The organism is Actinoallomurus purpureus (genome assembly GCF_024055795.1).
Lineage (GTDB): Bacteria > Actinomycetota > Actinomycetes > Streptosporangiales > Streptosporangiaceae > Actinoallomurus > Actinoallomurus purpureus.
This window is the reverse complement of record NZ_JAMXMY010000010.1, coordinates 167332-223601: the sequence shown is the minus strand read 5'-3', so window position 1 is coordinate 223601 and position 56270 is coordinate 167332. Positions and strand designations below refer to the sequence as shown.

The window sequence follows — 56270 nt, the reverse complement described above, 5'->3', positions numbered from 1 at the left end:
GACCGTCGCGCACGCCGCACCGGCGCTCACCTCCATCGGCCCGCTGCGCCGGCGTCTGTTCCCAGGACTGGCCGGGGTCGGTGATCCCGGTCATGTGGCCCTCACCTTCGACGACGGCCCGGATCCGCGCTCGACCCCGGCGTTCCTGGCCGCGCTGCGGGAGTACGAGGCGACGGCCACGTTCTTCCTCCTCGGCCGGATGCTGAAGGACGCACCGGACCTGGGCAGGGAGCTGGTCGACGCCGGCCACGAGGTCGCGGTGCACGGCTGGGAGCACCGCTGCATGCTGCTGCGCGGACCGGCCGAGACGTACGACGACCTGGCCAGGGCGACGGAGACGATCGCCCGGACCACCGGCACGGTGCCGCGCTGGTACCGGCCGCCGTACGGCGTGCTGAGCTCCTCGGCGCTGCGTGCCGCACGCCGACTGGGCCTGACCCCGGTGCTGTGGACGAACTGGGGACGTGACTGGACACGCGCCGCCACCCCCGCGTCGGTCCTCGCCCTCGTCACCCGTGATCTCGAGGGCGGGGGCACCGTGCTCCTCCACGACTCGGACTGCACATCGGCCCCCGAATCGTGGCGGAGCACGCTCGGCGCACTGCCCCCGCTCCTCGATGACGTACGCGTGCGAGGCCTGTCGGTGGGCCCGCTACGCGATCACCTGGTGACGAGTGCCGCGACCGCGTGACCGGTGTCGCCGTGCCCGGCCAGCAGGGCGGTGACCTGGTCCTGCCCGGCCCCGCCGGTGGCCGCGCGCCATCCGGCGTCCTGCCCCAGGAGCCCGGCCACGGCGTCGCACGCCGCCGGGTGACCGGCCACGAGGTCCGCGACCGCCCCGGCCGAGGTCGGAATCGGAGGCGGCACCGTCGCCGACGGCCGCGCGAACCACGGCGGAACCCAGGCGTCGACGGCCGGCAGGGAGGCGGGGAACACCCGGCCCGCCTCCCGTACGAGCACCGGCACCAGCTCCGGCGCCTGCTCCCGCAGTGTGGTGATCAGCCGGGGAAGCCAGGGGAGAAGAACCGGATCGGGCAACCGGGCGAACGCCTTGGACATCACCTCGACGATGACGGGGGCCAGGGACGGGGCCGGCTCGAGCGCCTGGACGAACCCGCTCAGGTAGAGCGGGATCGACGGGACGACGAGCGGGTTGGCCAGCAGGTCGTCGTACCGCGAGCGCAGCGCGTCGAGGGCCAGCAGCCCCAGCTGCGTCTGCGTCGCCCACAGCAGCGCGACCTTGGCCGGCGCCTCCGGGTGCGACTGCCGCACGGCGAGCTCGAGCTGGGAGTGGTCGCAGCCGAGTGACAGCGCCAGGCCCTCCATGCCGAACAGGAAGCCGAGCATGGCCGCCACCTGGCGGACACCGGTGTCCTCGTCCACGAAGGCGGTCGGCAACAGCGTGCAGTAGTGCGCGTATCCTGCGGTCACGAAGCGTTCGCACCACTCGGGCAGCGCGGGCCCCGTGGCGCGGTAGTGGGCCAGCAGCCTGCGGATCCGGCGGAGCACGTCGGGTGCGTCGTCCACGGTGCGCTCGGCGGCGAGCAACGCGACGGCGCGGGCGCCGAGGTCGTCGGCGACGCGCCCGCCGCCGAGGTAGAGGATGGCGTCCTCCACGGCCTCCAGCGCGACGGCGGCGGTCGCCTTCGGGTCCGCCACGGCGCGGCGCAGCCGCTGCTCCAGCACCTGCTCGATCGTGACGCCCTCGTAGCCGAGCTCGACGATCGACCGCTGGTGACGGCCGATCGCCAGGTCCCAGCTCTCCTGGATCGGGCGTTCCCCCAGCCGCCGGGAGCCCATGATGGGGCGGACGGCGTCGTCGGGCAGCAGGCGGCGCAGCACCCAGAGCAGGTCGGAGCAGGGCCTCAGCCCGGGGTCGGCGCCGAGGTCGAGCAGCGCTCGCTGGATCGTGCGCCTGGTCAGATCGAGTCCCAGGGGCTCCAGCCGGTCCAGGACGTCGCGGGCCAGCGGCGGGAGCGACTCGTAGCCGACCTGTCCGACGCGGTCGCCGCCGAGCAGGATCTCGCACAGGCGGCGTACGTCACGGCGGCCCGGAACGGTGTCCTTCTCGATGCAGGTGACCGCCGCGTCCTGGAAGTCGTACGGGGTGGGGCGCCGTCGGCCGCGCAGGTTCGCCAGCAGGATCGACGTCTCGAACACGGCGATGGCGTCGGCCGTGCTCGCGAGGTAGCCGTTGCGGCGCGCCAGCCGCACGATGTCGACGCACCAGCCCAGGAGTTCCTCCTCGTCGAGCCCGTCCGGTGCGGGCGGCTGCGACAGGAACCCCGACAGCCGGTCGGCGACCGGCCCGTCCGGATCGGACGGCCGCCGGGCACGGGAGGCCTTCGGCTTGCCCTCCTGGCCCTTGAGCCGGAACGGCGTGACACCGCTGCGCTTCACCGCCTTCGCCCAGGTCGCCGCGGCGATCGACACCGATCCGGGGGCCAGCCCGAACTGCGCTTCGATGGCGGAGTGGCTGGAGGGGATCAGGCCGTACTGCCAGCGGGTCGCCGTACGCGGTGTGATCTCGAACGGCGCCTGCGCGCGCAGGCCGAACTGCTCGACGCGGCTGGCCGCGTGGAACGCGCCGCAGACGTACAGGCAGCGGGCCGGGTCGGCCCCGGACGCGGCGAGGTGCTCGCGCATGCGGGTCCACATGTAGCGCTCGCGGTCCTCGTCACGGTCGTTCCGCGCGTCACGGGCCGGGCGCAGTCGCCGGAAAAGGCTGCCGATCATGACCATGACCTGCCGGTACGTCGCGTAGTCGGCGCCGACGAGGGGCTGCTCGACGTACTGGTCCCACCACTCGGACCAGTGCCGGACCTTGCCGTGGTGCAGCAGGTGCGCTTCGAGCTCGGCGAAGCGGGGACGCAGGTCGCCGATCTCGATGCCGACGGCGTCACCGTGCAGAGCCGCCTCTTCCCCATCGCCTTCCGGGCCGTCGCCGGTCGCGGGCTCGGCCGGCGTACGGGGCTCCCACTGGAAGACGTGGTCGGTGGAGCGGTCGACCAGCACGAGCTCGACGCCGGGCGTCTCCAGGGCGTACGCGATGGCCTGGTATTCGGCCGACGCCTCGGTGACGGGCGCCACCACGCTGAGCGGCGCCCACGTCGCCGGGAAGTCGTCCAGCTCGGTCGCGAACGCCTGCAGCGCGACGGGCAGCCGGCAGTTGCGCAGCTCGTCGAGGAGCGGCCGCAGATCCTCGCACAGTTCTAGATAGATGACCGTGGGCCGCTTCTCGCGGAGCCGTCGCGTCATGGCCAGCGCGGACGCCGGTGAGTGATGGCAGACCGGGAAGATCTCCAGCTCCTCGCGCAGCGCCCGGTCGACGTCGTCGACCATGCCGGCCAGGATGCCGGGCACCGGGTCCGCGCCGCCGGGCCCGTCCCCGGCGAACGCGGCGGCCGCGTCGAGGAGCTGCCCGCGGAGCGCCCCGAACGGCCCCGGCAACGTCGCCTCGCTCATGAGAGCGTGCCCAGAGCCTGCCGCCCGCCCTCCAGGAATGCCTGCCAGGGCGCGCCGTCGTCCTGTTTGCTGCGCGGCTCGATCACGCCGTGCCAGAACTTGTTGAGGATCGCCAGGTCCTCCGGGCTGCGGCGGGCGAGCGAGCCCACCAGCGAGCCGGCGAGCGTCTCCGCGCGGAGCGTCCGGTCGCCGAAGAACTGGCTGTGCAGGATCGCGTCCTCCAGCACGCCGATCTGCTCCGCCGTGGACAGCGCCGACTCCAGCTTCTCGTCGTCGCTGGTGGCCGAGGCCGCCGCGGCGCGCAGGTCGGCGAAGCTCTGGAGCAGGATGTCCAGCAGCGTGGGCGGCACGTCCAGGTCGATCCGGTGCCGGCGCAGCAGCTCGGTCGTACGGAACTTGACGATCTCCTCTTCGCTGCGCTTGCTGGTCACCACGGGGATGCGGACGAAGTTGAACCGCCGCTTCAGCGCGGACGACAGGTCGTTCACGCCCCGGTCGCGGCTGTTGGCCGTGGCGATGATCGAGAAGCCGGGCTTGGCGAAGACGATGTTGTCGGCGTCGAGCTCGGGGATGGAGACGTACTTCTCGGACAGGATGGAGATCAGCGCGTCCTGCACGTCGCTCGTCGACCGGGTCAGCTCCTCGAACCGCCCGATCGTCCCCTGCTCCATCGCCGTCATGATCGGCGAGGGGATCATCGACTCGCGGGACTGACCCTTGGCGATCACCATCGAGACGTTCCACGAGTACTTGATGTGGTCCTCGGTGGTGCCGGCCGTTCCCTGGACGACCATCGTCGAGTTACGGCAGATGGCGGCCGACAGCAGCTCGGCGAGCCAGCTCTTGCCGGTGCCGGGATCGCCGATCAGCAGCAGGCCGCGGTCGGAGGCGAGCGTCACGATGCTCCGCTCGACGAAGCTCCGGTCGCCGAACCACTTCTGCGAGATCTCCCGGTCCAGCCCGTCGGAACGCTCGGAGCCGAGGACGAACAGGCGGACCATCCGGGGGCTCAGCCGCCACGAGAACGGCTTGGGCCCGTCGTCGACGGACTCCAGCCAGTCGAGCTCCTCGGCGTACTTGACCTCGGCCGGGGCGCGCAGCATCTCGTCGGTCATCGTTCTTACTCCTAATCCAGGAAGTTCTTGAGTTCGAACACGAGCTTGTGGATGTGGCCTGAGATCACGGGCGTGCCGAGATCCTTGAAGCGCTGGCGGAACCAGGGGTTCACGCTCTGGTGGCCCGAGCTGTTCACCGAGCCGACCGGGATGAACTTCACCCCCGACCGGTGCACCGCCTGGATCCCGTCGAACAGCGGCTGCGACCGGTCGAACTCGTAGAAGTCGGAGATCCACACCATCACGGTGTTGCTCGGATCGGTGATCTTCGGGCGGGCCATGGTCATCGCGACGGGGCCGTCGTTGCCGCCGCCGAGGCTGGTCCGCAGCAGCACCTCGAACGGGTCGTGCACCCAGGGCGTCAGGTCGAGCGCCCGCGTGTCGTACGCGATCAGGTGGACGTCGACCTTCGGCAGGCCCGCGAAGATCGACGCCAGGATGGTGCAGTTCACCATCGAGTCGACCATCGACCCGGACTGGTCGACGACCACGATCATGCGAGCGGGCGTGGTGCGCTTGGCGGTCTGCCGGTAGAACAGCCGGTCGACGTACAGCCGCTCGTCCTCCGGGTCCCAGTTGACGAGGTTCTTCCAGATGGTGCGGTCGAGGTCGAGGTTGCGGAACACCCGCTTCGGCGGCACCGACCGGTCGATCGTGCCCACGCTGGTCTGCTCGACCTGGGTCCGCAGCACCTCGGCGACCTCGTCGACGTAGCGGCGGATCAGCGCCTTCGCGTTGGCGAGCGCGACGCCCGACAGGTTCGCCTTGTCGCGCAGCAGCTGTTCGATGAGCGACATGCTCGGCGTCAGCTGCCGCGCCAGGGTCGGATCGGCCAGCACCTCGCGCAACCGCATCCGGCCGACCAGGTCGCCTTCGAGCCCCGACAACACGCCGGCCAGCTCGGCCGCTCCCTCCTCTCCGCATGCCCGCTTGAGCCGGCCGGCGTCCCGCTGCCAGTCGGCCAGCTGCGTCGCGGTCACACTGCCGGAGCCGGTCGACAGCACGTTGAGCAGCAGCTTGGAGACCAGCGCGGCCCGCCGCACCCGCTGATCGTCGTTCGCGGGGGCCATCAGGCCGTCCAGCTCGGCCTCCAGGCCGGGAAAGCGCTGGACGAGGTTGTCCACCGACACCGAGGGATCGAGCAGCGCGGGCGGCAGCCCGATGTCCTCGACGATCGCCACGCTCGCGGCCTCCAACGCGGGCTGCTCCTCGTGGTCGAACATCCGCGCCAGCAGCCGCCAGTAGAGAACCTGCCGTCGATTCTCTTCCGCGGTGTCGGAGCCGCTCCTCGTCGTGTCAGGGGTGTGGTCGCTCATGGCCTCCGCCGAGGGAGGGGTGTGGTCGCTCATTTCCGCAGCAGCCTTCCGGCCCGCTCCCGCAGCACGGCGACCGCGTCACCGGCCCTGGCCTCGGCCTTGACGACCTTCGGATCGGTCGGGCCGAGCGCCCAGTCGCCACCGTGCGCCTCGACCGCCTTGCGCTTGACCGTGGCCTGTACGGCGAGCGGCTGCAGCAGCCACCGGCCGCCGTCCCAGCGGAGCAGTCCAACGCACGCGGACGACGCGGCCACCAGCTCCGGCGTGAGCGGACCACAGCCCGGCAGCCGGTCGAGGTCGACCGCCAGGGTGTTCCCGTCCAGGTCGAGCGTGTCGCCGTTGATCGTGTACCCCTCCAGCAGCACGGGCTCGGCGATGCGCACCGGATGGCGCTCCAGGGGAGGGACCGCCGGAGCGAGCGCGTCCGCGAGCCGGAGCCGTGCCGTCGCGAACGGATCCGCCGGCTCCCCCACGGTGGCCTGATCCTCCCGCCAGAGCAGGTCGCCCGCCGCCGTGAGGGGAACGTCGGCGAGGTCGGCGCTCCGGTGCTCGGCGAGCGCCCTGAGCAGCGCGGGATACCCGTCGAGCAGCCGCCACAGCGCCGGGCCGACGATCGTGTCGACCTTCGTCGCGGCGACGCTCGTCCGCATGAGACGGGCCGAGGAACCGTCGGCCGGCTCCAGGACCCCGTGGACCTGGATCTGCACGGCCGTTCCGTGCTCGTGCACATCGACGCCCAGCGGCAGGAACCGCCCCGACACCACGCCGACGGGCTCGGCCACGCCCTGGACGCCCGGCTGTGTCAGCAGGAGGGCGCGTGCCCACAGGTCGGCCCAGCGCCGGGCGGGCACGTGGTCCATCGTCGCGACCGGACACGAGGCGCGCAGCTCCGCGACCAGGCCGTCGAGCAGCACCGCGAGCCGACGCAGGCGCGACTCGCCCAGCAGAGCCGAGATGGCCTGGTCGGAGGCTGAAACGAGGTCGTGGTCGACGCCCCGCCAGCCGGTGATCGCCAGCTCCTGCAACCACGACCGGCTCGCGCCGAGCGGACCGTCGGCCGCCGGCGCGGACGCCGGCTCCTCCCACGAGGCCCTGCTCCGGCCGAGCGCCGCGTCGAGACGGCCGAGCCGCGCGTCGTGCACCGCGCCGAAGAGCGCCGTACGGGCGCCGGCGAGCACCCCCAGATGCTCGTCCCCGATCGAACCCGCCGTTATCTTCTCGACCGCCTCGCCGACCGCCGGTCCGAGCGGGGTGTCCCGCAGCGCCCCGGCCACGGCCGCGAGCCGCCCTGCCTGCTCCTCATCCAGCCGGGCGAAGCCGTGCACGAGAGCGGCGTCGAAGCCGGCCACCAGATCGAGGGTCTCCTCGACCCCCGGCACTTCCCCGTCGAGCAGCGCCGCGAGCTGTACACCGAGCATCAGCCCACCGCCCTCGTGGCCGGGAACCAGTGCAGCTCGGCGATCGGCTCCGTGGTGTCCGGAAGCTCCAGATAGGCCAGGTGGCGAAGGAAGCGGCTGAACACCACGGCGGCCGGCGCCGGCTCCGGCGCACCGTCCAGACGGCTCACCAGATCCTCGCCCTCACCGACGTCCACCCGGAGGTACCGGGCGACGCGGTCGAGGCCGTACTGCAGCACGGCCTCGTCGACGAGTGCCCGCAGGTGCTTGCACGGCGCACCGTGCAGCCCGCCGCAGGGCCGGTTGTTGTTCGTCCCGCAGCTGTAGCCGTGGGTCCGCGTGGCGATCGAGGACACGTACACGCGGGCGATGTCCGACCCGCTCGACACGACCCCCTGCAAGCGCCCGTCCGCCAGCTCCACGAACGGAACCTTCGCCAGCTTCCGCGGCCGCAGCGGCGGAACCACCCGTACGACGCTCCGCTCCCACACGTCCGCACTCATCGCGCGCGCCCTTCCACCCGCGCCCGGCACGGCCGATCAGGGACCGGCGACCCGTCCCAGAACGGGCTCATCGCGTGCCCGGACCGTCTCACCGCCCGAGCCGTACGCGCTCGTTCGCGCCGGCCGGTGACAGAGATCGACATCGGGAAGCCTCTCTTCTCGGGGACCCGCGAGGAGAGCATGACCGACCCCGCCGACATTTCTCGGGCCTCGGTCGAGGGACGCGCCCGAGGCACCGGAAGTGTCGGTGTTAGCTGCCAAGATGCCGGGTTTCTACCCGCTCCAGGTGGGAGCCGAGGCCTCGTACCGGGGGCGGCGGCCTGGTCCCCCGACCAGCAACCTTGGTCGTATAACGGACCTGGAGCGGTCGGGGCCTTCCGATGATCAGGCGCTTTCGTTCGCCTGCCCACGTCAAGCGCGGACGAGATCCGCCAGTGCCGAAGCTGCCTCGGTGGCTACATCTCGTCCTTTCCGCAGCTCATCCAGCAGCGCCTGGCCAATGCCCTTGGTCGCAATGTCCTCTTCGGACACGACGGTTCCGGAGCGAACCTTCCCGTCGATCGCCAGCACTCCCATGACCGGTCGACCTCGGAACGCGACGTCCAGCGCATCGAGGAGCTCAGCGCCCGAGGCGGACATGAGCATCTCGGCCTCGTCCTCGGAGACATGTGCGTAGACCCAGACGTTCCCCTCCATGACATGGCGATCGACACAGTCAAAAACGAAGAGTTCGCCTCGCTGCCGGATGATGCCGCACGTCGGGAAGTTGTAGCGGTCGAACTCCGCCACCGCCTCAGCGTCTTCGGAGGGAAGCCAAGGTCGTCTACCGATCGTGATCTTGATCAGGTCGTTCACAGTCGCTCTCCTTCTCCACCGCGCTGCGCTGGAGATCTGCACCGCTTTAGAAAACTTGACTCACAGACTCCCCATGTTCGAGGTAGCGGGTGCTGCCATCTTGACGGGCGGCGTGGCCGTGGATGATGCGTCGGGCCAGACGGGCAATGGTCAGTTCGTTGATGCGGGCCATGTCATGGAATTCGTAGGCAGTGAGTTCGTCAGGTGCGAGGTGGATCTTGCTGCGGCCTGTTGGTGTGGCCCGGCGACTTCGACATCGAGCGGCGTGACCCGGTCGAGGAACTGAGGCTCCCGTCCGGATTGCCGCTGACACCGATCGCGGGAGACGGCAGCGGCGGCACCTACTTCCTGTGCGGCGAGCCCGCCGGTCCACGCCCGATTCTGTACGCCGACTCCGAGGGCGGGGCCACGCTGTTCGCCTCCGACCTGGTCGAGGCCGTCACCTTGATCGCCGCTTTCCCCTATTGGCGGGACATGGGCCGCGGCCACTCCGTTCAAGAGTTGGAGCAGGAGCTCACCGACGATCATCCGGATTTCCCTGACGCACGGACCGGGCTTCTCGCCCTGCTCGATGTGGTGCCTCCCACCGCCGAAGAAGCCCTTGGACGGCTGCGGTCCTGTGCTGCCCGCACTGTCCCGGACTTCCTGCCCGTGGCCCGACACCAGGAGGGCGATTCGTTCTACGAGGCCTCCTATGTCCCCCTGCTCTGACCGTCAGCCCTAACGCCTTATGGGCGTGCGGAAATGGCGGCCCGCAGGATGCCGTGGACGAGTCGCCGGGGCCGTACGAAAAGCTCGGTCTCCGTAGCGGAGGCGGGGCGCGAAGCCGTCGAATCGGGACGGGACAACGTGGAGCCCGTCTCTTCACCGAGCTTTTCGCCCGCCCGGGGCTCGATCAAGCGCCGGCGACCACTGCGGCGGTGAGCGCGGTCAGCGAGTCGGTGATGGCGTCCTGAACGGCTGGGTCGGCGATGAGGCCGTCCTGCCCTACGTGGTTCCGGGAGAGAGGGATACGGGCGCAGGCCGTCTCGACGATCACGGACCCGGCATAGCCCAGAACCGTACGCAGCGAGTCATGCGCGCCGGCTCCCCCGGTCGGGGCAGCGGAGGACGAGACGTTGAGCCACGCCACCGGCTTTCCGTACATCTCGCCGCCCCCGATCGTCCAGTCCAGCAGGTTCTTGAACGATCCGGGGAGTCCCCCGGCGTACTCCGGAGTGCACAACAGCAGTGCGTCCGCCGCACCGACCGCCCCGCGCAGCCCGGCCACCGCGGGCGGCAGCGGGTCGCGGTCGTCGTCGGGGTTGAAGTGCGGCAGGTCGGCCATCCCGGCGAAGGGTCGGACGGTCGCCGCCGGCGGCGACACGACGCTCGCGGTCCGCAGGACGGCCGAGTTCGTGGATCCCGCGCGCAGACTGCCGGACACGGTGAGCACAGTGATCATGACCAGCTCAACCAGACCTCCATCGGCGGCATTCCGTCGGCCGTGCTCCCGATGAAGCCGGACGATCGATACGGCCGAAGGGGAAGCGGCGCTTTGACGCGCAGCAGCCCTGCCACTGCCGGGGCTGACTACTCAGGTCTCGCCTCGGCGAATTTCTCCTGCCCGAGCACCGCGAGCAGTTGCAGCTTCTCATGACCCTCGGTACGCGGGGGAGCGGTGAGCACGAGCAGCGCCTGCGACTGATCCTCGGTGAACAACACCTGGCAGTCGAGTTCGATCGCGCCGAGTTGGGGATGGATGAGCGTCTTGTGGTCCTGGAAACGCTTGGCGACCTCGTGCCGCTCCCACAGCTCGGCGAACTCCGCGCTCGCCTTCTGTAGCGCCCGCACGAGCTCTCCGGCGCGCGACAGCGGGCCCAGCGACCCGTACGCCGCGCGCAGGTTCGCGACCTGGGCGCGGCTCTGCCGGTCGCGGTCGGCCTCGGGATAGCGCAGCCGCTCCGAAGGATCGGTGAACCAGCGGTAGATCTCGCTGCGGGCAAGGCCCGTGTAACCGGACTTGTCGCCGAACAGCGCCTCGGCCATCCGGTTCTGCACGAGCGTCTCGCCCAGGTCGGACAGGATGAGCGCCGGGGTGTCGTCGAGGCGATCCAACACCCGCAGCAGAGCGGGGGCGACATGCGTCGCGGCCGACACCGATGCCGGGGCGTTGCGCCCGGCGATTCGGAACAGGTAGTCGCGCTCGTCGCCTGTCAACCGCAGCGCCCGGGCGACCGACGCGAGCATCTGCTCGCTCGGCTGCGGACCGCGCTGTTGCTCGAGCCGGGTGTAGTAGTCGGTCGACATCACGGCGAGGGCCGCGACCTCCTCACGCCTCAGGCCAGAGGCCCGCCGGCGCGCGCCGGCCGAAAGCCCGACGTCCTCGGGCTGTAGCGCCTCGCGGCGGCGCCGCAGGAAGTCCGCCAGTGCTGCACGATCCATGGATCCATTATCGGCCGGTGTCCTGGGTGAGCCAGGGATCGTCGATCCCCCGATGACCGGTCTCTGCACGTCCGGCGGCCGACCGGGAAGGCTTAGGGCATGAACATCTCTAATAACACCGTCTTCATCCCCGGTTCCACCAGCGGCATCGGTCTCGCCCTCGCCCTTGAGCTGCAGGCCAGGGGGAACACCGTGATCGTCGGCGGCCGCCGCACCGAGCTGCTCGAGCGGATCGCCGCCGAGCATCCCGGCATCGACACCGTGCAGATCGACACGGCGGACGCCGCGAGCATCGACTCCGCCGCGAAACAGGTGCTGGCCAAGCACCCCGACCTGAACGTCCTGGTCACGATGGCCGGCATCATGCGCGTCGAGGACTGGCATCGGCCCGAGTCGTTCCTCGCCTCGGCGGAGTCCGTCGTGACGACCAACGTGCTCGGCCCGATCCGGCTCATCGCCGCGTTCATCGAGCACCTGCGGGCGCAGCCGGATGCCACGATCATGACCGTCTCCTCGGGTCTGGCGTTCGCGCCGCTCAAGGTGACCTCGAGCTACAACGCGTCGAAGGCCGCGATCCACATGCTCAGCGAGTCGATCCGGCTACAGCTCGCCGACACCAGCGTGAAGGTCATGGAGCTCGAACCGCCCGCCGTCCGCACCTCGCTGCTGCCCGGCCAGGAGGAGAGCGAGTTCGCGATGCCGCTCGATGAGTTCGTGGCGGAGGTCGTCGCACTGCTCGAAGCCCAACCGGACGCGAAGGAGATACAGGTCGAGCGCGTGAAGTTCCTGCGCTACGCCGAGGCACGCGGTGACTACGACCAGGTCGTCGCGACCCTCAACGCCTCGGACCCGCACGGGAAATAGCATCCGGTGCGCGGGGGTCCGGGGACGGTGGAGCCCCCAGGGGTGCTCTCGATCAGCCGTGGCGTAGTCAGTCCGCCCGCTCCTGGTTCATCAACAGTTCCATCAAGGTGGCATGGGCTCGGCCGTCGCCTGCCTCGGCCATGGCGCGCAGGTCGTCGACACGGTTTTCATCCACGAGGATTTCGATCAGCGCGATGAACGCGCATCGGTCGCCGTCGGCGGTCAAGGCCCTCAGCTCGTCTTCACGTCGCTCGATGACAAGCCTGTCCATGCGCCGCTCACATGCGGCCTGCGCTTCGGGGACGCCGTGAACGTCGTAGCGATGGGCGGCGCCATAGTAAGACCATGACGATGGGTCGTCTTGTGGCCTAATCCGGCGCGTTGGCTCAGCCATCAGCCTTCCTTCCCTTCCACCGCGGGCACACAGCGACGCGAGGTTAGTCGAGGCAGGCAACAAGCACTACTCGGAGAAGATCCACAGGCGGCACTGGCATCACCAGCAACCGCGCCCGGCGGCGCTGACCTGTCGGCCGTATTGCGGAGGATCTGCGACACGGGTCGTCGTACCGTGGGCCGCCCGATCGGCACGGCCGGATGGACCGGCGCCCACGCCGCACGCCCGTAGGGCGGGCCGGAGCGCAGTCCTGCGGCGTGGTTCTGACGGCTGGCCGCCCGACCGGCACGGCCGGAGGAACCGGCGCTCGAGCCTTGACGCGGAGATCAGGCTGATCGGCCAGAGATCATCACGACGACTCGCGATGCCGACCGTCGGATCGCCGAGGTGTGCCTCGTGGCGGCGGCATGGCCGTAGGCCACCCGTAGGGCGAGCGAATGCAAGTCTGCCGGCGGCCCTGCGCCTGTCCCGTGACAACTGGCTTTGCTGGCGATCCTGGGCGCCGTTGTTAGGGAGCGCGAGCACCGGTTCTATCTGCTCGGCGACGATGTCGATGGATGCGGAACCGACCGGTGCCCGTGCGATGAGGTTGAAGGCCCGGACAGTACGGCATTGGCACCGCAACACGGTTGCGGATGCGACACGGAAACTGGGACAAGGAGTTCACATGCGCAACGCACGCAGCGGCCGTACCGGTAAGCGCAGTGTCACGGTCGGAAACAACGACGGCGTCATCTCCACCGGAGACCACACGGTCATGACCAGCACCGGCACCGGCGACACCACGGGTGTCATCCCCACCGGTGAGCGCAGTGTCACGGTCGGCAACAACCGCGGCGTCATCGACACCGGAGACCACACGGTCGTGACCACGCGACGCGGATGGTTCCGGCGGGGCGACAAGTAGCGATCAACGATCGTGCAACGAGGGCCCGGCAGCCGCCGGGCCCTTCTTCCATTCATGGGCAGCGTCCCGCAGAGCCCATGCTCGACCGGACAAGCGGTCCGACATGGCATTGCCCAGCACGCGGACCACCGCATCGCCGAAGCGCTCGACGCGCGGATCAAGGCGGAACTGCCCGACGATGACGACGATGGCCCGGCTGGTGTGGTGGCGCCGGTGGCCTAATGGCACGTTAATGGCCCGAACGCCTCCGTCCTTGATCGGGACGGGGGCGTTTGTGCTGGTGGAGCCACGGGGATTCGAACCCCGGACTTCCTGCTTGCAAAGCAGGCGCTCTGCCAACTGAGCTATGGCCCCTAGAGATCGTCCTACAGCCTACCGGGGGATGGGGAGTGCCCGCTCGTCATGGGGCCACGTGATCGCCGTTGATCGTGCGAGTCAGAGTGCGGAAACCCTCGACGATCATGGGCAGCTCGGCGATGCTCGCAATCACATGAGTGGCGCCCGCGGCTTCCAGGCGGGTGCGGTCGTGGGCGCCGGTGAGGGTGCCGGCGACGATGGAGGCGCCGGAGCGGCGGCCGCTGCGCATGTCGCTCTCGGTGTCGCCGCACACGGCGATGTGACGGACATCATCGACCTTCACGTGCAGCGCGGCGGTGAGGATCATGTCGGGGTACGGGCGGCCTCGGCCGCCCGCGTCGGCCGGGCACAGGAGCAGATCGGCGCGTTTCCACCAGCCGAGGGTGTCGATGATGCGGCCGAGTGTCCGGCTGCTGAAACCGGTCATCAGGCAGACGCGCACGCCGGACGCGGCGAGGGCGTCAATCGCCGCCTCCGCCCCGGGGATCGGGGTCAGGCCGACGCGGTCGATGATCGAGTCGTACGCCTGCTCGAACGCGTGGTTGGCCGCCTGGGCGCGGTCCTCGTCGGCGAAGACGTCGCGGAAGATGTCGAGTTTGGACCTGCCGCGCGCGCTGTGCACGCGGGCCATGGCCCGGCGGTAGGTGTCGGTGCCGGAGACGATGCCCTGGGTGACCAGGGCCTCGGTGAAGGCCCGCTCGCCTATGCCGTCGTCGGAGACGGTCGTACCGGCGAGGTCAAGACAGGCGAGCGTGATCCGCGAATCGTCGTCCACGGCCGCCCCCGTCTTCCCTCGCCGGCACGTTCAAGATGTCTCTCAGCTGTCGGACGACGTCGCCTCGGTCCACAGGTCCAGCTCGGCCCGGTCCTGCTGAAGCCGGCGCCAAACCGCGAAACCACCGAGGGCGACCAGCGCGAGAACGATGAGCTTCTTCACGATGGGAACCCCTTCAAACCTCGACTAGCACTGCGTACCGCAGCCTAGCAACCACCCAGGTACGCCCGTGCCGCTTCCCCCTGTGGGTCGCGGATCATCTGGATTCCATGGTTCTTCAGCGTCGAGGCGGGCATTTGCTTCAGATTCCCCAGATGCCCGGTGGAGGAGCACATGCTGAAGGGCATCGATGTCTCCAGCCATCAGGGCACGGTCGACTGGGACGCGTGGAAGCGCAAGGGGCTTGCCTTCGCCGTCGCGAAGGCGACCGAGGGCCGTACGATCCATGACTCCGAGTTCGCCCGAAATTGGGCTGAACTACGGCGTGCAGGCCTCGTCTGCGGCGCCTACCATTTCGGGCACCCGGGCAACGACGCGAACACCGAGGCGGACTTCTTCCTCAGCACCGTACGCCCGCGGGGGCTCGAGGCCGGTGACCTCCTCGTCCTCGACCTCGAACAGACCGACGGCAGGTCGGCCGCACACGTCTCGTCGTGGGTGCGGACATGGTGCTCACGGCGGAGGCGGTCGGCCGCGACCCCGTCGTCTACACATTCCTGTCCTTCGCCGAGGACGGGAACTGCGCCGGGCTCGGCGGTCATCCCCTGTGGATCGCCGCCCCGTCACGTACGGCGGGCAGGCCACGGTCGTGGGTGATGCCCTCGTCCACGTGTCCGGGCTACGGCCGGACGACCCCGTGGACATCATGTGGACACGGATGACCCGGGACGGCACCGCGGTGAAGGATGATCCCTGGCGCGTGACGTACCGCGCCGCTCCCGACGGATCCCTCACGGTCTCGTTTTCCGGCCAGGTCGGCATCGCCGCTGACGTGCGGTTCCGGCTCCGGGTGTACAGCCCGAACCCCGTGCCGCCGACGGTTTCGGAAGCGACGACGGCCCGGATCACCCTGCTGTCGTACTGACAGCCGACGGGCTGTCCCCTGCCTGTGGAAAACCGGCCGGCTCAGCACTCCACAGGGCCGGGTTCTCCCCAAGTGCGCACGGACTTGTCCACAGCCCCTGTGGACAAGTCCGCTCCTCGTGTTGCCGGAGCCGTTTGGCAGATCGACGCGGCACCGTGCCCCGACATCCCGCAAAGGTCCTATAAACCGGCCTTGTTGGCCATTTTCGGTCAAATACTGCCATTCCGGGTTCACTTAGCGCTCGCTCTGGCGTGGCCCGGGGGCGGGACTCTCGCGGGTGGGAAGCCCCAGAGAGGAGATTGCCCGTGAAACGCGCGATCACCGTCACCGCCCTCCTGCCCGCCCTGCCCCTGCTGACCGTCGTTCTCGCCACCCCCGCCACCGCCGCGCCGCCACCGCCGCCGAGCACGGCGACGGCAAAGAAGGAACTGGCCAAACTGAAAGTGCGCCGAGAAGGCTCGCTCTCCGGGTACAGCCGCGCGAAGTTCCCCCAGTGGATCGACCAGGGCCACCGCTGCAACACCCGTGAGGTCGTGCTGAAGCGCGACGGCGCGAAAGTACGCGTCGGGTCCGACTGTTACCCGGTCAAAGGTCGCTGGTACAGCCCCTATGACGGGAAGTACCTCACGAACCCGCACAAGGTCGACATCGAGCACCTCGTAGCGCTGGCGGAGGCCTGGCGTTCCGGGGCGAGGTACTGGAGCACCGCGAAGCGCCGTGCCTTCGCCAACGACCTGCGGCATCCGGAACTGTGGACCGCCGACGACCCCATCAACCGGCAGAAGAGCGGCAAGGACCCGGCGCGCTGGCTGCCACCGCGCCGCGCCTTCCGCTGCACCTACCTCCGCGCGTACGTCAGCGTGAAGTACGTCTGGGGGCTGTCGGTGGACTCGGCCGAGAAGAAGGCGATCAGCGCGGTGCTCAAGCACTGCTGAGCGCCGTACGGACCGCGTCCCCGTCGAGACCGCCCGTCCTCATCAGGACGGGCGGTCTCCTCATGGCACCAGCACCACCTTGCCGACGGTGGCGCGGGTCTCCAGCGCCCGATGCGCCGCCGGCGCGTCCTTCAGGGCGAACGTCTGCACGGCGGGGACCAGGCGGCCCGCCGCCGCCTCCGCGAGCGCCCGCTCCTGGAGGCCGCGCAGGCCCCCCGAGCCGCGGAGGATCCCCGGGCCGAGGGCGACGGACGCCGACAGGCTGCGCTGGAACAGATCGCTCGAGGTGAACCGGACCGGTTCCCCCGCGGACCAGCCGAAGAGGACGAGCCGGCCGCCCGGGGCGAGCAACCCGAACGCCGTCTGTCCCGCCTCCCCGCCGACGCCGTCCAGGACCAGACTGACCCCGCGGCCGTCCAGCGCCTCCCGTACCCGGTCGCCCCAGTCCGGTGCCGCGTAGTCGGCCGCGACCGTCGCACCGGACTCCCGTACGCGCGCGACCTTGGCGGCGCCGCCGGCAAGGCCGACGACCGTGGCGCCGAGATTCCGGACCGCCTGGACGAGCATCGTTCCGATCCCGCCGGCGGCGGCCGTCACCAGTACGACGTCGTCGGCCGTCGGCCGCGCGACGTCGAGGATTCCGATGGTCATGCGACCGGTGCCGACCATCGCCACGGCGGCGTCGTAGGCCAGATCGTCGGGGAGGGCGTGCAGGTCCGCCACGTTCGCCACGGCGCGTTCGGCGTATCCGCCACTGGCCATGCCGAGATGCGCCACGACCCGCCTGCCGAGCAGGTCCTCCCCGACGCCGTCGCCGAGCTCGTCGATCACGCCCGCCACCTCACGACCGGGGATCATCGGCAGATCCGGCGGCGCGAACGGCCCCTCGTACGTTCCCTTGCGGAGCATCGTGTCGACCAGGTGCACGCCGCACGCCCGTACGGAGATCGTCACCTGTCCCGGGCCGGGCCGCGGGTCCGGCACCTCCTCGTACCGCAGGTTCTCCGGCGGACCGAACGCGTACTGACGGATGGCACGCACAGTGTTCCCCTCATTCGATGGATCAGCGGATCCACCCTGCAACCTCAAGTGCCATTCAGGTCAACGTCCCTTCCACGTGTAAGACTGGCGGCATGACGGACGAGCACGACGACGATCCGGCATGCGCCGCCGCACACGGCGAGGTGCCCGGTGACGTGGGGGACCGTACGCTCATCGCGGTGTTCGCCTCGCCGGTGGCCCACTTCCTGCTCCGGTTCGGCACGGAGCTCGGATTCCGCTGTCTCCTGCTGGAGCCGGACCTGGAGCGCGCGGCGACCGTGGCCCACGAGTCCGCGGCGGTGATGACCGCCCCACCGGCCGACCTGGACGGCACGGCGGACGTCGTCGTCACCGACCATCACCGCCCCGAGCTCGGCCTCGTCCTGCGCGACCTGCTGACCCGGAAGGTCCGGTGGATCGGCATGATGGGCAACCCGCGCCACCCCGGACCGCACGTACGCCTGCTGACCGAGCTGGGCGTGCCGGTCGGCGAGATCGCCCGGGTACACCGGCCGGTCGGGCTGAACATCGGCTCCCGTACGCCGCCGGAGATCGCCCTCGCGACGCTGGCCGGGCTCATCGCCGACCGCAACGGGCGACCCGGCGGCTTCACCTTCTGACCGGGCCTCCGGCAGATCGTACCCCCGCTCTCTCGTGACCTCTGGCGAGGTGAACAAAGGGTTTCCCTTTTCTCTCGTCGCGGGCGACCACGCCGAGATTTCATTTCTCCAATAGCGCCGTGACGCCGGCGAAAATGAACGACCACTTAGGGGTAAGCGACGAGCGCGGCCATGAACGGCCCGCCACACGGTCGTCCGGCGAGCGGCGACCCGAGAGATGACGGGCCCGTCCGTCATGAGATAGTCGGCAGCGATCGCACCCCCGAGGAAAGCAGTGGCATGACCGACCTTCCCGTCCGATGGTTCCAGGGCCACGACGGCACGGGGCTCGCGTATCGAGAGCTCGGACAGGGCCGGCCCGTGGTGCTCATCCACGGCTACTTCTCGACCGCGACGGTCAACTGGGTCCGCTACGGCCACGCCGCGACGATCGCGGCCCGCGGCCACCGCGTGATCATGCCGGATCTGCGCGGCCACGGAGACAGCGCCAAGCCGCACGACCCCGCCGCCTATCCCCCCGACGTGCTGACCGACGACGGATTCGCGCTGATCGAGCACCTGGGGCTCACCGACTACGACCTCGGCGGATACTCCCTCGGCGCCCGCACGACCGTACGGATGCTGACCCGCGGCGCGACACCCCGCCGCGCCATCGTGGCCGGGATGGGACTGGAAGGAATCCTGCACACCGCACAGCGTGGCGGCCACTTCCGGCGGATCCTCACCAACCTCGGCACGTTCGAACGCGGATCGTCCGAGTGGATGGCCGAGGCATTCCTGAAGACCGTCGGCGGCGACCCGGTGGCCCTGCTGGGCGTTCTCGACACGTTCACCGACACGCCGGCCGACGTGCTGAAGCGCATCGAGGTGCCGACGCTCGTGCTGACCGGCGCCAAGGACGACGACAACGGTTCCGCCGAGGCACTCGCCGACACCCTGGCGAACGCGCGCCGCACCGTCGTACCCGGCGACCACATGGGCGCGGTCACCAAGCCTGAACTCGGCACGGCGATCGCCGACTTCCTCGACACCACCGCCACGTCATAGACCGTCGGCCGGGCGGGAGGCCGGTGGGCCCGGTGCCCGAGGACGGCGCAAGGGCCGTCACCAAACCGCGCTCTGGGGTTCATCGCGACTTCCCCGAAAAATGGCCCACTATCGGGTGACAACCGAGCGTATTCGCACGGCGTCTTGATCAAGAACACGGGGTGCCGCGCGGTGTTCGTCCGGACATCGCGCGCACCGTTCCGGAAGGAAGATGCATGCGAAAAACGTTCGTCGGCGCCGCCACCGCCACCCTGTTGACTGGTCTTCTGGCCGGCGGCCAGGCGTACGCGGCCACCTCTCCCTGGAAGCTCGCTCAGAAGAACAACCTGGCGAACGCCAACGGGATCTCCGCCCTGTCCATCAGTGCGGGCGGCAGCGCCTGGGCGGCCGGCTACCAGTGGGTCAACGGCAAGCAGACCCCCTTGGTACAGCACCTCACCGGCAATGGGTGGACGACGCACTCGACGCCCAACGGCGTCGCCGGAGGCATCCGGTCGCTCGCCGCCTCGTCGAGCACCAACGTGTGGGCGTTCTCGTCGGCCGACGGCAGCACTCACGCCAGTCGCTGGAACGGCACGGCGTGGACGACGACGAACCTGCCCGGAGACTTCCACCCCACCGGCTCCGCCGCCATCAGCCCCTCGAACGTCTGGGCGGTCAGTGGCGGCACCGACGACCGCGACGAGACTCCCTCGAAGTACGCCGAGCACTGGACCGGCAAGAGCTGGAAGAAGGCCACCGTTCCGGCCACCGCGCTCGCGGTCGGCGCCTCGTCCACCAAGTACGTCTGGGCCGTCGGCACCTACAAGCGGCAGCCGGCCGTCATGCGCTGGAGCGGGACGTCGTGGAAGCTCACGAAGACCCCGACGATCAAGCTCGCCGGCTCCGGCGGATGGGGCGTGCTCAACGACGTCCTCGCGCTGTCCCCCAAGAACGTGTGGGCGGTCGGCGGCTCGGAGTGGTACTGCGGCGCGGACCACGACGCCATCTGCGCCAAGCCGGTCATCATGCACTGGAACGGCCGTACTTGGAGCGTGACCGTCGACAAGCAGGCGTCCCAGTCGTACACCAAGGTGGCCTCCGACGGCTCCGGCGGGGTGTGGCTGCTGCGCGGCCGCTGGAACGCGGCTCTCGTCCACAAGGTCGGTTCGAAGCTGACCGTCACCACCACGCCGCGGTCGGCCGGCAGCGACACGGATCTCCTCGCCCTCGCGGCGCATGGCAAAACCGTCTGGACTGCCGGCGCGGAGTACCCCCGGAGCGGCGCTACGGTGCCCGGCGGCGTCTACTTCCGTAACCACTGACGCACGCGGTTGAAGCGGGCCGGAGACCGATGCCTCCGGCCCGCGCGATGGCATTCGTCCTATCCCCGCCTGGAGACTCGATGGCCCACCCTGGTCTGCGATGCCATAGCCAAGATCGTTAGGGCACACCCTTACGGGAGGCGCAACATGCTCATCGCCATTTTCGTGGTCGGCGTGGTCGTTGTCGGCTCGGTCACCGGTCTGGTCGCGCTTCGCGGCCGCAGCAGGCGGGTTTCCGGCGAGCCGTCGACGCCGCTGTCGGACCCGCGCACTCACGCACGCGATACCACCGACCCGGCAACGTCGATCGACCAACTCCGCAGCCAGGGAAATTCCGGCGGACTGGTCTGAGGAGGCCTGAGCACCGCCACCGGCCTTGCCGTCGCGAACCTAACAGAATGATCTTTGGAGAGCGTTGATCGCCTGTTCCATAGGTTGATCACCAGCGGTTCGACGTAGGCTCGGCCACGGCGTTCCGACGTGTGACGGCCGGTTCAGGCGTGGGCGACAGCTCGGGTGGAGGCGTCGAGGATGTCACCCAAAGCCGCACGGGCCTGGGTGAGATCGGCCATGCGAGCGTCCAACTCGGCCAACTGGGTTCTGAGGTGGTCGAGAACGCAGGCCTGGACCTCGGTTCCGTCGCCGACGAAGCAGGGCATGAGCTCGCGGATGACCCTGGTAGGGAGCCCGGCGGCGAGCAGGGTGCGGATGCGGGCGACGGTGGCGGGGGCCTCAGGACCGTAATGACGGTGGCCGCCTTCGCTGCGGTGAGAGGTGAGCAGTCCCTGGGCCTCGTAGTAGCGGAGGAGACGTACGGCCACGCCCGTTTCGCGGGACAGCTCCCCGATCTTCATGTGACCCACCCCATAGAGAAGCGGCTTGAATCTGACACCGATGTCACATCCTAACGTTGATCACATGACGCCGACATCGACAACACAAGCACCGGTTTCGCTCTACGGATTCCTGACCCCCAAGCCCGGACACGCCAACGAACTCGGGAAGCTCCTGATGGATCTCGTCGAACCGTCCCGGGGGCACTTGGGAAACCTTCAGTACCACCTCCACGAGCAGGAGGACGGCCGGTTCTTCCTCTACGAGGTCTGGCGTTCGCAGGAGGACCTGGACCGGCACAACGCGACTGCGCTGCTGCGCGCCTTCATGGACGAACTGCCCGAGCATGTGGAAGGGGCACCCGAGGCCTACTTCGGCGCGATGAGGAGTTCCTACCCCACGTGACCTGACCGGCCAAGGCTCCGGCGAGCCGTCGACGCCACGGTCGGACCCGCGCACTCAGGCACGCGACACCACCGACCCGGCAACATCGATCGGCCAACTCCGCAGCCAGGGAAATCCCAGCAGACTGGCCTGAGGAGGCCTGAGCACCACCACCGGCCTTGCCGTCGCCCTGTCGACGTCACCGGCGTCGTCTCCACCGGAGACAACACGGTCGTCACCAGCACCGGCTCCGACGGAGGCGACACCACGGAGGTCATCGCGGTCGGCGGCAACGTCACCGGCGTCGTCTCCACCGAAGACAACATGGGCGTGTTTGCCCGTCGCGGGTGGCTCCGGCGAGGCGACAAGTAGCGGTCAGACGATCGCCAACCAAAGGGCCCGGCAGCAGCCGGGCCCTTCTCCCTGTTCATAAGTAGCGTCCCGCAGACCCGGTGCTTGTTCTTGTCGATATCAGTACCGCCCCGCCGGGTCATCCCCTCTGCCTTCGTCCCACCCCGGAGGCGTACCGACAGTGCGACGATGGCAGCCCGGTTTGCGCGAAGGCCCCTCGGAGAGTGCCATGTCATCGAAAGGTCACGAGCGCCGTCCGATTCCCGTCGGAGTCCGCGTGTGTGCCTATCTGGTCTTTGGCCTCGTGCTGTCGCCGCTGGTGCTGTCGGCGTGGATCGGCGAGTCCTGGACGACGGAGTTGAGGCAGGCCGTCCTTCCGACGTTGGCTCTGGGCGGTACGGCTGAGCTGTTTCACTGGTTGGAGCGTCGCCGCGCGTAGGCGGCGTGCAGGACGCCCGCGACCGGACGGTGGTCGAGCCTCTCCCCAAGTCGGCGTGTCCGCCCATTTGCCGTGATCATCTGGCGGTGTCTGCGTCTGTTGCTGTCACGGTTGCTGTCACTGAGTCGTTGACCGGACTACCGGACCAGAAAGGCGGGAGGGGGGTCGATGATCCCCCTCCCGCCCACGAGTCCGCTATGGCGCCTGCATGGCGCCACGGCTAGCCGGCCGAAGCCCCTCGTGCCCTGGTCCTGGGAGCCAGGTATGAGGGCCGACGGCACTGCTCAAGGGATCAGTTCCCCCTGTTCTCCCAGCACTCGGCGTGCAGGTTGGCCGTCTGCTCATCGTCTCCGAGCGTCCGGCGAGCCTGGTAGATCTGCTTGGCGGTTTCCTCGGGGTCGTCCGGACCTTCGGTGCTGTCCTTGCCGGCGTCGCCCCTGCTGAGCCAACGAGTCATTGCATTCCTCCCTCTTTGAGTACACCCTCCGTGCGACACGGGGGCGGCTCGGCCTTTGCGCGGGCCGTTGCATTGGTGACCGTACGGCGTGGCCAGGGGCTGGCCACGCCGTACGGGGAAGAAGTGCTCTACCCGGCGTTCGTGCTCCTCGTCGTCTACGGGCTGCGCCATGGTGAGGCCGATCATCCAGGACGGCTTCATCGAGTTGGCCGAACGGCAGTTGTTCGCGCGGCGGCGGGCCGGTGTCGACTGGCAGGAAACCGGGCTGGTCTTCACGACCAAGACTGGTCGGCTGATCGAACCGCGCAACCTCGCCCATGCCTTCGAGCGCATTACCGCCAAGGCTGGCCTGCGGCGGATCCGTGACCCGCCGGGCGAAGCCCGGCACCGGGGGTTCCAGGGGGTCACCCCCCTGGGAAAACACAAAGTCCCAGCGAAGCCGATCGAAGATCGGCGAGTAGCCGGGACATCGGGGGGGCTCGGGGGGTCGTCCCCCCGAAAAACATAGCGGCCAACGGCGAAGGTGACCGGAGGTCACCGAGCGACGTTGGCCGCACCGGGGGTTCCAGGGGGTCGTCCCCCTGGAAAGTACAAGGCTCCGGCAAAGCCGACCGAAGGTCGGCGAGTAGCCGGAGCCGAGTGGGCCTAGGTGGACTTGAACCACCGGCCTCATCCTTATCAGGGATGCGCTCTAACCGACTGAGCTATAGGCCCGTGCAGCTGCTCCCGTGTCGGAAGGACCAGGAGGCGACGTCGAGAAACATACCCGATCGTCGGCCCCAACAGGAAATCGAATCCCGTCTTCCGGGTCGGGGCGGCCGCGGATTACTGCTCGGCCTCCTTCAGCGTGACCTCGACGCCGCCCACGAGGTCCGCGGCCATGTTGTAGATGACCGACCAGACGGTCGCGAGCGCGGTGATGAGGAGGACGTTGAGCGTGCCGATCAGCGCGGTGTAGCCGAGGATCCGGGCCGCGGAGAACCAGCCGGCGGGGTTGAGGCCGCCGTTGCCGTTGGTCTTGCCCTGCAGGTCGCGGATCGTGTTGGTGAGGGCGTCGAAGACGCCGAGCCCCGACAGGATGAGGTAGAGCACGAAGACCGCGACGAACAGCACGAGGAAGCACACGAGCGACATGATGAAGCTGAACTTCATCACCGACCACGGCTCGAACCGCGCGACCTGAAGGTGGGCCTTACGCGGCGCCTTGCGGCTGACGGGCTTGTCGGGCGGGGTCGCGCCTGCGGGCCGCGGGGCGGGTTCGAGGGTGGTCGTCGGACGAGGTCCGTACGACGGGGCGGTGCCGGTCGTCGACCCGGTGCCGCCGAAGCCTGGACTCGTCTTTGGAATGTCCATGGACGTCGTCCTACCCGAGGCGGAACCCGGATCTCCCGGTTTCGGCTTTTCCTTGGCCGATCCATCACCGGTGGAACTCAGGGCTCCACGGGAGACGAGACGGTCCTTGCTGCCGACGGCCTCCCCGGTGGGATCGGGCTTCTTGGACGGCAGTTTGAGGTCCATCACGGTGTCCTCGGTGCCGTCCTTCTTGGCCGCCATGTCGATGACGGTCTCCTCCGCCTTATCGGCCGGCTCGCCCCCGTCGGCGGTGTCGTCGGTCTTCTTTACCGTCACCTCGTCAGTCGGCTTCTTCGCGGCGCTGGGCTTCTTGCCCTGGCCGCTCTTGCCGCCCGTCCCGGTGGTACGCCCGGACTCCCCGTCGGCGCCCTTTCCGGCGTTGGCCGTCATATAACCTCCCCGGGGAGGCGACGCACGGTCTGACGCGCCACGAGGCGTCTCACGCGTCGCCGCTCCCTTCCCCGGACTCTGTGTCCGGCTCAGCGTCGGTGTCCTCGATGGACTCCACGTTCCTCGCGATGGCGACCACACTGTCCCCATCGGCGAGATTCATTAGGCGTACCCCCATCGTGGAGCGGCCAGACTGCTTGATCTCGGCTGCTCGCGTGCGGATGACGCCACCGCTGACAGTGATGGCGTACACCTCATCTTCGGGCCTGACCATGAGGGCACCGACCAGCCTGCCGCGATTCTCCACGATCTTAGCGGTCAGGACACCCTTTCCCCCACGACCGTGGATCGGGTATTGGTCGGCTGGCGTGCGTTTGGCGTATCCGCCCTCGGTGGCGACGAGGACGTCCTCGCCTTCGAGGACGACGTGCATGTCGAGGACTTCCTGGCCGTCGTCGAAGCGCATGCCGATGACCCCGGCGGTGGCCCGGCCCATGGGCCGCAGGACTTCATCGCCGGCGGGGAAGCGGATGGCCTGCGCGCCGCTACTGACCATGAGCAGGTCGTCCTCAGGGGAGACCAGGCGCGCGGCGATGACCTCGTCGCCCTCGTCGAGGTTGATGGCGATGAGGCCGGCGGAGCGCGGCGAGTCGTACGCCGACAGGTCGGTCTTCTTGACGCGGCCCTGCTTGGTGGCGAGCACGAGGTACGGCGCGACGTCATAGTCGCGCAGGTCGAGGACCTCGGCGATGCGCTCGTCGGGCTGGAAGGCCAGCAGGTTGGCCACGTGCTGGCCGCGGCTGTCGCGGCTGGCCTCGGGCAGTTCGTACGCCTTGGCGCGGTAGACGCGGCCCTTGTTGGTGAAGAACAGGATCCAGTGGTGCGTCGTCGTCACGAAGAAGTGGTCGACGATGTCGTCCTGTTTGAGCTGTGCGCCGCGGACGCCCTTTCCGCCGCGCTTCTGCGCGCGGTAGAGGTCGGTCTTGGTGCGCTTGGCGTAGCCACCGCGAGTGATGGTGACCACGACGTCGTCTTCGGCGATGAGGTCTTCCATCGAGACATCGCCCTCGAAGGGGATGATCTTCGTACGGCGTTCGTCACCGAACTTCTCGACGATGACCTTCAGCTCGTCGCGGACGATCGTGCGCTGCCGCACCGGCGAGGCGAGGATGTCGTTGTAGTCGGCGATCTCCGCCATGAGCTTGTCGTACTCGTCGGTGATCTGCTGGCGCTCCAGGGCGGCCAGCTTGCGCAGCTGCATGTCGAGGATGGCCTGCGCCTGGATCTCGTCGATCTCCAGGAGCCGCATCAGGCCTGTCTGCGCCTGGGCCGCGGACGGCGAGCGCCGGATCAGCGCGATGACCTCTTCGATCCGGTCGAGGGCCTTGAGGAGTCCACGCAGGATGTGGGCGCGCTCTTCGGCCTTGCGCAGCAGGAAGCGCGTACGCCGGACGATGACGTCGATCTGGTGGTCGACCCAGTAGCGGACGAACTGGTCGAGACGGAGCGTGCGGGGCACGCCGTCGACCAGGGCGAGCATGTTCGCGCCGAAGGTCTCCTGCAGCTGTGTGTGCTTGTACAGGTTGTTGAGGACGACCTTGGCGACGGCATCCCGCTTGAGGACGATGACGAGCCGCTGGCCGGTCCGGCCGGAGGTCTCGTCCCGTACGTCGGCGACGCCGTTGATCTTCCCTTCCTTCACCTGCTCCGCGATCTTCAGAGCGAGGTTGTCGGGGTTGACCTGGTACGGCAGCTCGCTGACGACGAGGCAGGTGCGGCCCTGGATCTCCTCGACCTCGACCACCGCACGCATCGTGATCAGGCCGCGGCCGGTGCGGTAGGCCTCCTCGATGCCCCGGCGGCCGACGATGAGACCGTGGGTCGGGAAGTCCGGGCCCTTGATCCGCTCGACGAGAGCGTCGAGGAGCGCCTCGTCGTTCGTCTCGTAGTTGTCGAGGTACCACTCGACGCCGGCCGCCACCTCGCGCAGGTTGTGCGGCGGGATGTTGGTGGCCATGCCGACGGCGATGCCGGCCGAGCCGTTGACGAGCAGGTTGGGGAAGCGGCTGGGCAGGACGTCGGGCTCCTGGGAGCGCCCGTCGTAGTTGGGCGAGAAGTCGACGGTCTCCTTCTCGATGTCCCGCAGCATCTCCATGGCCAGCGGCGCCATCCGGCACTCGGTGTACCGCATGGCCGCGGCCGGGTCGTTGCCCGGGGAGCCGAAGTTGCCGTTGCCGTCGACCAGTGGGTACCGCATCGCCCACGGCTGTGCCAGCCGGACCAGCGCGTCGTAGATCGCGCTGTCGCCGTGCGGGTGGTAGTTACCCATGACGTCGCCGACGACGCGGGCGCACTTGAAGTACCCCCGGTCGGGCCGGTAGCCGCCGTCGTACATCGCGTACAGCACGCGCCGGTGCACCGGCTTGAGCCCGTCGCGCACCTCGGGCAGCGCTCGCGAGACGATGACCGACATCGCGTAGTCGAGATAGCTGCGCTGCATCTCGACCTGGATGTCGACCGGCTCGACGCGATCGGCCGGGCCTTCCGGCGGCAGGGTAACGTCCGTCACCTGGGAACCTCTTCCGCTGTTGAGTCAGTGGCCGGGGCGGCACCGGGGGTCGGCCCGGTGCCCGTGTTCCGGCTAGATGTCGAGGAAGCGCACGTCCTTGGCGTTGCGCTGGATGAACGAGCGCCGAGCCTCGACGTCCTCACCCATGAGAACGGTGAACAGCTCGTCCGCCTGGGCCGCGTCGTCGAGCGTGACCTGGAGGAGGACGCGGTTGGCCGGGTCCATGGTGGTGTCCCACAGCTCGTTGGCGTTCATCTCGCCAAGGCCCTTGAAGCGCTGGACGCCGTCGCGCGGCCGGGGGTCGCGCTTGCCGGCGGCGATGCCCGCCTCGATGACCGCGTCGCGCTCGCGGTCGGAGTAGACGTAGTCGGAGTCCTGGCCCCGCGCGTCCCACTTGATCTTGTACAGCGGCGGCTGGGCGAGGTAGACGTGGCCGGCCTCGACGAGCGGCTTCATGAAGCGGAACAGCAGGGTCAGCAGCAGCGTGCGGATGTGCTGGCCGTCGACGTCGGCGTCAGCCATCAGAATGATCTTGTGGTACCGCAGCTTCTCGATGTCGAACTCGGCGTGGATGCCGGTGCCCAGGGCGGTGATCATCGCCTGGACCTCGTTGTTCTTCAGGACCCGGTCGATGCGGGCCTTCTCCACGTTGAGGATCTTTCCCCGGATGGGGAGGATCGCCTGGTGCATGGCGTCGCGGCCGCCCTTGGCCGAGCCGCCCGCCGAGTCGCCCTCGACGACGTAGATCTCGCACTTGGCCGGGTCGGTGGACTGGCAGTCCGACAGCTTGCCGGGCAGCGACGTCGACTCGAGCAGGCTCTTACGCCGGGTCAGGTCGCGCGCCTGCCGCGCGGCGATGCGGGCGCGGGCCGCCTGCGTGGCCTTGTTGATGACCTCCTTGGCCTCACCGGGGTTGCGGTCCAGCCAGTCGCGCAGGTTCTCGTACATCGCGCGCTGGACGAAGGACTTCGCCTCGGTGTTGCCGAGCTTGGTCTTGGTCTGGCCCTCGAACTGGGGGTCGGCCATCTTGATCGAGATGATCGCGGTGAGGCCCTCACGGACGTCCTCGCCGGCGAGGTTGTCGTCCTTGCCCTCGCGCAGCAGCTTCTGCTCGCGCGCGTACTTGTTGACGACGGTCGTCAGCGCGGCGCGGAAGCCCTCCTCGTGCGTGCCGCCCTCCGCCGTGTTGATCGTGTTGGCGAAGGTGTGGACGGACTCGGAGTAGGCGCCGCTCCACTGCATCGCGACCTCGACCGACATGCCCTCGGTCTCCTCGCTGAACGCGATGACCGAGTTGTGGACGGCGTCCTTCTTGGCATTGATATAGCGGACGAAGTCCTCGATGCCGCCCTCGTAGTGGTACGAGACCACACGCGGCTCACCGTTGATGTGGTCCGGCCGCTCGTCGCGCAGCGCGATGGACAGCCCGCGGTTGAGGAAGGCCATCTCCTGCATTCGCCGGCTGAGCGTCTCGAAGTTCCACTCGAGCGTCTCGAAGATCGACCCGTCCGGCCAGAAGGTGATGATGGTGCCGGTCTCGTCGGTCGGCTCGCCCTTGGCCAGCGTCGTCTCGGGTCCCTGCCAGGTGTAGGACTGCCGCCACACGTGGCCGTCGGTCCGCACCTCGGCCTCGAGCCGGGTGGACAGGGCGTTCACCACCGCGGAACCGACACCGTGCAGACCACCGGAGACGGCGTAGGACTTGCTGTCGAACTTCCCGCCGGCGTGCAGGGTGGTCAGGACCAGCTCGATCGCCGGTCGCTTCTCCACCGGGTGCTCCCCGACGGGGATCCCACGGCCGTTGTCCTTGACCCGTACGCCACCGTCGGCGAGCAGGGTCACCTCGATGGCGTCCGCGTATCCGGCCAACGCCTCGTCGACGGAGTTGTCCACGATCTCGTAGACGAGATGGTGGAGACCGCGCTCTCCGGTGGAACCGATGTACATGCCTGGGCGCTTGCGAACCGCCTCGAGGCCTTCTAGGACAGTAATCGAGCTAGCGTCGTACACCAAGTGGAGATCCTCCTGCCGGAGGACACGCGCCGCGCAGCTCCCCGTAACACACAAGCAGGGCGCCCGATCCACGGGCGGCCCGCAACGGCGATCGTGTCCTGTATCCGGCCTCCATTCTATCCGTCCCGGACCTGTTCTTGGGCCATGTAGGGCCTTCTCAGGCCGCACAAGCGCCGAACAGAGCCGCCCGGAAGTCCCCCTACCGGTCCAGGGGGGTCACGAGGCGTACGGACGACGAAATCGAATCGGGCCGGATCGCGCAAGCCGTCTCCCACAGCCTGTGGAAAACCACCCTCAGGTACGGCGGCGGCCGCCGGTCACCCGAAGGCGGCCCGTGCCGCGCGGCCCCGATGAGGGTCCGACGACCTTGACCCGCTGCACGGTTCCGTGGCCGAGCTCCTCGTTGAGCCGCTTGACCAGCGTCGCGGACAGCAGGCGCAGCTGCGCCGCCCAGGTGGTGGAGTCGGCGGCCACGACGAGGATCCCGTCCTCGAACGTCTGAGGCTCGGTGTGCTCGGCCAGCTCCGGCCCCACGATCCGCGGCCAGTTCCCGAACACGCCGCCGACGGCGGCGCGCTCCTCCCAGCCCCGGGCCGCCAGCAGCTCGCGGATGGCCGGGCCGAACGCCGTCGGGTCGCCGCCGCCGCGCCGGGGGTCCCGGCCGCCACGGGACCGTTTCTTACGGGTCTGCCCGGGCTGCGCGCCGCGCCGCTTCGCGTCGGCCTTGGCCTGCGCGAGAGCCTCACGGGCCAACTCGATCCCCGACTTCGGCTTGTCCACAGGCTGTGGATCCTGCTGGTCATCGGACACGCGTGACCTCCCCATCCGCGACCTCGTACGTCGCGCCGCTGAGCCGCTCGGGCACGTCCTCGGGGACGGCCGCGGTGATCAGCACCTGTTCGGCCTGGGCGACCATCTCGGCCAGACGGTCGCGTCGCCCGGTGTCGAGCTCGGCGAACACGTCGTCCAGGATCAGCACCGGGTCGTCGCCGTCGGCGCGCAGCAGCTCGTACGACGCGAGGCGCAGCGCGAGCGCGAACGACCAGGACTCGCCGTGGCTGGCGTAACCGCGCGCCGGCAGGTCGCCCAGCTTGAGCAGCAGCTCGTCGCGGTGCGGGCCGACCAGGCTGACCCCCCGCTCGAGCTCGTTCTTTCGCGCCTCCGCCATCCCCGTCAACAGGGCCTCGGTCAGCTGTGCACGGTCTGTGGACAACTCCCGTGGCTCACCCGGCGAACCCCCGGCCGCCGACGCGCGGTACTCGAGGTCGGCCGCTCCGCCGGGGGCGAGGGCGGCGTACGCCTTGGCGACCAGCGGGCCGAGCGCGGCGACCAGTTCGAGGCGGGCGCCGAGGAGCTCGGCGCCGGTGCGGGCGAGGTGGGTGTCCCACACGTCGAGTGTGCTGAGCACCTCCGGACCGGGCGCGCGGCGGTGCGCGGCCGCGGATTTCAACAGGGCGTTGCGCTGCTTGAGGACACGGTCGTAGTCGGAGCGGACCCCCGCGAATCGTGGCGCCCGGACGGTCAGCAGCTCGTCGAGGAACCGGCGGCGCTCGCCGGGGTCGCCCTTCACCAGGACCAGGTCCTCGGGAGCGAACAGCACGGTCCGCAGCATCCCCAGCACCTCACGGGGGCGCTGCACCGCCGACCGGTTGAGCCGGGCACGGTTGGCCCGCCCCGGGTTGATCTCCAGCTCGATCAGCGCCTTGCGCTCGTCACGGACGATCCCGGCTCGTACGATCGCCCGCTGCGCACCGTGCCGGACCAGCGGCGCGTCCGTGGACACGCGGTGGCTGCCGTGCAGCGCGACGTACCCGATGGCCTCGACGAGGTTCGTCTTGCCCTGGCCGTTCGGGCCGAGGAAGGCGCTGATCCCGGGCTCGAGGGCGATCTCCGCCGATTCGTACGACCGGAAGTCCTGCAGCGTGAGGTGGGCGACGTACACCCAGACGAGGGTAGGCCCTGTGGACGATCCGCGCTGCCCGGCCGCACCTCGGCCCCGTGGAGGGGGCGGGTGCGGCCGTGGAGAACGCGGCCGGGCCGTCGCGATCGAGATCCCGGCGTGGCCGTCCCCAGATCGGGCCGAATTTTCCACAGCCCTGTGGATTACCGGAGCCGGTCCGCTCCCGGCACGCCGGGGATCAGGACTGCGGCGGGATGACGTCGGCGCCGGGGGAGTCCGCACCCTTCAACGTCTCCACCGCGTGGCCCCCGAACTGGTTGCGCAGCGCGGCGACCATCTTCATGGCCGGAGAGTCGTCCTGCCGGGAGGCGAAGCGAGCGAACAGCGAGGCGGTGATGACCGGCAGCGGAACCGCGAGGTCCACCGCGGCCTGCACCGTCCACCGGCCCTCGCCGGAGTCCTGTGCATAACCCTTGAGGCGGGCCAGCTCCGGGTCCTCCTCGAGCGCGCGGTCCGCCAGGTCGAGCAGCCAGGACCGGATGACCGTGCCCTCGCGCCAGCTGCGGAAGGTCTCCGGGATGTTCTTGACGACGCCGCTGGCCTCGAGCAGCTCCCAGCCCTCGGCGAACGCCTGCATCATGCCGTACTCGATGCCGTTGTGGACCATCTTGGCGAAGTGCCCGGCCCCGACGGAGCCCGCGTGCACGAACCCGAACTCGCCCTCGGGCTTGAGCGCCTCGAAGACCGGCATGAGGTGTTTGACGTGCTCGTCGTCGCCGCCGACCATCAGCGCGTAGCCGTTCTGCAGCCCCCAGACGCCCCCGCTGACGCCGACGTCGACGAAGCCGATGCCGCGCTCGGCCAGCAGCGCGGCGTGCTTCTGGTCGTCCTCGTAGTGCGAGTTGCCGCCGTCGATCACGACGTCACCAGCGTCGAGCAACTCGCCGAGCCGGTCGACGGTGGCACGCGTCGGGTCGCCGGCGGGGACCATGACCCACACCGCCCGTGGGGCGCTCAGCCGCTGGACCAGCTCCTCCATGGAGCCGACATCGCTGACCGCCGGGTCACGGTCATAGCCGACGACCGTGTGCCCGGCCTGCCGAATCCGCTTGGCCATGTTGCCGCCCATACGGCCGAGCCCGATCATCCCGAGTTCCATGAACATCTCCTCAGATGGCGCTCTGTGTCCGTCTGAGCCTAGTTACCCCGGAGATTCAGCTTGACAGCCGGATGGGCATGATCAGGTAGCGGTAATCGGGATCGCCGTCGTCGGCGGGCTTGCCGGTGATGACCGCGGGTTTCGTCGACGTCGTCATGGCCAGTCGGGCGACGTCCGAGCCGATCGCGCTGAGGCCGTCGAGCAGGAAGTTCGGGTTGAAGGCGATGTCGATGTCCTGCCCGTCGAGGGCCGCGCCGAGAACTTCCACAGCCTGTGCGTCGTCGCCGCTGCCCGCCTCCAGCACGACCTCGTCCTGCCGGAACGACAGGCGCACGGGGGTGTTCTTCTCCGCGACCAGGCCGACGCGCTTCACTGCCTCGGCGAACGGACCGGTCTGGATCTCCGCCACGGCCGAGGTCTCCTTGGGCCACAGCGACTGGTACTTCACGAACTCCGCGTCGAGCAGACGCGTCGTCGTACGGCGGCCGCCGCCCTCGAAGCCGATCATGCCCTCGCCGCTGCCTCCGGCCGCCAGGGCGATGGAGACCTCCGCACCCGAGGTGAGGGACTTGGCGGTGTCCGAGAGCGTCTTGGCGGGCACGAGAGCGACCGCGGAGATGTCGGGCCGCTCCGGCTGCCAGCGGAGCGTACGGACCGCGAGACGGTAGCGGTCGGTGGAGGCGAGCGTCACGGCGTCGCCCTCGATCTCCACACGGACACCCGTGAGCATCGGGAGGGTGTCGTCCCGGCCCGCGGCGATCGCCACCTGGGAGACGGCGGCGGCGAACGCGTCGCTGCCGATGGTGCCCGCGGCCGGCGGCATCTCCGGAAGGCTCGGGTAGTCCTCCACAGGCATGGTCAGCAGTGTGAACTTCGCCGACCCGCACTTCAGCGTGACCTTGGCCCCGTCGGTGGTGATCTCGACAGGGGCGGCGGGCAGGCTGCGGGAGATCTCGGCCAGCAGCCGGCCCGACACCAGCGCGGTGCCCGGCTCGTCGGCGTCGATGTCCATCGTCATCTGGGCCGAGACCTCGTAGTCGAACGACGACAGCTTCAGCTGGTCGCCGGCCTCGATGAGCATCCCGGCCAGCACCGGGACGGGCGGACGGACCGGCAACGACCGCGCGGTCCAGGCAACGGCGTCGGCGAGAACGTCTCTCTCGATGCGGAACTTCACTTTGGACCGTCTCCTGAGGTTTTGATCACCTTGTGTGGTGGAACTGAAGAAACCGTACGGGGCTGGCGGCTCGGCTCGCATGCCCCTCTACGTTTTGACTTTCTTTCTTTGTAGATACAAGGAGAGTCATCGTCATAGGGACCGTGGATACTGTGGAGAAGTCTAGTCTTCGCAGGTCAGACCGCGTTTCTGTATCCACCTCGGGTGTGCATCACCCCTGTGGATTCGGTGGATGGCTGGGGATGACGAGAATCCATCCCCACCTCGTCCACCGTCCATCCCCATCTCATCCACCGTTTTCCCCCTCTGATCCACAGGGTTGTCCACGGTGATCCATCCACAGGTTTTTCCCCACCCTGTGTAATCCACGATCTCGGGATAACCACTGTGCATGACCTGTGGACGCCTGTGGACCGCTGGGGACAACCGGATCGTCGCGGACGACAACTCAGGCTCCGCCGTTGCGGGCCTGCTGCTTGATGCGGTTCGTCAGCTCGGTGACCTGGTTGTAGATCGGCCGCTTCTCCGCCATCAGCTTGCGAATCTTCTTCTCCGCGTGCATGACCGTCGTGTGGTCACGGCCGCCGAACTGCTGCCCGATCTTCGGCAGCGACAGGTCGGTGAGCTCCCGGCACAGGTACATCGCGATCTGCCGGGCGGTCACCAGCACGCGTGAGCGCGACGGCCCGCACAGCTGCTCCATGTCGATCCCGAAGTACGTCGCCGTCTGCGCCATGATCGTTGCTGCGGTGATCTCGGGGCCGCTGTCGTTGGGGATGAGATCCTTCAACACGATCTCGGCGAGCTGAAGATCCACCGACTGGCGGTTCAGACTGGCGAACGCCGTGACGCGGATCAGCGCTCCCTCCAGCTCCCGGATGTTGGTGGAGATCTTCGAGGCGATGTACTCCAGCACCTCCGGCGGCGCGACCAGGCCCTCCTGCACCGCCTTCTTGCGCAGGATCGCGATCCGAGTCTCCAGCTCGGGCGGCTGCACGTCGGTGATCAGCCCCCATTCGAACCGGTTGCGCAGCCGGTCCTCCAGCGTCACCAGCTGCTTGGGCGCGCGGTCACTGGAGATCACGATCTGCTTGTTGGCGTTGTGGAGGGTGTTGAAGGTGTGGAAGAACTCCTCCTGCGTCTGCTCCTTGTTCTCCAGGAACTGGATGTCGTCGACGAGGAGGATGTCCATGTCCCGGTAGCGGCGGCGGAAGTTGTCGGCCTTGCCGTCCCGGATCGCGTTGATGAAGTCGTTGGTGAACTCCTCGGAGCTCACGTAGCGCACGCGCGCCCCATTGAACAGGCTCTGGGCGTAGTGGCCGATGGCGTGCAGCATGTGCGTCTTGCCGAGCCCGGAGTCGCCGTAGATGAACAGCGGGTTGTACGCCTTGGCCGGCGCCTCCGCGACCGCCACGGCCGCCGCGTGCGCGAACCGGTTGGACGAGCCGATGACGAACGTGTCGAAGGTGTACTTCGGGTTCAGCCGCGCGGGCTCCGTGCTCGCCTTCTCGGCCGGGTCCGAGGACGGGCGGGCCTGCCAGCCGCCGCCCGGCACCGCACCCGGGGTCGGCACGAAGGGGTCGCGTTGGGCGCCCGGCACATTCGGCATGCCCTGCTGGTCGTGGCGGCGCTGCGGCTCCTGCTGGTACGGGGCGCCGTACTGGTCGCGGTACGTCTCGCCGCGATAGGGGTCGCCACCGTACTGAGGCTCGGGACGATAACGCTCGCCGCCGTACCGCTCGCCGCCGTACGGACCGGGCCCCGGCTCTCCGTATCCGCCGGCGCCCGGCCCTCCGGGATCGCCGTATCCGCCGCCCGGCCCTCCGGGGTTCGGGCCTCCGGGGCCTGGATCGCCGTACGGCCCGGAGCCGGGGTCGCCGATCGGGCCGCGCGGCGGGGCCTCGGTGAACCGGGGACCTTCGAGGCGGTAACCGCCGGGCCCGTGGGGCGGCTGCTCGTGATCGGTCTCCGGCTCGGTCGGGATCGGCCGCTCGAGCGGCGCCGGGTCCGGCTGCACCGTGACCACCACGCGGATGTCGCGGCCGAGCTGGGCGGACAGCACCTCGGTGATGAACGGGTGCAGGCGGTTCTCCAGCACCTCTTTGGCGAACTCGTTCGGCGTCGCCAGCAGCGCGGTGTCCTCGACCAGGGCCAGCGGCCGGGTCATGGAGAGCCAGGCACGATGCTGCGGGGGCAGATCGTTGGGCAGGGCCTCCAGTGCCCTCGTCCACACGAGCGCAAGATCCAGCCCGTCCATATCCTGGTTCCCCTCCCTCAAAGCGGCCGGCGCCCCGGTAGTGGGCGTTCTCCTCCCGCACAACGTCAGACGAACACTCTCTCACGCGTCATCCACAGGGTTGTCCACAACTTGTGCACAAGGCGCGGCGTCATTGGGGATATGTGTGCTCGGTTTGACCGGAGGGCGGCGCAGACCGTAACGTACGACGGTCGAGTCGCATCGACGGCGGTGCTGCGCGCCCGCAGGTCGCCGATCCCCTGCTGTACGCGGGGTCCCGGCGCCCGATGCGACATCAGTACATTGACCGCAGCACCCCACTGGAGCCTCGAGTGAGCAAGCGTACTTACCAGCCGAACAACCGCCGCCGGCACAAGAAGCACGGCTTCCGGCTTCGCATGCGCACCCGAGCGGGGCGGGCGATCCTGTCGTCACGCCGCCGCAAGGGGCGCGAGCACGTCGCGGTCTGAGCAGCGGCGACCGTGCTGCCGTCCGGACACCGGATGCGGCGGCGAGAAGAGTTCACTTCGGCCGTCCGGCGCGGTGATCGTGCCGGACGGCCTAATCTCGTTCTTCACCTGCAGTTCCGGGATGACGTCGACGAACCCGCCCGGGTCGGCTTCACGGTCGGCCGACAGGTCGGTGACGCGGTCGCCCGCAACAGGGTCCGCCGCAGGCTCCGGCACATCCTTCGGGAGCATCTGCATCGGCTGGCACCGGGTAGCCTGCTTGTCGTGCGGGCCAACGCCAAAGCGGCGACCGCACGCCACGACGAACTCGCCGCGGATCTCGAAGCGGCACTCGACCGGCTCCTGCAGCGACAGGTCAAGAGGCGGACATGACGGACAAGCCGACGCTCGCGGCTCGGGCTCTGACGATGCCCATCCTCTTCTACCGTCGGTTCCTCAGCCCGCTCTTCGGCCCGGTGTGCCGCTACCAGCCGACCTGCAGCGCGTACGCCCTGGAGGCGCTCCGCACCCACGGCGCCCTCCGCGGTGGCTGGCTCGCGGTGTGCCGCATCGCTCGTTGCCACCCCTTCCACGCCGGCGGGTACGACCCGGTCCCGCCGCGGAAGGGCGAATCACCCCAAGACCTCACGCCGCGCCCCAGCGGCACTGTTTCGGAGAGCACATAGGAGCCAGCCGGTGAGTCTCAGCTTCCTCGATCCGCTGTTCGAGGCCGTCGCGTGGGTGATCGTACAGATCCACGCCGGCCTGAGCCTGATCTTCCCGGCGGACAGCGGATGGGCGTGGGGCCTGTCGATCTTCCTGCTGACCGTCCTCATGCGGCTCATCCTCTTCCCGCTGTTCGTGAAGCAGATCCACGCGTCGCGGAAGATGCAGGAGCTGCAGCCGCAGGTTCAGGCGCTGCGCAAGAAGTACAAGAAGGACAAGCAGCGCCTCAACCAGGAGATGATGAAGCTCTACCAGGAGGCGGGCGCCAACCCTCTCTCCGGCTGCCTCCCCCTGGTGGTGCAGTTCCCCATCTTCATCTCGCTGTACAACGTGCTCCGAGCGATCTCCACGACGCCGAAGGGCCACTCGAAGTTCGGCATCTCCGCCGACCTCATCCAGAGCGCCCAGAACGCCGACATCTTCGGCGCGCACATCCCCTCGACCTTCAAGGACGCCTTCTCCAGCGGGCTCGTCGGCGCGATGGTCGTCACCGGCCTCGCCGTCGCGATCAGCTCGACGACGACCTTCTTCACGATGAAGTCGAGCGTCGGCCGGTCGATGCAGACCATGACGGCCGACAACCCGATGATGCAGTCCCAGAAGTTCCTGGTGTACCTCTCGCCGCTGTTCGGGCTCTTCGGCCTGACCCTGCCGCTGGGCGTGCTCATCTACTGGGTCACCACCAACTCGTGGACCCTCGCCCAGTCGCACTACGTGTACAAGAAGTACCCGACGAACGTCCCCGACGCCGAGGGCAACGGCGCCGCCGGAGCGAAGACGGGTGCCAAGCCGGCCACTGGGGCCAAGACCGGGACGGCCAAGGCCGGCACCGCCAAGACCACGACCCGGGCGGCCAAGAACGGTGCCGCGAAGCCCGCAGCGGGCAACGCTCTCGTGGGTAAGGGGAAGAAGAGCGCCGAGGTCGAGGCGGACGAGCCGGTGGACGACACGTCGTCGAAGGTCGCACGGCAACAGCCGACACGTCAGTCGCGGAGCAAGAGGAAGCGATAGCGTGACTTCCCAGTCCAGCAGCAGTACGCAAGAGGAGCCCGGAGTGAGCCAAGCCGAAGCCGAGACCCCGGAGACGACCGTCAAGGTCGACGTCAAGGCGCTCGAGCAGGAAGGCGAGATCGCGGCGGATTACATCGAGGGCCTCCTGGACATCGCCGACCTCGACGGCGACATCGACATGGACGTCGAGGGCGAGCGGGCCATGGTGTCCGTCGTCGGCGCCACGCTGGACGAGCTCGTCGGCGGCAAGGGTGAGGTGCTGGAGGCGCTCCAGGAGCTCACCCGCCTGGCGGTGCACCGCAGGACGGGCGAGCGGAGCCGGCTCATGCTCGACGTCGGCGGCTTCCGTGAGCGCCGCCGGTCGGAGCTGTCCAAGCTCGGCACGGACATCGGTGAAGAGGTCAAGCGCACAGGTGAACCGAAGGCCCTGTCGCCGATGACGCCGTTCGAGCGAAAGGTCGTCCACGACGCGATCGCCGCCATGGGACTGCGGAGCGAGTCGGAGGGCGAGGAGCCCAACCGCTACGTCGTCGTCTACGCCGAGTGAACCGACCCCGGCCTCCTGCGGGTTCGACCCGCGCGCGTCGTCGACGGACGAACGCCTGAGGCTGACAGGAAGACGAACGGCCCCGCCACTGCTCAGTGGCGGGGCCGTGTCTTTTGGACGGGTCGGCCGGTCAGCCCACGGTTGGTCGGGTCGGCTTATTCCGGTTCGTACCTGGTGATGTCGCGGTGAGCCTGCGAAACGGACCGCGGGCGGACAGGTGGCTCCGTGTACTCCACGGGGGTCTCCTCCTGACTGACGAACAGCGGATCGTCCTGGACGATCTCCGCGACGTGCCTTCGGCGGCGCGGACGCGTGTAGGCGAATGTGAACGCCAGCCACGCTGCGCCGACGAACATCAGGATCCATCCGATCATCTGGATGTCGATCCCGCTGACGTGGACGTTCAAGGCGAAGGCGAGAATCGCTCCTATGGCGATGAACGCCAGGCCCGTTCCGATGCCCATGTGAGACGGCTCCTTCCGGGGATGGATCGGCCGGCCGGAGACGTACCCGGTCCACACGAGATATGCATAGAGCCGCGATTTCCTTGTGGGAAAGACGAGCCGACGCCGCCGGACGCGCACGCAGCACGCGTCCGCCGGTGCGCCGGGCCGCGCCCTCGCGCGCCGGACGCCCGGCCGCGCCACCCGGCCGTCGGTGCGGCTGTTCTCGGCGTCGCGGGCCGCCGAGGGTGCTCCTTGGTGTAATCACCGGGCACGATCCGACGCCTGCTCCCCGAGCACATGGGGGATATCGGAGAAGGGCGCGGGATGCCGTTATTGCGGGACCCTGCGGCACGGGAGCGGCGTCGGCGCGGTTCGGCAGGGCGACCGCCGGGCCGCTCACGCGGGTCGGCGTTTCCCGGAGGCCACGCGATGTGGAAGCATTCCATCACTGTGGGGACCCATACGACGTTTCTGAGCCGCTGAGCCATGCCACTACTTCCTGCGCCGTCGATCGCCCGTGAGATCTTCGCCGAAGCCCTGCCCACCGCGGAGAGATATGCCGAGTTCCTCGCCGGCCCCGGAGTCGAACGCGGGCTCATCGGACCACGCGAGGTCGAGCGCCTGTGGGAGCGGCACCTGCTCAACTGCGCCGTGATGGCCGAGGTCATCCCCGCCGGGGCGACCGTCGTCGACATCGGCTCGGGTGCCGGGCTTCCCGGGCTCGTGCTCGCGATCGCCCGTGCGGACCTGTCCGTGACGCTTCTCGAGCCGCTCCTTCGCCGCACCGTCTTCCTGCAGGAATGCGTCGACCTCCTCGGGCTGTCCAATGTGGAGGTTCGCCGGGGCCGTGCGGAGGAGGTCGTCGACGAGTTCGCCGCCGACATCGTCACGGCCCGCGCGGTGGCACCTTTGGAACGGCTGGCGGGCTGGGCGCTGCCCCTGCTGCGGCCGGGCGGTGAGCTGCTGGCGCTCAAGGGAGAGCGCGCGGCGGCCGAGCTCGAAGAGGCGAGCGCCATTCTGAGTGAATTCGGCGTTCGTGACGCAGAGGTGCTTCAGGTGGGTCACGGTAAAGTCGAGCCTCCGGCGACGATCGTCCGTGTCGTCGCCGGCGAGGCTCCGCGACCTTCGGGGAAACGGACGAATTCTCGTCGCGGCGGGCGCCGGCGCGGTGAACGGAAGAGGTGACGGCCTTGACGACAGCAGAAGGCTTGGGCTGGCCGGACCGCGCTGCGGGAGCGTCGCCGCAGGACGCCACCGGCCTCGGCTGGCCGGGAGCGTCCGCGACCTCGCCTCCCCCGGCGGTGATTCCCGGCTCGGCACCGGCCGTAAAGGCACCGGCGGCGACCGCACCGCCTGCCGTCCCGCCTCTGATCACAACAGCAACGGCGCCGGCACCTCCGGCCGCGATGCCCTCGGTGGCGGCGCCTTCGGTGGCGCCGCCACCGGACACTCCGGCGGAGCCGCCTGTCACTCCCGCCTCCGACGGGGAATCGACCGGCGATCTCGCCGCTCTCGATCCTGTCAAAGAGACGTCGCAACGTGACCCGGCCCATGGGGAGTCGAAGTTGGTAAGTGAGGCACTCAAGTCGGCCGATGTTTCACGTGAAACGACGCGGCCGGTCGTACGGGCGACGGCGGCCGCGTTCAAGGCGGTTGCGAAGCGGGATGAGAAGGAGTGGCCGAGGCCGCCACGGTGCCGCATCATCACGATCGCCAACCAGAAGGGCGGCGTAGGCAAGACGACGAGCACGGTCAACCTCGCTGCGGCCCTGGCGATGCACGGGTCGCGGGTGCTGGTGGTCGACCTTGACCCTCAGGGGAACGCCTCGACCGCGTTGGGCGTCGAGCACCACGCGGACATCCCGTCCGTCTATCACGTGATTCTTGAAGGCGGCCCGTTCGAGGACGTCGTCGTCCCGGCCGAGGGACTGCCGAATCTGTACTGCGCGCCTGCGACGCTGCATCTCGCGGGCGCCGAGGTCGACCTGGTCCCGATGGTGGCGCGTGAGAATCGCCTGCGGCGCGCGATCGAGGCGTACGACACCGAGAAGTTCGACTACGTGCTCATCGACTGCCCGCCCTCACTCGGTCTGCTCACCGTCAACGCGCTGACGGGCGCCGACGAGCTGCTCATTCCGATTCAGACGGAGTACTACGCGCTCGAGGGTCTCACGCAGCTTCTCCACACGGTCGACCTCGTCCGACAGCACCTCAATCCGAACCTCGCCGTCTCCACGATCCTCCTCACGATGTACGACGCGCGGACCCGCCTGGCCGCCCAGGTCGCGGACGAGGTGCGCAGCCACTTCGGCGACCTGGTGCTGAGCACGGTCATCCCCCGCAGCGTCCGGGTCTCCGAAGCGCCCAGCTATGGCGAGTCCGTGCTGACCTACGACCCGAGTTCCAGCGGCGCCCTCGCCTATACGGAGGCCGCCCGTGAGATGGCCTATCGGGGTGCGGAGGGCGGCGCATGACCGAACCGAAGGCACCGAGGCGCGCGACACGGGCCCCGGTCGTGATGGGTGACGCTCTGGTAGGACGCAGCGCTAGGGAAGGTACGAAGTGAGCCAGCAACGACGAGGTCTCGGTAAGGGGCTGGGCGCGTTGATCCCGACGGCGCCCGCACAACCGGCGTCGACGCCTGCCGAAGCCCCCACGTCGGCACCGGCCGACGCCGCGCCCCAGCCGCAGGCGGTGGCCGGCGCACACTTCGCCGAGATCCCCATTGCGGAGATCATCCCCAACGCACGGCAGCCCCGGCAGACGTTCGACGAGTACGCGTTGGACGAGCTGGCGGCGTCGATCAAAATCGTCGGCCTTCTGCAGCCGATCGTCGTCCGCGAGCTCGGACCGAACCGCTATGAGCTCATCATGGGCGAGCGGCGTCTGCGCGCCTCCAAGCTTGCGGAGCTGGAGAAGGTCCCGGCGATCGTCCGGGACACCGGCGACAACGAGATGCTGCGCGACGCGCTGATGGAGAACCTCCACCGGCAACAGCTCAACGCGCTGGAGGAGGCCGCGGCGTACCAGCAGCTGCTCGACGACTTCGGTGCGACGCACGACGAGCTGGCCACGCGCATCGGGCGCTCGCGGCCGCACATCACCAACACCCTGCGTCTCCTGAACCTGCCGCCCGCCGTCCAGCGGCGCGTCGCCGCCGGAGTCCTCAGCGCCGGCCATGCCCGAGCGCTTCTGGGCCTGGAGAGCGCGGAGCGGCAGGAGTATCTGGCCAAGCGGATCGTGGAGGAGGGCCTCTCGGTCCGGGCCGTGGAAGAGCTCATCGCGGTGGGCGAGGGCGGCGAGACCAAGCAGGCCGCCCGCCGGAAGGCGCCGAACAGGCCGGAGAACCCCCGGATCAGAGAACTCGCCTCCGAGCTGTCGGAGCTCTACGAGACCAAGGTGAGCGTCGACCTCGGCCAGCGCAAGGGGAAGATCGTGGTCGAGTTCGCGACGCTCGAGGATCTGGAGCGGATCGTCAACGCGATGACACCGGACGGTCGTCCGCAGGTGTAGCTGTGTTCGGGCGGATGGTTTCACGTGAAACAGCGGCCATCCGCTCGCGAAGCCGTAGTTCGAGCGGAAGCTCTTAGGTTCTCCTGAAGCGGGAATAGGTTCCTGGGGATGAAGGCGCTCCGCCCAAGAAGGGGGACTGGCCGGTGTCGCGTCGCCTGGTGAATATCACGCTCGACAATCTTGAGGACCTGCCATCTCGGTGTCGCAGGTGCGTGTTCTGGGAGCTCGATCCGGTGAGCAAGCAGCGCGCCGAGGACTGCGGCGACACGGAGCTGGAGAAGGAGGCCTGGATCTCCGCCACGCTCCTCGAATGGGGAAGCTGCGGAAAGATCGTGTACGTCGACGGAGTGCCCGCGGGGTACGTCCTGTTCGCACCGCCGCTCTACGTCCCGCGCTCCGTCGCCTTTCCGACGAGCCCCGTGAGCGCCGACGCCGCCCTCCTGATGACCGCGCACATCATCCCCGAGTTCCAGGGTGGTGGGCTCGGGCGGATGCTCGTGCAGGGCGTCGCGAAGGACCTCACCCGGCGGGGCATCCGAGCGATCGAGGCCTTCGGCGACCTGAAGTGGGAGAAGCCCGGCTGCGTCCTGCCCGCCGAGTACATGCTCGCGGTGGGGTTCAAGACGGTACGGCCACACCACCGGTTCCCACGCCTGCGGCTCGAGCTCAAGTCCGCCATCTCCTGGCGTGAGGACGTCGAGGTCGCCCTGGAACGCCTCCTCGGCTCCATGTCCCCCGAAGGCGCCCTCCGGCCCGTCTGACGGCCTCTCACGTTCACCGGCCCCCCTCCGCCATCCGGTCCGACAAGGCGGCAGCCTGCAGGGACCGGGCACGGTGGGGCGGTGGGGCAGCCGGCGGGGCGGATACGCTCGCCGCCGCTCGGAAGGCGGTCGATGGTGTCGCCCAGGGAGCGATCGGCGTCGGCTCACGTCGCCACGGGCGAGATGGCCGCCGTAGCCGAGTCGGCCCGGAACGGTGCGGCCGGTGCCACGTGTCGATCGGGTCGGGTGGCCGCGAGTGCCCCAGCGTTGTCAGGTCGCCGCTGATCTGGCCGATTCCGCGGTGATGTGGCCAAGTAGGTGGCCCGTCCCGGGAGATGCGGCCAGTGGGCGGCTCCCGGAAGCCACGCCCTCAACGGCAGCATGCGCGGTCAGCTTGGGAAGCCGCGCGGTACAGCCCCGAATGAGGGCCTGGCCTCGTGTACTTCGGGTTTGTTTTCCGAGCCGGAGCCTCAGCTGTTGGCCAGGGTGCGGTCGAGGAGGGGGAGCAGGCGGTCCCAGTGGCGTTGCAGTGCGGAGGGGTTGAAGGCGTCGGTGTCGGACATGGTGAAGCCGTGGACGGTGCCGGGGTAGATCTCGGAGGTGTAGTCGACACCTGCGGTATCCAGGGCCTGGTTGAGCTCGCCGAGGGCCTCGGGCGTGATGTCGGTTTCGGCGTGGCCGAGGTGGACCTGGGCGGTGAGCTTGGAGAGGCTGTCGGGCCCGTCGGCGCCCACGGGGCCGTGGAATCCGGCGACGGCGGCAACCTGGCCGGGGTGGGCCACGGCGGTGCGCATCGCCAGGAGGCCGCCTATGCAGTAGCCGGTCACCGCGACCGGTCCGGCGCTGACCTCGGGCTGGGTGGTGAGGAACCTGAGGTAGGCGTCGGCGTCGCTCAGGACACGTTCGGTGGTGTGCGCCTCGATCAAGGGCATCAGCTGGGCGATGACCGCGGGCCGGACCTCTTCTCCGATGTGCTCGGGAAGTTCGATCACCGGTGCCGGGCCGTGCCGGTAGAAGAAGTTGGGGACGAGCACGTAGTACCCGTGCCCGGCCAGTTCGCGGGCCATCTCCCGCAGCACGGGCCGGATGCCGAAACCGTCCGCGTACATCAGCACCCCTGGGTGCCGCTCGCCGTGGTCGGGGAACGCGGCGAAGGCGTCGGCCTGGCCGTCGGTGGTGGGAATCTGCAGAGTCTTGGTGGGCATGACCTCTCCTGTCGTGGTTGATGTGTCGAGCCTGTGATCAACACGACGGAGGCGGAGCCCGCGCGGCAGCGCTAGACCCTCGATCGAACAGCGGGCCCGCACCGGCCCGTACGGCGCTCAGAAGAGCACCGGGTCGCCAATCCGTGTGTGGCGCAATGCCGTCCCGGTAATCATCGCCGCACAGCGTAGCCCACCGGACAAAGCCGACGCACCCGGAAATTGGCCACTTCAAATGAGACGCCCACACGTCCGGAGGGAACTGGCCGACCGGAGGTCGGAAACATGGGCGGTGGCCAGATCAACCGGGACCTCACAAGCGTTGTCGGCGCTCGCTGCGGATGCGCGAACGGTTCGCGGTCCTCTGCGCAAGGCGCCACGCCGTTCAAACCGCGGTTCTCTCGGCAGGTGGCGCTCTTCGAGCGAGATCCAGCACCCCGTCGGCCCAGGAACGGTCATTCTGTGGCCTGAGAGCCCCCTGGGGCCACTGAGCCCTCGGATTGAGCCGATGACACCGGGGTGACCGAGATCGCCCGACAGCGAGGCCCTGGCGCGTTTTCGCAGGTAGGAGCCGTGAAATAGCGATGGCCCCGCGTGATAACGCGGGGCCATCGTCCACCTGGCCGCGGGAGGCCGGGGAAAAGCCGATCGGGCGTCGATCGAGGGAGCGGATCAGACCTGCTGCGGGGTCAGCTCCGCGATCCCCTCCTCCTGGAGCCAGTGCTCCGCGTCGAGGGCGGCGGCGGCACCGGTGCCGGCCGCGGTGATCGCCTGGCGGTAGCGGTGGTCGACCACATCGCCCGCGCCGAAGACGCCGGGGATGGTGGTGTGGGTCGTCGGCGCCTGGACGCTGAGGTATCCGTCCTCGTCCAGTTCCAGCTGGTCGGTGAAGAGTTCCGTGCGCGGATCGTGCCCGATCGCGATGAACAGGCCGGAGAGCTCCAAGGTTCTCTCCTCGCCCGTGTTGATGTCGCGAAGCCGCACGCCGGTCAGCTTCTCGTCCCCGAGGATCTCGGCGACCTCGCTGTTCCAGGCGAACCGGATCTTCTCGTTGGAGAACGCACGGTCCTGCATGATCCTGCTGGCGCGGAGCTCGTGGCGACGGTGGATGATCGTGACCGACCGCGCGAACCGCGTCAGGAAGATCGCCTCTTCCATCGCCGAGTCGCCGCCGCCGACCACCGCGATGTCCTTGTCGCGGAAGAAGAAGCCGTCACAGGTGGCGCACCAGGAGACGCCGCGACCGGAGAGCTGCTTCTCCTTCGGCAGCCCGAGCTCGCGGTACTTCGACCCCGTGGCGATCACGACCGCCTTGGCGAGGTAGGTGTCGTCGCCGACCTTGACGACCTTCGGCGACGCCGCCAGGTCGACCTCGGTCACGTCGTCGGTGACCAGTTCGGCACCGAACCGTTCGGCCTGCTTGCGCAGGTTGTCCATCAGGTCGGGGCCCATGATGCCGTCGGGGAAGCCCGGGAAGTTCTCCACGTCGGTGGTGTTCATCAGCGCGCCACCGGCGGTCACCGAGCCCTCGAACACCAGCGGTTTCAGGTCGCCTCGGGCGGCGTAGACCGCTGCGGAGTAGCCCGCCGGCCCCGAACCGATGATGATCACGTTCCGGACGTCGTCGCTCACCACAGTGCCTCTCTCCGATCGCGTCCGCGAAGCCGTACCGGTCCTGTTTGCCCGGTTACCTCGCTCGCAGTGACGTAAACCGATCCTAGGGCGCGGGGATTCCCACCCGCGCCACGCGCGCGCCGTACGGCCGCACCGTCCTCGTCCGGGACGGCGCGGCCGTACGGCGCATACAGATCAGTGGGCGATCTGCCGGTGCGCGATCAGGTCGGTGTCATCGGCGGAACACTTCGTTCCGACGATCCAGACGTCGGCGTGCGTGACATCGGCCCCCGGAAGGGCGATGACCGTCGCCGGCCGGCCGTCGTACGTGGCCGAGTCGACCAGCAACGGGGGCTTCCCGCCACTGACCCGGCCGACGCAGGCGGCCACCGAGCCGTTGATCGCCGCGCTCAGCGCATGCTGTCCGGTGGTCGACATGGACAGCGCCGAGGCGAGCTGAGACTCCAGCTCCGCCGAGGTGTAGCGGGTGCCGCTCTGAACGGCGGTGTACGGAACCGAACTCGCGGCCCGCGGTCGAGGCTGGGTGCCTCCCGTGTGCGGGCGTGAGGGCTCTTCCACCGGACGCTGGGAGACGGTCGCGCTGTTGGAGTCCCCGTCCTCCAGGACGGTGCGGGCGATGACGCCCCCGCCGCCGACGACCACCACTGCGGCCGCCGCCGCGGCGAGAAACTGAAATCGCCGGGCGTGCCGATGCCCTGGCACATGCGAGGCCGCCTCGGCCGCTATGGCAGCGTCGAGGCGCTCGACCAGGTGAGCGGGCATCGGCGGAATCGGTGCCTCCGCGAGAGCGCGGGACACCTCCGCGACCTCGGTGGCCCGATCACGACACTCGTCGCATTCGGCCAGGTGTTGTTCTGCGGATATGGCCGTGGCATCGTCGAGAATCCCCTCGGCGAGGTCGGCCAGCGCATCGTAGTCAAGGTGTGCGGCAGTCACGCGGATGTGCCACCTCCTTCCTCCGCAGTTTCGACGCCCGAGCCGCGTCCCTGGTTCCGTAGGTGCCCGAGAAGCGGTGCGAGGCGGGCCCGGCCGCGGGCGCACCGGCTCTTGATGGTGCCCGGCGGCACCTCCAGCACCTTGGCGGCCTCGTCGACGGCGTATCCCATCATGTCGACCAGCACGAGCGCGGCCCGCTGTTCGAAGGGTATGCGCCGCAGCGCCTCGCTCACGTCGAGGGACAGCTCGTGCGCGGAGGTCGGGTCGGAGTTCTTCGGGGCGATGGAGTCGAGGGTGGCGTCGTCGCCCATCGGCACGACCGGCCGGATCGAGCGCCGCCGTATCCGGTCGAGGCAGGCGTTGACCACGATCCGGTGCAACCACGTCGTGACGGCCGCGTCGCCGCGGAACCGGCCCGCCGCGCGGTAGGCCGACAGGAAGGCGTCCTGCAGGGCGTCGGCGGCCTCCTCGTGGTCGCCGAGCGTGCGCAGCGCGACGGCCCACATGCGGTCTCGGTGCCTCTGCACCAGCTCCGTGAACGCGTACGGATCACCGTTCGCGTGCCGCGACAGCAGCTCTTTGTCCGGGACGGCCTCGACCGAACGTCCCCCGCGCATGACCGCCATATTCGTCAGCCCGCTCCGTACCCGGCGACCCCGCCGATGGTGTACCGCCCTCGCCCAGCGTGCCCCCCGACGCCCCCCGCAAGATCCTGCCGCCTCGCCCGGCCAGCACCTGATCTCGCGTCGTAGGGGGCCTCAACACGCTCACGATGGTAGCCGTCTCGGTACCCTCACGTCCGCCGTGACTGGATCATTACGATCCGGTCACTTCGACGTCTTTGATCTGGATGATCCAATTGCCGAAGTTCGGAAGCTTCGGGTACCACAGCAGGACGTACTTGCCCTTGGCGTGCCCAGCGTCGATGGTGTTCGTCCCCGTGCCGGTGCCGGTGCCCACCTTCTTCATGGACTGGGTGCCGGAGTCGCCGATCCGGACCTCAAGAGTGCCGGCGGATCCTTCTGGGGCGCTGATCTTCACCTTGTCGATGGTCGCCGTCTTGCCCAGGTCGATGAGCAGGCCCAACCCGCTCTGCAACTTGCCGTAGCTGGCATCGCCGTAATGCTGGCTCTTCCAGACCGTCGAGCTCTTGCCATCGATGGCGTATTCGGGATTCTGTTTGGCGGTGTTGTCACGGCCTCGGGGATCGTAGGCCTCGGCCTTCTGCGGGTCGAGCTTCGTGGCCGACGGCTTGGTGGTGGACTGGGAGGGGCTCGTCTGGGTGCGGCCCTTGGTGTTCTTGGCGGCGCTGTTGTCGTTCAGCTGGGACAGGCCCCAGGCGCCGACGGCGACGACGACGAGTACGACCGCGACGAGCGCGGCCATGAGGGGCTTGTTGACCGAGCCCTGGCCGCTCCGGCCGCCGTCGGCGCGGTGACCGCCGGTGGAGTACTGCGGCGGCTGCGGGGGGCGCATGCGGGCGCTGTCCGGCACGGTCTGCACCGGGGGGATCGGCTGAGACGCCGCAGCGGACATCGAGGCCGTACGGTCCGGGGCGTGGTCGGGCCGGGGCACGACACCTGGCGGGGTCGAGCCGACGAGCGGCACGAACGGCAGCGGTGATCGGGGGACCTTCGCGAGGGCGTCGGCGAACGCCGCGGGGGCGTCGAACCGCTCCTGCGAGCCCTGGAGAGGGAGGCCCAGCGCCCGGCAGACGATCGCGTCGAGGTTGTGCGGGATGCCGGCGCGGACCTGGCTCGGCACGAGCGGCCGGCCGTCGGCCCCGGTCGGCGCGGGGGGCAGGATGATGCCCTCGCCGCCCGGCCAGTGACCGGTGAGCGCGGCGTAGAGCATGTTGCCGAGGCCCTGCACGTCGTCCAGCGCCGGGGTGTCGGACGTCGCACCGGACAGGACGGCCTCGACGCCGAGCCCTGTGATCTTGACGGTGCCGCCGCTGGTCCAGACGAGGTTGTGGGGGGTGACGCAGAGGTGGGCCAGGCCGGCGGCGTGCGCGGAGGTCAGCGCCTCGGCGGCCTCGAGCAGGAAGGCGGCGGCCCGGTCGGCCTCCATGGGCCCCTGGGCGAGGAGATCCTCGAGGGTCTCTCCGGTGACCCACTCGCTGACGACGTACGCGCGCTCGCCGCTGTCGTCGGCGTCGAAGACCTGGGTCAGCCGCGGGTCGGTGAGCCGGCTCGCGGCGCGGGCCGCGGTCACCACGTCGCCCACCCGGGGAAAGCCCGTGGCAAAGGTGAGCACGGCGACAGAGCGGGCGAGGATCTCGTCCGTCGCCTTCCAGAACGTAGATCCGCCCGCTTCGCTGACGCGGTCGTCCAGGCGGTATCGACCGGCGAGGCGGGTTCCAGGTTCGATGACGGACGTGCTCAACGCGGCGTCCGGCGTAGGTGGTCGCATCCCATGTTCAGTGCCGTGGCTCCCTTACGCCTTCGACCCTCCCTCTCTCCCTTGTGGGCGGAGGAAGACTTCTCACGATCCCGCCCGATGGTAGGACGCTCGAGGAGCGTCGCTGGATTACTACCCGGCGCGAGTCGCGCTCTCCCACCTTACGGGCAGCACGTCCTAACTCGCCCCACGACCGGGCAATCTGGCCATCAGGGTTCGCTGTAGCGACTCCACCTCGGGGACCCGCATAACGCGTGCCACCAGGAAGTACAGCACCATCGCGCCGCCTCCGCCGATCACCAGAACGCCCAGCGATGAGATCACGTGGTAGTAGAAGAACTTGAAGCTCAGCAGGTGCACCGCGAGCGCGAAGCCGAACGCCGGGATCGTCGCGATCGCGATCTTCAGGTGGGACGTGACGATGTGCCGGGCGCCCAGTCCGTTCAGGCGACGGCGCAGGATCAGGGCCGCCACGACGCAGCCGAACGTCCAGGAGACGCCCAGGGCGATCGAGATGCCCTCCACGATCATGTTCGTGGGCAGCGTGTAGTAGCCGACCAGGCCGAGGCTGATGCTGATCGCGACGTTGAAGATCGCCATCATGGCGGGGGTGCGGGTGTCGGCGAGGGCGTAGAACACCCGGAGCAGCAGCTGGTAGATGGCGAACGGCACGAGGGCGAACGTGAACGCCTGCAGGACGTTGGCGATCATCAGGGCACCCGAGATCTGCGTGGACCCGTGCGCGAAGAACAGCGTGGTGAGCTCGGGGGCGAGCGCGAACAGCAGCGCGGCGGACGGCACGATGACCACCGACGACAGGTTCAGCGCGGAGGACATGTTCTCTCTGACCAGGTCGAACCGCCGGTCGGAGGCGTGCCGGCTCATCTGCGGCAGCAGCGCCGTCACCACCGAGACGCCGACGATCGCGTACGGCAGTTGGAACAGCAGGTAGGCGTTGCTCCAGGGCGTGAGGCCGACGCCGTACGGGATGCCCTCGTCACTGCCGCGCTGGCCGGCGCTGTTGGCGATGTTCGTGTTGACGACGAAGCCGACCTGCTGGATCGCGACGTACAGCAGGGTCCACAGCGCCATACCGCCGACCGGCGCCAGCTCCTCCCGGCGGAAGTCGAAGCGCGGACGGTACCGGAAGCCCACCTTGCGCAGGGACGGCCACATGGCGATCGTCTGGATCACGATGCCGAGGGTCGTACCGCCCGCCAGCAGGATGACCTCGGTGTGCGTGATGTTCCCGGGATTGACGCCCGGGCCGGCCACGAAGAGGAACCCGAGGCCGACCGCGATCACGATGACGTTGTTGAGCACCGGCGTCCACATGGGCGCCCCGAAGCTGCCGCGCGCGTTGAGCGACGCGCCGGCCAGCGCGCCGACGCCGTAGAAGAAGATCTGCGGCAGGAAGAACAGCGCGAAGAGGACGGCCAGGTCGTGCTTCTGCTTGTTGTACGAGCTGGCGTACAGGTCGACCAGCAGCGGTGCGCAGAGCATCGCGACCGCGGTCAGAGCCAGGAGCGCGCCGAGCACGAGCGTCAGCAGGCGTGCTTCGTACTCCTCGCCGTACTTGCGGTCCTTCTCCAGCGCGCGGACCAGCATCGGCACGTGCACGGCGGTGAGCACGCCGCCGAGCAGCAGGTCGTAGATGACGTTGGGGAAGGTGTTCGCGGTGTTGTAGACGTCGCCGAGCGCCTGGGTGCCGAGCGCGACGACGAGCACCGCGGTGCGGATGAAGCCGGTGAGCCGTGAGGCGACGGTGCCCAGGGCCATGACGGCACTGGACTTCAGTAGCCCGCTGACCCCCCCACGGCCGCGGCCGGGCTCCTCGCCGGGCTCCTCGGGGGAGATCGTCGGGAGATCGGTCGCCGTCACCGCGACCTCGGGACTTGGTTCGGCCTCAGCCACCGGTCGTGTCCTCCGCTTCGTCGCCTCGGCGCCGTATGACGCGATATCCGACGCCGACGAAGAGTACGGCAAGTGAGATGCCGGTGATGAGCAGTGCGGTTCGCCCGTAGCCGGTCGCGCGCACCCGGAGCACCCGGGTCTCGGCGAACGGCTCGCCGTCAGGTGCGAGGAGTTGGATGTTGACGTAGGCGGGGCCGTTGGCGGCGGCCTTCATGTAGAGGGTGACCTGCTCTTTGTGCCCGGCCTCGAGGGTGATCTCGCTCTGCTTCTGTCCCGGGCCCTCGACGTGGAGCCTCGTGTCGTTCTGCGAGTAGGCGTTCAGTTTGATTCTGACCGTGCCGTGCTCGAGCTCGTTGGAGATCGTGATCGGCACCTGCCCGGATCTGCCCGCCAGGTCCCAGTGGTCGTTGAGGACCTTGACCTTGCCCTCGGCGCTGTGGAGCTCGTTCGCCAGGGTCTGACGGAGCCGCGACCCGCTGTGGGTCTGGTCGGCCCAGGCCGACGACTCGACCCTCGTGATTCCGAGGGTGAACCCGCTGGCCTGAGGCTGGAAGATCGTGGTGAATCGCCGGACGTCTCCGTTGAGGTCCTTGACCTGCTTCAGGTAGCGCTTCGGCAGGCCGGTCTGGCCCTTCTGCGGCTGGAAGGTGCGCGGCTCCGCCTTCTTCTGCCTCTCGACGGTGCTCAGGGCGACCTGACGCATCCACGGCGCGTGCGCAGAGAGGTTCAGCAGGTCCTTGGCGAGGATGGGACCCGGGTTCCACCGGCGCGGCGGGACGACGACGAGGGTGCGCGGGTTGAACGGCAGCTCGTTGGTGACCATGGCCGTCTCGGCGAGGAACCGCTGCTCGGCGAGGGCGACTCCCCCCGGCTCATCGGTGTCCGTGGCGAGGACCTTGTTGATCGTGTCGTCGTACGCGACGAGCTTGACGTTCGCGCCGGCGACCTGTTTCCGGGCGAGGGGGTTCGCGGTGTAGTTCTGCGCTGGGTGGGGCAGGACGGTGCTGTTCAGCAGGATCGTGCGAGCACCGGCCTTGACGAGGTTCGTCAGGGTCTGCTGGTCGGCGAGGCCGTCCGGCGGCACCGCCACCGACGTGCTCTCCGAAAGGAGCTTCGCCCGGCCCAGAGCGAACCCCACCGCGTCGGTGGAGTCCCTGATGTGCTGCGCCATGCCGGCGCGCGACAGGGCCATGACGTCCGGGTCGGCGTACGGCGTGGCGATGACGCGCTTGTTCGCGAGCGTGCCGCGCAGTTTGTTCAGCCAGCCGCCCGCGGCGATGCTCTGCGGCTGCTGCGCGGTGCCCTTGATCGTGTAGCCGTCCTTGTTCGTCATCTGCGCCGCGTCGTCCGCCAGAGCGGGGTCGAGCAGCCAGGTGACCTTCTTGTAGGGGTCCGCCGCGGTCACCAGGTCGTCCAGCCGTCCACCGGTGTTGAGCAGGCGTTCGAGCTTGTCGTCGACGAACGTCGAGTCGTCGGCGCGGTGCGGTTGGTCGATCACCGGCCAGACCCACGAGACGTTGGTCTTCCCGGGGCTGTTCGCCGGGAAGTAGGTGACGAACGTGCGTTGCTTGCCGACGACCGTGTTGGCGGCGTTCAGCACCTCGACGCTGATCGGGTAGACGCCGGATTTCGGGAGGTGCATGCGGCTGACGGGCAGCGAGAGCGCCCACGATTGCTGGCCGCCCGGTTGCACGGCCGACACCACCTTCGGGGCACCGACCGTCCCCGGGTCGAAGCCCTTCCCGTCGGCGTACATCTGGAGCGCCCCGCGGCTCTGCACAGCGCTCGCGGAGTACCGGAGGCGCACCGTGAGCCGCTGGAAGGTGCTGTCGGCCTGGTTCTGCACCTGGCCGTGCAGCTTGAGGATCTCCGAGGGCTTCCGCACGTATTTGGGGCTGACCGAGTCGATGACGACGCCGACGAGCTGTTTCCCGGTGGGCTGCTTGTCGCGGGAGGCCCGCGCGGCGGTCGTGGAGTGCGAGGTGTGCGTGGTGCTCGCGGGGTGGTGCGGAGGCGGGGTCACGGCGAGCGCGGGCCCGCCGGTCAGCACCAGCGGGACGACCAGGGCGAGCAGCCGTTTCATGCGGTTCCCGTGAGCAGTTCGGGCACCTTGGCGACGAGGGCTCGCTCGTCGGCGTAGGCGAGACGGTCGGCGACCTCGTCGAGCGGCACCCAGGCGACCTCGGCGACCTCCACGTCGCCGTCGGACAGGGCGCCTCCGACGGCGATCAGCAGGTGGTGATGCACGGTCTTGTGCACCCGACTCCGGTCGGCGGAGAACCAGTAGTCGACGGCGCCGAGTGGGGCGATGATCCGGCCGCGGATGCCGGTCTCCTCCTCGACCTCGCGCACGGCCGCCTCCTCGATTGTCTCGTCGGCCTCGACATGACCTTTCGGCAGCGACCACAGGAGCCGGCCGTCACGGTCGTATCTGGCGATCAACGCGGCCCGCGGCGTGCCCACCGTGTCGACGACGAGGCCGCCCGCCGACGTCTCCTCGCGGTGACGGCCCGGCGGGCCGGCGGGCCGACGACTGCTCGGTCTGCGCGGGCGGGACACGGCCGCAATCGTAGTAGCCGCGCGTACGTTCTCGGTCAATGATCGCTTCGACGCGGGCGATCGGAGGCGTGCGTGCAGGGGATCGGCGTCGGTTTGGCATCACAGAGCGCGAACAGGTCCAGGGTGTGAATCCCCAGGGCCGTCCACGCCTCGCCGGTGGCCGTGTAGACGACATCGTCGACGCAGGCGGCCTGTTGGTCGACGAACATGACCACGTTGGCGGGCAGCAGCAGCGGCGCCACGAGTTCTGCGGCGTAGTCGGTGACCTCGTTGATCAGGTCGACCGGCGCCGGGCGCACCTCCGGTACGTCGAGGGCCTCGGCGACGACCGACGGCGCGGGCCGGCTCCCCGCCGTGACGATCACCGCGACGAGCGGGTGCCGGCCGGTGTACAGGCGACCGGGCTCGTACGGGAGGAAGATCCGCGTGCACAGGCAGCGGAACGGCGGGAGACCGAGCACCTCCGGGAGATCGTCCGCGCAGCCGATGTGCTTCGGCAGGCGTACGATCTCATGTGTCGTCTGACGCTCCAGCAAGAGCCGATGGATGGAGAGTGCGTCCTTCATCGTGGTCTCCGTGGCCTTGTTCTGCAGATTTACCCCGATTTCGCGGCAATAGCGGATCACCGGCTTGGTGATTCGCGTTTTGCCCGCCACGTGCGAGGACCTACTCTCGATTGCCGTGCCGAACGACCATGACGTGACCTCCGACCACCACGTGGCAGTCAGCGAGCTGCTACGGCGCGTGACGCCCCTCGCCGACGAGATCGGGCGGCGTTTCGTGGCAGCGGGCCACCAGCTCGCCCTCGTCGGCGGCCCGGTGCGCGACGCCCTGCTCGGCCGTGCCGTCAACGACCTCGACTTCGCCACGGACGCCCACCCCGACCGGGTCCTGGAGATCGTCGAAGGCTGGGCGGATGCCGTCTGGACGATCGGCATCGAGTACGGCACGATCGGGCTCCGCAAGGGCGATCACCAGCTTGAGATCACCACGTACCGGAGCGAGTCCTACGATCCCGACTCGCGCAAGCCGGAGGTGACGTACGGCACGTCCCTCGAAGGGGACCTCGCCCGCCGCGACTTCGCGGTCAACGCCATGGCGGCACGCCTGCCCGGTCACGAGTTCGTGGACCCCTTCGGCGGCCTGAAGGACCTGCGGGCCAGGCTCATCCGGACCCCCGGGCGCCCCGAGGACTCCTTCGGTGACGATCCGCTGCGCATGATGCGCGCCGCGCGGTTCGCCGCGCAGCTCGGCTTCAGCGTGGACCCCGCGGCCGTGGCCGCGATGAAGGCGATGGCCGACCGCATCGAGATCGTCTCGGCCGAGCGCGTCCGCGACGAACTGTCCAAGCTGCTGCTCGGCACCTATCCGCGCGCCGGGCTCACGCTGCTGGTCGACACCCGGCTGGCCGACCGTGTGCTGCCCGAGCTGCCGAAGCTCCGGCTGGAGATCGACGAGCACCACCGGCACAAGGACGTCTACGAGCACTCCCTGATCGTGCTCGAACAGGCGATCGCCCAGGAGGAGGACGGCCCCGACCTCATCCTGCGGCTCGCCGCCATCCTGCACGACATCGGCAAGCCGAAGACCCGCTCCTTCGTCGAGGGCGGCCGGGTGACCTTCCACCACCACGAGGTCGTGGGGGCGGCGATGACCAAGAGCCGTCTCACCGCGCTGCGGTACCCCAAGGACGTCGTCGCCGACGTGTCCCGCCTCGTCGAGCTGCACCTGCGCTTCCACGGGTACGGCACGGGCGAGTGGACCGACGCGGCGGTGCGCCGCTACGTACGCGACGGCGGGCACCTGCTGTCCCGGCTGCACAAGCTGACCCGCGCCGACTGCACCACCCGCAACCGGCGCAAGGCCACCGCGCTGGCCCGCACGTACGACCAGCTCGAGGAGCGGATCGCCCGGCTCCAGCAGGAGGAGGAGCTCGCCAGTATCCGGCCTGAGCTGGACGGCAACGAGATCCAGCAGATCCTCGGCATCAAGCCCGGTCCGGCCGTCGGCAAGGCGTACAAGTTCCTGCTCGACGTGCGGCTCGACCGGGGGCCGATCGGCAAGGAGGCCGCCGCCGATGCGCTCCGGGAGTGGGCCCGCGAGCAGGACTGACCACCCCCGGCGAAGGTGCCATGATGGCGTCGCATGGGCCCTGAGGAACTGCTCGCGTTCGACCGGGAGCACATCTGGCATCCGTACGCCTCGATGCCCGCGACCACGCCGGTGCACCCGGTCGTCGCGGCCGAGGGCGTCCGCCTGACTCTCGGCGACGGCCGGGAGCTCATCGACGGGATGTCCTCGTGGTGGGCGGCGATCCACGGGTACGCCCATCCCGTCCTCGACGCGGCCGTCACCCGCCAGCTCGGCGCCATGGCCCACGTGATGTTCGGCGGCCTCACCCATCCCCCGGCCGTACGCCTCGCCGAGCTGCTGGTCGACCACACTCCGGAGCCGCTCACGAAGGTGTTCTTCGCCGACTCCGGGTCGGTCTCGGTCGAGGTCGCGA

General features: G+C 69.2%; 58 protein-coding genes and 2 tRNA genes (2 of these 60 only partly in view). 26 read left to right on the top strand and 34 right to left on the bottom strand.

All coding sequences use genetic code 11. The features are described 5' to 3' along the window. On the top strand, window positions 1-691 hold the 3' portion of the coding sequence (locus tag NE236_RS20395) for a polysaccharide deacetylase family protein (protein WP_252843622.1). The gene continues 44 nt to the left of window position 1, outside the view; 691 of the gene's 735 nt are visible here — the last part of the coding sequence; the start codon falls outside the window, past its left edge; the stop codon is at window positions 689-691. On the opposite strand, the gene NE236_RS20390 is transcribed toward NE236_RS20395, so the two are convergent. The 6 genes from NE236_RS20390 to NE236_RS20365 all read right to left on the bottom strand — a co-directional run bounded on the left by NE236_RS20390 (window position 661) and on the right by NE236_RS20365 (window position 8651). Beyond that, window positions 661-3465, bottom strand: a complete 2805-nt coding sequence (locus NE236_RS20390; RefSeq protein WP_252843621.1) for a DUF5682 family protein — start codon at window positions 3463-3465, stop codon at window positions 661-663. The two genes, NE236_RS20395 and NE236_RS20390, sit on opposite strands and share 31 nt — an antisense overlap. Beyond that, complete coding sequence (locus tag NE236_RS20385; protein WP_252843620.1) at window positions 3462-4580, bottom strand: ATP-binding protein; 1119 nt, start codon at window positions 4578-4580, stop codon at window positions 3462-3464. Before NE236_RS20385 ends, NE236_RS20390 begins: the two co-directional genes overlap by 4 nt. Window positions 4581-4591: 11 nt before the next feature. Continuing rightward, window positions 4592-5929 (bottom strand): vWA domain-containing protein, encoded by a 1338-nt coding sequence (locus NE236_RS20380; protein WP_252843619.1) that lies wholly within the window; start codon window positions 5927-5929, stop codon window positions 4592-4594. After that, the gene (locus tag NE236_RS20375) at window positions 5926-7314 is read right to left on the bottom strand and encodes a hypothetical protein (protein ID WP_252843618.1); all 1389 of its coding nucleotides are present in this window, start codon (window positions 7312-7314) and stop codon (window positions 5926-5928) included. Before NE236_RS20375 ends, NE236_RS20380 begins: the two co-directional genes overlap by 4 nt. Beyond that, window positions 7314-7796: a hypothetical protein gene (locus tag NE236_RS20370; protein ID WP_252843617.1), complete on the bottom strand. Its 483-nt coding sequence runs from the start codon at window positions 7794-7796 to the stop codon at window positions 7314-7316. Before NE236_RS20370 ends, NE236_RS20375 begins: the two co-directional genes overlap by 1 nt. 411 nt (window positions 7797-8207) lie before the next feature. Continuing rightward, complete coding sequence (locus tag NE236_RS20365; RefSeq protein WP_252843616.1) at window positions 8208-8651, bottom strand: hypothetical protein; 444 nt, start codon at window positions 8649-8651, stop codon at window positions 8208-8210. Window positions 8652-8855: 204 nt separating this feature from the next. Between NE236_RS20365 and NE236_RS20360 the strand changes: the two genes are divergently transcribed. Beyond that, entirely contained in the window at window positions 8856-9362 is a 507-nt protein-coding gene (locus NE236_RS20360; RefSeq protein WP_252843615.1) for a hypothetical protein, read from the top strand. Between the two features lie 184 nt (window positions 9363-9546). On the opposite strand, the gene NE236_RS20355 is transcribed toward NE236_RS20360, so the two are convergent. Both NE236_RS20355 and NE236_RS20350 read right to left on the bottom strand, forming a co-directional pair. After that, entirely contained in the window at window positions 9547-10095 is a 549-nt protein-coding gene (locus tag NE236_RS20355) for an NADPH-dependent FMN reductase (protein WP_252843614.1), read from the bottom strand. A 128-nt stretch (window positions 10096-10223) separates the two neighbouring features. Continuing rightward, on the bottom strand, window positions 10224-11075 hold the full coding sequence (locus tag NE236_RS20350) for a helix-turn-helix transcriptional regulator (protein WP_252843613.1): 852 nt from the start codon (window positions 11073-11075) through the stop codon (window positions 10224-10226). Between the two features lie 99 nt (window positions 11076-11174). On the opposite strand from NE236_RS20350, the gene NE236_RS20345 reads away from it, so the two are divergent. Next, window positions 11175-11939, top strand: a complete 765-nt coding sequence (locus NE236_RS20345) for an SDR family oxidoreductase (RefSeq protein WP_252843612.1) — start codon at window positions 11175-11177, stop codon at window positions 11937-11939. A gap of 67 nt (window positions 11940-12006) precedes the next feature. On the opposite strand, the gene NE236_RS20340 is transcribed toward NE236_RS20345, so the two are convergent. Then, window positions 12007-12333, bottom strand: a complete 327-nt coding sequence (locus tag NE236_RS20340) for a hypothetical protein (RefSeq protein ID WP_252843611.1) — start codon at window positions 12331-12333, stop codon at window positions 12007-12009. Between the two features lie 667 nt (window positions 12334-13000). On the opposite strand from NE236_RS20340, the gene NE236_RS20335 reads away from it, so the two are divergent. Together NE236_RS20335 and NE236_RS20330 are read left to right on the top strand one after the other, a co-directional pair. Further along, on the top strand, window positions 13001-13240 hold the full coding sequence (locus NE236_RS20335; protein ID WP_252843610.1) for a hypothetical protein: 240 nt from the start codon (window positions 13001-13003) through the stop codon (window positions 13238-13240). 54 nt (window positions 13241-13294) lie between these two features. Further along, window positions 13295-13462 (top strand): hypothetical protein, encoded by a 168-nt coding sequence (locus NE236_RS20330; RefSeq protein WP_252843609.1) that lies wholly within the window; start codon window positions 13295-13297, stop codon window positions 13460-13462. 56 nt (window positions 13463-13518) lie between these two features. Here NE236_RS20330 and NE236_RS20325 read toward each other — a convergent pair. From NE236_RS20325 to NE236_RS20315, 3 genes are all read right to left on the bottom strand, one after another. Beyond that, window positions 13519-13594, bottom strand: a tRNA-Ala gene (locus tag NE236_RS20325). Window positions 13595-13640: 46 nt separating this feature from the next. Beyond that, entirely contained in the window at window positions 13641-14372 is a 732-nt protein-coding gene (locus NE236_RS20320) for an HAD family hydrolase (protein ID WP_252843608.1), read from the bottom strand. A 42-nt stretch (window positions 14373-14414) separates the two neighbouring features. After that, the gene (locus NE236_RS20315) at window positions 14415-14534 is read right to left on the bottom strand and encodes a DLW-39 family protein (RefSeq protein ID WP_252785262.1); all 120 of its coding nucleotides are present in this window, start codon (window positions 14532-14534) and stop codon (window positions 14415-14417) included. Between the two features lie 171 nt (window positions 14535-14705). Between NE236_RS20315 and NE236_RS45100 the strand changes: the two genes are divergently transcribed. The 3 genes from NE236_RS45100 to NE236_RS20305 all read left to right on the top strand — a co-directional run bounded on the left by NE236_RS45100 (window position 14706) and on the right by NE236_RS20305 (window position 16391). Beyond that, entirely contained in the window at window positions 14706-15188 is a 483-nt protein-coding gene (locus NE236_RS45100) for a glycoside hydrolase family 25 protein (RefSeq protein ID WP_372494394.1), read from the top strand. Next, window positions 15139-15456 (top strand): hypothetical protein, encoded by a 318-nt coding sequence (locus NE236_RS20310; protein WP_252843607.1) that lies wholly within the window; start codon window positions 15139-15141, stop codon window positions 15454-15456. The genes NE236_RS45100 and NE236_RS20310 overlap by 50 nt, the downstream gene beginning before the upstream one ends. Before the next feature lie 305 nt (window positions 15457-15761). Beyond that, entirely contained in the window at window positions 15762-16391 is a 630-nt protein-coding gene (locus NE236_RS20305; protein ID WP_252843606.1) for an HNH endonuclease family protein, read from the top strand. A 60-nt stretch (window positions 16392-16451) separates the two neighbouring features. On the opposite strand, the gene NE236_RS20300 is transcribed toward NE236_RS20305, so the two are convergent. Next, window positions 16452-17432, bottom strand: a complete 981-nt coding sequence (locus tag NE236_RS20300; RefSeq protein ID WP_252843605.1) for a zinc-binding dehydrogenase — start codon at window positions 17430-17432, stop codon at window positions 16452-16454. 92 nt (window positions 17433-17524) lie between these two features. Here NE236_RS20300 and NE236_RS20295 point away from each other — a divergent pair, with 92 nt between their 5' ends. The 4 genes from NE236_RS20295 (at window position 17525) to NE236_RS20280 (ending at window position 20754) form a co-directional block, all read left to right on the top strand. Next, entirely contained in the window at window positions 17525-18052 is a 528-nt protein-coding gene (locus tag NE236_RS20295) for an XdhC family protein (RefSeq protein WP_252843604.1), read from the top strand. Between the two features lie 279 nt (window positions 18053-18331). Further along, window positions 18332-19099, top strand: a complete 768-nt coding sequence (locus NE236_RS20290; protein WP_252843603.1) for an alpha/beta fold hydrolase — start codon at window positions 18332-18334, stop codon at window positions 19097-19099. Window positions 19100-19314: 215 nt separating this feature from the next. Next, window positions 19315-20403: a hypothetical protein gene (locus NE236_RS20285; protein ID WP_252843602.1), complete on the top strand. Its 1089-nt coding sequence runs from the start codon at window positions 19315-19317 to the stop codon at window positions 20401-20403. A gap of 147 nt (window positions 20404-20550) precedes the next feature. Next, a complete protein-coding gene (locus tag NE236_RS20280; protein WP_252843601.1) occupies window positions 20551-20754 on the top strand; it encodes a hypothetical protein in 204 nt (67 codons plus the stop codon). 143 nt (window positions 20755-20897) lie between these two features. Here NE236_RS20280 and NE236_RS20275 read toward each other — a convergent pair whose 3' ends face one another. Continuing rightward, window positions 20898-21257: a MerR family transcriptional regulator gene (locus tag NE236_RS20275; RefSeq protein ID WP_252843600.1), complete on the bottom strand. Its 360-nt coding sequence runs from the start codon at window positions 21255-21257 to the stop codon at window positions 20898-20900. A 64-nt stretch (window positions 21258-21321) separates the two neighbouring features. Here NE236_RS20275 and NE236_RS20270 point away from each other — a divergent pair, with 64 nt between their 5' ends. Continuing rightward, on the top strand, window positions 21322-21642 hold the full coding sequence (locus NE236_RS20270) for a putative quinol monooxygenase (protein WP_252843599.1): 321 nt from the start codon (window positions 21322-21324) through the stop codon (window positions 21640-21642). Window positions 21643-22249: 607 nt separating this feature from the next. Next, a complete protein-coding gene (locus tag NE236_RS20265) occupies window positions 22250-22411 on the top strand; it encodes a hypothetical protein (protein ID WP_252843598.1) in 162 nt (53 codons plus the stop codon). A gap of 292 nt (window positions 22412-22703) precedes the next feature. Here NE236_RS20265 and NE236_RS20260 read toward each other — a convergent pair whose 3' ends face one another. Beyond that, window positions 22704-22868, bottom strand: coding sequence for a hypothetical protein (locus NE236_RS20260; protein ID WP_252843597.1), 165 nt, complete (start codon window positions 22866-22868; stop codon window positions 22704-22706). 169 nt (window positions 22869-23037) lie between these two features. Here NE236_RS20260 and NE236_RS20255 point away from each other — a divergent pair, with 169 nt between their 5' ends. After that, window positions 23038-23376, top strand: a complete 339-nt coding sequence (locus NE236_RS20255; RefSeq protein WP_252843596.1) for a hypothetical protein — start codon at window positions 23038-23040, stop codon at window positions 23374-23376. A 132-nt stretch (window positions 23377-23508) separates the two neighbouring features. Here NE236_RS20255 and NE236_RS20250 read toward each other — a convergent pair. The 9 genes from NE236_RS20250 to dnaA form a co-directional block, all read right to left on the bottom strand. Further along, window positions 23509-23582, bottom strand: a tRNA-Ile gene (locus NE236_RS20250). A 111-nt stretch (window positions 23583-23693) separates the two neighbouring features. Continuing rightward, window positions 23694-24611: a DUF3566 domain-containing protein gene (locus tag NE236_RS44550; protein ID WP_308209131.1), complete on the bottom strand. Its 918-nt coding sequence runs from the start codon at window positions 24609-24611 to the stop codon at window positions 23694-23696. Between the two features lie 49 nt (window positions 24612-24660). Next, the gene (gene gyrA, locus NE236_RS20240; RefSeq protein ID WP_308209130.1) at window positions 24661-27180 is read right to left on the bottom strand and encodes a DNA gyrase subunit A; all 2520 of its coding nucleotides are present in this window, start codon (window positions 27178-27180) and stop codon (window positions 24661-24663) included. Between the two features lie 72 nt (window positions 27181-27252). Next, window positions 27253-29193, bottom strand: a complete 1941-nt coding sequence (gene gyrB, locus NE236_RS20235) for a DNA topoisomerase (ATP-hydrolyzing) subunit B (RefSeq protein ID WP_289850633.1) — start codon at window positions 29191-29193, stop codon at window positions 27253-27255. A 294-nt stretch (window positions 29194-29487) separates the two neighbouring features. After that, complete coding sequence (locus NE236_RS20230; protein WP_252843594.1) at window positions 29488-30003, bottom strand: DciA family protein; 516 nt, start codon at window positions 30001-30003, stop codon at window positions 29488-29490. Beyond that, the gene (recF, locus tag NE236_RS20225; RefSeq protein ID WP_252843593.1) at window positions 29993-31135 is read right to left on the bottom strand and encodes a DNA replication/repair protein RecF; all 1143 of its coding nucleotides are present in this window, start codon (window positions 31133-31135) and stop codon (window positions 29993-29995) included. The genes NE236_RS20230 and recF overlap by 11 nt, the downstream gene beginning before the upstream one ends. 196 nt (window positions 31136-31331) lie before the next feature. Next, window positions 31332-32252 (bottom strand): phosphogluconate dehydrogenase (NAD(+)-dependent, decarboxylating), encoded by a 921-nt coding sequence (gnd, locus tag NE236_RS20220; RefSeq protein ID WP_252843592.1) that lies wholly within the window; start codon window positions 32250-32252, stop codon window positions 31332-31334. 55 nt (window positions 32253-32307) lie between these two features. Then, the gene (dnaN, locus tag NE236_RS20215) at window positions 32308-33429 is read right to left on the bottom strand and encodes a DNA polymerase III subunit beta (RefSeq protein ID WP_252843591.1); all 1122 of its coding nucleotides are present in this window, start codon (window positions 33427-33429) and stop codon (window positions 32308-32310) included. A 448-nt stretch (window positions 33430-33877) separates the two neighbouring features. Further along, window positions 33878-35686, bottom strand: a complete 1809-nt coding sequence (dnaA, locus tag NE236_RS43660; RefSeq protein WP_289850632.1) for a chromosomal replication initiator protein DnaA — start codon at window positions 35684-35686, stop codon at window positions 33878-33880. 311 nt (window positions 35687-35997) lie between these two features. Between dnaA and rpmH the strand changes: the two genes are divergently transcribed. From rpmH to NE236_RS20185, 5 genes are read left to right on the top strand one after another with little or no spacing between them, the layout of a single operon-like run. Continuing rightward, window positions 35998-36135, top strand: a complete 138-nt coding sequence (rpmH, locus tag NE236_RS20205) for a 50S ribosomal protein L34 (RefSeq protein WP_252843590.1) — start codon at window positions 35998-36000, stop codon at window positions 36133-36135. Between the two features lie 12 nt (window positions 36136-36147). Next, on the top strand, window positions 36148-36507 hold the full coding sequence (gene rnpA / locus NE236_RS20200; RefSeq protein WP_308209129.1) for a ribonuclease P protein component: 360 nt from the start codon (window positions 36148-36150) through the stop codon (window positions 36505-36507). Continuing rightward, complete coding sequence (gene yidD, locus NE236_RS20195; protein ID WP_252843588.1) at window positions 36504-36800, top strand: membrane protein insertion efficiency factor YidD; 297 nt, start codon at window positions 36504-36506, stop codon at window positions 36798-36800. The genes rnpA and yidD overlap by 4 nt, the downstream gene beginning before the upstream one ends. A gap of 10 nt (window positions 36801-36810) precedes the next feature. After that, window positions 36811-37851, top strand: a complete 1041-nt coding sequence (gene yidC / locus NE236_RS20190) for a membrane protein insertase YidC (protein ID WP_252843587.1) — start codon at window positions 36811-36813, stop codon at window positions 37849-37851. Window positions 37852-37894: 43 nt separating this feature from the next. Beyond that, window positions 37895-38398 (top strand): Jag family protein, encoded by a 504-nt coding sequence (locus NE236_RS20185; RefSeq protein ID WP_252843586.1) that lies wholly within the window; start codon window positions 37895-37897, stop codon window positions 38396-38398. Between the two features lie 155 nt (window positions 38399-38553). On the opposite strand, the gene NE236_RS20180 is transcribed toward NE236_RS20185, so the two are convergent. Further along, entirely contained in the window at window positions 38554-38862 is a 309-nt protein-coding gene (locus tag NE236_RS20180) for a DUF6458 family protein (protein ID WP_252843585.1), read from the bottom strand. Window positions 38863-39330: 468 nt separating this feature from the next. Here NE236_RS20180 and rsmG point away from each other — a divergent pair, with 468 nt between their 5' ends. From rsmG to NE236_RS20160, 4 genes are all read left to right on the top strand, one after another. Further along, the gene (gene rsmG / locus NE236_RS20175; protein ID WP_252843584.1) at window positions 39331-40029 is read left to right on the top strand and encodes a 16S rRNA (guanine(527)-N(7))-methyltransferase RsmG; all 699 of its coding nucleotides are present in this window, start codon (window positions 39331-39333) and stop codon (window positions 40027-40029) included. Between the two features lie 380 nt (window positions 40030-40409). Beyond that, window positions 40410-41318, top strand: a complete 909-nt coding sequence (locus NE236_RS20170; RefSeq protein WP_289850631.1) for a ParA family protein — start codon at window positions 40410-40412, stop codon at window positions 41316-41318. Between the two features lie 88 nt (window positions 41319-41406). Then, window positions 41407-42357 (top strand): ParB/RepB/Spo0J family partition protein, encoded by a 951-nt coding sequence (locus NE236_RS20165; protein ID WP_252843583.1) that lies wholly within the window; start codon window positions 41407-41409, stop codon window positions 42355-42357. Between the two features lie 233 nt (window positions 42358-42590). Next, on the top strand, window positions 42591-43118 hold the full coding sequence (locus NE236_RS20160) for a GNAT family N-acetyltransferase (protein WP_252843582.1): 528 nt from the start codon (window positions 42591-42593) through the stop codon (window positions 43116-43118). A 470-nt stretch (window positions 43119-43588) separates the two neighbouring features. On the opposite strand, the gene NE236_RS20155 is transcribed toward NE236_RS20160, so the two are convergent. The 9 genes from NE236_RS20155 to NE236_RS20115 form a co-directional block, all read right to left on the bottom strand. Continuing rightward, window positions 43589-44323, bottom strand: coding sequence for a dienelactone hydrolase family protein (locus NE236_RS20155; RefSeq protein ID WP_252843581.1), 735 nt, complete (start codon window positions 44321-44323; stop codon window positions 43589-43591). 669 nt (window positions 44324-44992) lie between these two features. Further along, on the bottom strand, window positions 44993-45952 hold the full coding sequence (gene trxB, locus NE236_RS20150) for a thioredoxin-disulfide reductase (RefSeq protein ID WP_252843580.1): 960 nt from the start codon (window positions 45950-45952) through the stop codon (window positions 44993-44995). Between the two features lie 177 nt (window positions 45953-46129). Beyond that, window positions 46130-46891: an anti-sigma factor family protein gene (locus NE236_RS20145; RefSeq protein ID WP_252843579.1), complete on the bottom strand. Its 762-nt coding sequence runs from the start codon at window positions 46889-46891 to the stop codon at window positions 46130-46132. Further along, window positions 46888-47508, bottom strand: coding sequence for an RNA polymerase sigma factor SigM (gene sigM / locus NE236_RS20140; RefSeq protein ID WP_252843578.1), 621 nt, complete (start codon window positions 47506-47508; stop codon window positions 46888-46890). Before sigM ends, NE236_RS20145 begins: the two co-directional genes overlap by 4 nt. Before the next feature lie 199 nt (window positions 47509-47707). Then, window positions 47708-49276, bottom strand: coding sequence for a protein kinase family protein (locus NE236_RS20135; RefSeq protein ID WP_252843577.1), 1569 nt, complete (start codon window positions 49274-49276; stop codon window positions 47708-47710). Window positions 49277-49468: 192 nt separating this feature from the next. Further along, a complete protein-coding gene (gene murJ, locus NE236_RS20130; protein WP_252843576.1) occupies window positions 49469-51205 on the bottom strand; it encodes a murein biosynthesis integral membrane protein MurJ in 1737 nt (578 codons plus the stop codon). Further along, window positions 51198-53288: a DUF6049 family protein gene (locus tag NE236_RS20125; protein ID WP_252843575.1), complete on the bottom strand. Its 2091-nt coding sequence runs from the start codon at window positions 53286-53288 to the stop codon at window positions 51198-51200. Before NE236_RS20125 ends, murJ begins: the two co-directional genes overlap by 8 nt. Next, a complete protein-coding gene (locus NE236_RS20120; RefSeq protein WP_308209127.1) occupies window positions 53285-53764 on the bottom strand; it encodes an NUDIX domain-containing protein in 480 nt (159 codons plus the stop codon). The genes NE236_RS20125 and NE236_RS20120 overlap by 4 nt, the downstream gene beginning before the upstream one ends. Window positions 53765-53799: 35 nt before the next feature. Next, window positions 53800-54330, bottom strand: a complete 531-nt coding sequence (locus NE236_RS20115) for an aminoacyl-tRNA deacylase (RefSeq protein ID WP_252843574.1) — start codon at window positions 54328-54330, stop codon at window positions 53800-53802. A gap of 115 nt (window positions 54331-54445) precedes the next feature. On the opposite strand from NE236_RS20115, the gene NE236_RS20110 reads away from it, so the two are divergent. Next, window positions 54446-55876, top strand: coding sequence for a CCA tRNA nucleotidyltransferase (locus tag NE236_RS20110; RefSeq protein ID WP_252843573.1), 1431 nt, complete (start codon window positions 54446-54448; stop codon window positions 55874-55876). A gap of 33 nt (window positions 55877-55909) precedes the next feature. Then, window positions 55910-56270, top strand: the start of a protein-coding gene (locus NE236_RS20105) for an adenosylmethionine--8-amino-7-oxononanoate transaminase (RefSeq protein WP_252843572.1). The gene runs 920 nt beyond the window's last position; the window shows 361 of its 1281 coding nt (coding positions 1-361); its start codon is at window positions 55910-55912; the stop codon falls past the right edge of the window.

Excerpts from the sequence above, each read along its gene's own strand:
- NE236_RS20330 (WP_252843609.1), top strand. The coding sequence starts at position 13,295 with ATGGGCAGCGTCCCGCAGAGCCCATGCTCGACCGGACAAGCGGTCCGA.
- rsmG (WP_252843584.1), top strand. The coding sequence starts at position 39,331 with ATGCCACTACTTCCTGCGCCGTCGATCGCCCGTGAGATCTTCGCCGAA.
- NE236_RS20275 (WP_252843600.1), bottom strand. The coding sequence starts at position 21,257 with ATGAAGATCGGGGAGCTGTCCCGCGAAACGGGCGTGGCCGTACGTCTC.
- NE236_RS20375 (WP_252843618.1), bottom strand. The coding sequence starts at position 7,314 with ATGCTCGGTGTACAGCTCGCGGCGCTGCTCGACGGGGAAGTGCCGGGG.
- NE236_RS20355 (WP_252843614.1), bottom strand. The coding sequence starts at position 10,095 with ATGATCACTGTGCTCACCGTGTCCGGCAGTCTGCGCGCGGGATCCACG.
- NE236_RS20115 (WP_252843574.1), bottom strand. The coding sequence starts at position 54,330 with ATGAAGGACGCACTCTCCATCCATCGGCTCTTGCTGGAGCGTCAGACG.
- NE236_RS20340 (WP_252843611.1), bottom strand. The coding sequence starts at position 12,333 with ATGGCTGAGCCAACGCGCCGGATTAGGCCACAAGACGACCCATCGTCA.
- NE236_RS20285 (WP_252843602.1), top strand. The coding sequence starts at position 19,315 with ATGCGAAAAACGTTCGTCGGCGCCGCCACCGCCACCCTGTTGACTGGT.
- sigM (WP_252843578.1), bottom strand. The coding sequence starts at position 47,508 with ATGCGCGGGGGACGTTCGGTCGAGGCCGTCCCGGACAAAGAGCTGCTG.
- NE236_RS20280 (WP_252843601.1), top strand. The coding sequence starts at position 20,551 with ATGCTCATCGCCATTTTCGTGGTCGGCGTGGTCGTTGTCGGCTCGGTC.
- NE236_RS20270 (WP_252843599.1), top strand. The coding sequence starts at position 21,322 with ATGACGCCGACATCGACAACACAAGCACCGGTTTCGCTCTACGGATTC.
- gnd (WP_252843592.1), bottom strand. The coding sequence starts at position 32,252 with ATGGAACTCGGGATGATCGGGCTCGGCCGTATGGGCGGCAACATGGCC.
- NE236_RS45100 (WP_372494394.1), top strand. The coding sequence starts at position 14,706 with ATGCTGAAGGGCATCGATGTCTCCAGCCATCAGGGCACGGTCGACTGG.
- NE236_RS20260 (WP_252843597.1), bottom strand. The coding sequence starts at position 22,868 with ATGACTCGTTGGCTCAGCAGGGGCGACGCCGGCAAGGACAGCACCGAA.
- NE236_RS20350 (WP_252843613.1), bottom strand. The coding sequence starts at position 11,075 with ATGGATCGTGCAGCACTGGCGGACTTCCTGCGGCGCCGCCGCGAGGCG.
- NE236_RS20125 (WP_252843575.1), bottom strand. The coding sequence starts at position 53,288 with ATGAAACGGCTGCTCGCCCTGGTCGTCCCGCTGGTGCTGACCGGCGGG.
- NE236_RS44550 (WP_308209131.1), bottom strand. The coding sequence starts at position 24,611 with ATGACGGCCAACGCCGGAAAGGGCGCCGACGGGGAGTCCGGGCGTACC.
- NE236_RS20385 (WP_252843620.1), bottom strand. The coding sequence starts at position 4,580 with ATGACCGACGAGATGCTGCGCGCCCCGGCCGAGGTCAAGTACGCCGAG.
- NE236_RS20370 (WP_252843617.1), bottom strand. The coding sequence starts at position 7,796 with ATGAGTGCGGACGTGTGGGAGCGGAGCGTCGTACGGGTGGTTCCGCCG.
- yidD (WP_252843588.1), top strand. The coding sequence starts at position 36,504 with ATGACGGACAAGCCGACGCTCGCGGCTCGGGCTCTGACGATGCCCATC.
- NE236_RS20155 (WP_252843581.1), bottom strand. The coding sequence starts at position 44,323 with ATGCCCACCAAGACTCTGCAGATTCCCACCACCGACGGCCAGGCCGAC.
- NE236_RS20335 (WP_252843610.1), top strand. The coding sequence starts at position 13,001 with ATGCGCAACGCACGCAGCGGCCGTACCGGTAAGCGCAGTGTCACGGTC.
- NE236_RS20345 (WP_252843612.1), top strand. The coding sequence starts at position 11,175 with ATGAACATCTCTAATAACACCGTCTTCATCCCCGGTTCCACCAGCGGC.
- NE236_RS20390 (WP_252843621.1), bottom strand. The coding sequence starts at position 3,465 with ATGAGCGAGGCGACGTTGCCGGGGCCGTTCGGGGCGCTCCGCGGGCAG.
- NE236_RS20290 (WP_252843603.1), top strand. The coding sequence starts at position 18,332 with ATGACCGACCTTCCCGTCCGATGGTTCCAGGGCCACGACGGCACGGGG.
- NE236_RS20380 (WP_252843619.1), bottom strand. The coding sequence starts at position 5,929 with ATGAGCGACCACACCCCTCCCTCGGCGGAGGCCATGAGCGACCACACC.
- NE236_RS20255 (WP_252843596.1), top strand. The coding sequence starts at position 23,038 with ATGGTGAGGCCGATCATCCAGGACGGCTTCATCGAGTTGGCCGAACGG.
- NE236_RS20180 (WP_252843585.1), bottom strand. The coding sequence starts at position 38,862 with ATGGGCATCGGAACGGGCCTGGCGTTCATCGCCATAGGAGCGATTCTC.
- NE236_RS20295 (WP_252843604.1), top strand. The coding sequence starts at position 17,525 with ATGACGGACGAGCACGACGACGATCCGGCATGCGCCGCCGCACACGGC.
- dnaA (WP_289850632.1), bottom strand. The coding sequence starts at position 35,686 with ATGGACGGGCTGGATCTTGCGCTCGTGTGGACGAGGGCACTGGAGGCC.